The organism is Azospirillum sp. VT-I1 (assembly GCF_055698305.1).
Map to the genome: position 1 here is coordinate 460526 of NZ_CP168804.1, position 56591 is coordinate 517116.

General features: G+C 68.2%; 50 protein-coding genes and 3 pseudogenes (2 of these 53 running past the window's edge). 20 read left to right on the plus strand and 33 right to left on the minus strand.

Going from position 1 to position 56591, the window contains the following annotated elements; translation table 11 throughout:
• Window positions 1-534: the 5' portion of an energy-coupling factor ABC transporter ATP-binding protein gene (locus AB8P05_RS24385; protein ID WP_472760766.1), read on the minus strand. 141 nt of this gene lie to the left of the window's left edge; only the first 534 of its 675 coding nucleotides appear in the window; the start codon lies at window positions 532-534; its stop codon lies beyond the left edge, outside the window.
• Between the two features lie 216 nt (window positions 535-750).
• Between AB8P05_RS24385 and AB8P05_RS24390 the strand changes: the two genes are divergently transcribed.
• Entirely contained in the window at window positions 751-1017 is a 267-nt protein-coding gene (locus AB8P05_RS24390) for a type II toxin-antitoxin system Phd/YefM family antitoxin (RefSeq protein ID WP_472760767.1), read from the plus strand.
• Window positions 998-1264: a Txe/YoeB family addiction module toxin gene (locus AB8P05_RS24395; protein WP_472760768.1), complete on the plus strand. Its 267-nt coding sequence runs from the start codon at window positions 998-1000 to the stop codon at window positions 1262-1264. Before AB8P05_RS24390 ends, AB8P05_RS24395 begins: the two co-directional genes overlap by 20 nt.
• Before the next feature lie 54 nt (window positions 1265-1318).
• Here AB8P05_RS24395 and AB8P05_RS24400 read toward each other — a convergent pair whose 3' ends face one another.
• The 5 genes from AB8P05_RS24400 to AB8P05_RS24420 form a co-directional block, all read right to left on the minus strand.
• A complete protein-coding gene (locus AB8P05_RS24400) occupies window positions 1319-2146 on the minus strand; it encodes an amino acid ABC transporter ATP-binding protein (RefSeq protein WP_455174904.1) in 828 nt (275 codons plus the stop codon).
• Complete coding sequence (locus AB8P05_RS24405) at window positions 2146-2850, minus strand: amino acid ABC transporter permease (protein WP_472760769.1); 705 nt, start codon at window positions 2848-2850, stop codon at window positions 2146-2148. Before AB8P05_RS24405 ends, AB8P05_RS24400 begins: the two co-directional genes overlap by 1 nt.
• Before the next feature lie 4 nt (window positions 2851-2854).
• On the minus strand, window positions 2855-3502 hold the full coding sequence (locus AB8P05_RS24410) for an amino acid ABC transporter permease (protein WP_472760770.1): 648 nt from the start codon (window positions 3500-3502) through the stop codon (window positions 2855-2857).
• 187 nt (window positions 3503-3689) lie between these two features.
• Window positions 3690-4520 (minus strand): transporter substrate-binding domain-containing protein, encoded by an 831-nt coding sequence (locus tag AB8P05_RS24415; RefSeq protein ID WP_455174907.1) that lies wholly within the window; start codon window positions 4518-4520, stop codon window positions 3690-3692.
• 66 nt (window positions 4521-4586) lie between these two features.
• Entirely contained in the window at window positions 4587-5447 is an 861-nt protein-coding gene (locus AB8P05_RS24420; protein ID WP_472761182.1) for a GntR family transcriptional regulator, read from the minus strand.
• 182 nt (window positions 5448-5629) lie between these two features.
• On the opposite strand from AB8P05_RS24420, the gene AB8P05_RS24425 reads away from it, so the two are divergent.
• The 3 genes from AB8P05_RS24425 to AB8P05_RS24435 are packed head-to-tail and all read left to right on the plus strand — an operon-like array spanning window position 5630 to window position 9209.
• Window positions 5630-6916, plus strand: coding sequence for a paraquat-inducible protein A (locus tag AB8P05_RS24425; RefSeq protein WP_472760771.1), 1287 nt, complete (start codon window positions 5630-5632; stop codon window positions 6914-6916).
• A gap of 57 nt (window positions 6917-6973) precedes the next feature.
• Window positions 6974-8593, plus strand: a complete 1620-nt coding sequence (locus AB8P05_RS24430) for a PqiB family protein (protein WP_472760772.1) — start codon at window positions 6974-6976, stop codon at window positions 8591-8593.
• A 22-nt stretch (window positions 8594-8615) separates the two neighbouring features.
• Window positions 8616-9209 carry a PqiC family protein gene (locus AB8P05_RS24435; protein ID WP_472760773.1) on the plus strand — a complete coding sequence of 198 codons (594 nt, stop codon included), beginning with the start codon at window positions 8616-8618 and terminating at the stop codon, window positions 9207-9209.
• 13 nt (window positions 9210-9222) lie between these two features.
• Here the strand turns inward: AB8P05_RS24435 and AB8P05_RS24440 are convergent, their stop codons facing one another.
• Both AB8P05_RS24440 and AB8P05_RS24445 read right to left on the minus strand, forming a co-directional pair.
• Window positions 9223-9762: a hypothetical protein gene (locus AB8P05_RS24440; RefSeq protein WP_472760774.1), complete on the minus strand. Its 540-nt coding sequence runs from the start codon at window positions 9760-9762 to the stop codon at window positions 9223-9225.
• Window positions 9763-9850: 88 nt separating this feature from the next.
• Window positions 9851-10750, minus strand: a complete 900-nt coding sequence (locus tag AB8P05_RS24445) for a LysR substrate-binding domain-containing protein (protein ID WP_455174913.1) — start codon at window positions 10748-10750, stop codon at window positions 9851-9853.
• A gap of 165 nt (window positions 10751-10915) precedes the next feature.
• Here AB8P05_RS24445 and AB8P05_RS24450 point away from each other — a divergent pair, with 165 nt between their 5' ends.
• Window positions 10916-12034 carry an S-(hydroxymethyl)glutathione dehydrogenase/class III alcohol dehydrogenase gene (locus AB8P05_RS24450; protein WP_014249435.1) on the plus strand — a complete coding sequence of 373 codons (1119 nt, stop codon included), beginning with the start codon at window positions 10916-10918 and terminating at the stop codon, window positions 12032-12034.
• A gap of 73 nt (window positions 12035-12107) precedes the next feature.
• Window positions 12108-12959 (plus strand): S-formylglutathione hydrolase, encoded by an 852-nt coding sequence (gene fghA / locus AB8P05_RS24455; protein WP_472760775.1) that lies wholly within the window; start codon window positions 12108-12110, stop codon window positions 12957-12959.
• Between the two features lie 122 nt (window positions 12960-13081).
• Here fghA and AB8P05_RS24460 read toward each other — a convergent pair whose 3' ends face one another.
• The 9 genes from AB8P05_RS24460 to AB8P05_RS24500 form a co-directional block, all read right to left on the minus strand.
• Complete coding sequence (locus AB8P05_RS24460) at window positions 13082-14227, minus strand: DUF1513 domain-containing protein (protein WP_472760776.1); 1146 nt, start codon at window positions 14225-14227, stop codon at window positions 13082-13084.
• A gap of 3 nt (window positions 14228-14230) precedes the next feature.
• A complete protein-coding gene (locus AB8P05_RS24465) occupies window positions 14231-15343 on the minus strand; it encodes an imelysin family protein (RefSeq protein WP_472760777.1) in 1113 nt (370 codons plus the stop codon).
• 49 nt (window positions 15344-15392) lie between these two features.
• Window positions 15393-15854 carry a di-heme oxidoredictase family protein gene (locus AB8P05_RS24470; protein WP_472760778.1) on the minus strand — a complete coding sequence of 154 codons (462 nt, stop codon included), beginning with the start codon at window positions 15852-15854 and terminating at the stop codon, window positions 15393-15395.
• Window positions 15851-16654: a di-heme oxidoredictase family protein gene (locus AB8P05_RS24475; RefSeq protein WP_472761183.1), complete on the minus strand. Its 804-nt coding sequence runs from the start codon at window positions 16652-16654 to the stop codon at window positions 15851-15853. The genes AB8P05_RS24470 and AB8P05_RS24475 overlap by 4 nt, the downstream gene beginning before the upstream one ends.
• Before the next feature lies 1 nt (window position 16655).
• Window positions 16656-18140 carry a multicopper oxidase family protein gene (locus AB8P05_RS24480; protein ID WP_472760779.1) on the minus strand — a complete coding sequence of 495 codons (1485 nt, stop codon included), beginning with the start codon at window positions 18138-18140 and terminating at the stop codon, window positions 16656-16658.
• Between the two features lie 135 nt (window positions 18141-18275).
• The gene (locus tag AB8P05_RS24485; protein WP_472760780.1) at window positions 18276-19550 is read right to left on the minus strand and encodes an imelysin family protein; all 1275 of its coding nucleotides are present in this window, start codon (window positions 19548-19550) and stop codon (window positions 18276-18278) included.
• 176 nt (window positions 19551-19726) lie between these two features.
• On the minus strand, window positions 19727-20884 hold the full coding sequence (locus tag AB8P05_RS24490; protein ID WP_472760781.1) for a trans-sulfuration enzyme family protein: 1158 nt from the start codon (window positions 20882-20884) through the stop codon (window positions 19727-19729).
• A 100-nt stretch (window positions 20885-20984) separates the two neighbouring features.
• The gene (locus AB8P05_RS24495; RefSeq protein ID WP_472760782.1) at window positions 20985-22043 is read right to left on the minus strand and encodes an AbrB family transcriptional regulator; all 1059 of its coding nucleotides are present in this window, start codon (window positions 22041-22043) and stop codon (window positions 20985-20987) included.
• Window positions 22044-22183: 140 nt separating this feature from the next.
• On the minus strand, window positions 22184-23548 hold the full coding sequence (locus tag AB8P05_RS24500) for a methyl-accepting chemotaxis protein (protein WP_472760783.1): 1365 nt from the start codon (window positions 23546-23548) through the stop codon (window positions 22184-22186).
• Between the two features lie 460 nt (window positions 23549-24008).
• Between AB8P05_RS24500 and AB8P05_RS24505 the strand changes: the two genes are divergently transcribed.
• The 3 genes and pseudogenes from AB8P05_RS24505 (at window position 24009) to AB8P05_RS24515 (ending at window position 26574) form a co-directional block, all read left to right on the plus strand.
• Window positions 24009-24212: a hypothetical protein gene (locus AB8P05_RS24505; protein WP_455174923.1), complete on the plus strand. Its 204-nt coding sequence runs from the start codon at window positions 24009-24011 to the stop codon at window positions 24210-24212.
• A 261-nt stretch (window positions 24213-24473) separates the two neighbouring features.
• A pseudogene (locus AB8P05_RS24510) lies at window positions 24474-25659 on the plus strand (quaternary amine ABC transporter ATP-binding protein).
• Window positions 25652-26574, plus strand: a pseudogene (locus tag AB8P05_RS24515) (ABC transporter permease). Before AB8P05_RS24510 ends, AB8P05_RS24515 begins: the two co-directional pseudogenes overlap by 8 nt.
• 2 nt (window positions 26575-26576) lie before the next feature.
• Here AB8P05_RS24515 and betI read toward each other — a convergent pair.
• Window positions 26577-27152 (minus strand): transcriptional regulator BetI, encoded by a 576-nt coding sequence (betI, locus tag AB8P05_RS24520; protein ID WP_455174925.1) that lies wholly within the window; start codon window positions 27150-27152, stop codon window positions 26577-26579.
• 152 nt (window positions 27153-27304) lie between these two features.
• On the opposite strand from betI, the gene AB8P05_RS24525 reads away from it, so the two are divergent.
• Window positions 27305-28279 carry a choline ABC transporter substrate-binding protein gene (locus AB8P05_RS24525; RefSeq protein WP_472760784.1) on the plus strand — a complete coding sequence of 325 codons (975 nt, stop codon included), beginning with the start codon at window positions 27305-27307 and terminating at the stop codon, window positions 28277-28279.
• A gap of 109 nt (window positions 28280-28388) precedes the next feature.
• Window positions 28389-30056: an NTP transferase domain-containing protein gene (locus AB8P05_RS24530; protein WP_472760785.1), complete on the plus strand. Its 1668-nt coding sequence runs from the start codon at window positions 28389-28391 to the stop codon at window positions 30054-30056.
• On the opposite strand, the gene AB8P05_RS24535 is transcribed toward AB8P05_RS24530, so the two are convergent.
• On the minus strand, window positions 30013-30711 hold the full coding sequence (locus tag AB8P05_RS24535) for a type 1 glutamine amidotransferase (RefSeq protein ID WP_472760786.1): 699 nt from the start codon (window positions 30709-30711) through the stop codon (window positions 30013-30015). The genes AB8P05_RS24530 and AB8P05_RS24535 overlap by 44 nt on opposite strands.
• 179 nt (window positions 30712-30890) lie before the next feature.
• On the opposite strand from AB8P05_RS24535, the gene AB8P05_RS24540 reads away from it, so the two are divergent.
• The 4 genes from AB8P05_RS24540 to AB8P05_RS24555 all read left to right on the plus strand — a co-directional run bounded on the left by AB8P05_RS24540 (window position 30891) and on the right by AB8P05_RS24555 (window position 35363).
• Window positions 30891-32417, plus strand: coding sequence for a bifunctional metallophosphatase/5'-nucleotidase (locus AB8P05_RS24540; protein ID WP_472760787.1), 1527 nt, complete (start codon window positions 30891-30893; stop codon window positions 32415-32417).
• A 109-nt stretch (window positions 32418-32526) separates the two neighbouring features.
• A complete protein-coding gene (locus tag AB8P05_RS24545; protein ID WP_472760788.1) occupies window positions 32527-33570 on the plus strand; it encodes a hypothetical protein in 1044 nt (347 codons plus the stop codon).
• 5 nt (window positions 33571-33575) lie between these two features.
• Window positions 33576-34574 (plus strand): hypothetical protein, encoded by a 999-nt coding sequence (locus AB8P05_RS24550; RefSeq protein WP_472760789.1) that lies wholly within the window; start codon window positions 33576-33578, stop codon window positions 34572-34574.
• A 66-nt stretch (window positions 34575-34640) separates the two neighbouring features.
• On the plus strand, window positions 34641-35363 hold the full coding sequence (locus AB8P05_RS24555; RefSeq protein WP_455174932.1) for a fused DSP-PTPase phosphatase/NAD kinase-like protein: 723 nt from the start codon (window positions 34641-34643) through the stop codon (window positions 35361-35363).
• Between the two features lie 15 nt (window positions 35364-35378).
• On the opposite strand, the gene AB8P05_RS24560 is transcribed toward AB8P05_RS24555, so the two are convergent.
• From AB8P05_RS24560 to AB8P05_RS24625, 14 genes and pseudogenes are all read right to left on the minus strand, one after another.
• On the minus strand, window positions 35379-36044 hold the full coding sequence (locus tag AB8P05_RS24560) for a YitT family protein (protein ID WP_472760790.1): 666 nt from the start codon (window positions 36042-36044) through the stop codon (window positions 35379-35381).
• Window positions 36045-36301: 257 nt separating this feature from the next.
• Window positions 36302-37282: a pyridoxal-phosphate dependent enzyme gene (locus AB8P05_RS24565; protein ID WP_472760791.1), complete on the minus strand. Its 981-nt coding sequence runs from the start codon at window positions 37280-37282 to the stop codon at window positions 36302-36304.
• Window positions 37283-37661: 379 nt separating this feature from the next.
• The gene (locus AB8P05_RS24570) at window positions 37662-39110 is read right to left on the minus strand and encodes a sensor domain-containing diguanylate cyclase (RefSeq protein ID WP_472760792.1); all 1449 of its coding nucleotides are present in this window, start codon (window positions 39108-39110) and stop codon (window positions 37662-37664) included.
• Between the two features lie 11 nt (window positions 39111-39121).
• Window positions 39122-40744 (minus strand): ABC transporter substrate-binding protein, encoded by a 1623-nt coding sequence (locus AB8P05_RS24575; protein WP_472760793.1) that lies wholly within the window; start codon window positions 40742-40744, stop codon window positions 39122-39124.
• Window positions 40744-42261: a sensor histidine kinase gene (locus tag AB8P05_RS24580; RefSeq protein ID WP_472760794.1), complete on the minus strand. Its 1518-nt coding sequence runs from the start codon at window positions 42259-42261 to the stop codon at window positions 40744-40746. Before AB8P05_RS24580 ends, AB8P05_RS24575 begins: the two co-directional genes overlap by 1 nt.
• Window positions 42261-43418 carry a hypothetical protein gene (locus tag AB8P05_RS24585; protein ID WP_472760795.1) on the minus strand — a complete coding sequence of 386 codons (1158 nt, stop codon included), beginning with the start codon at window positions 43416-43418 and terminating at the stop codon, window positions 42261-42263. The genes AB8P05_RS24580 and AB8P05_RS24585 overlap by 1 nt, the downstream gene beginning before the upstream one ends.
• A gap of 222 nt (window positions 43419-43640) precedes the next feature.
• On the minus strand, window positions 43641-44357 hold the full coding sequence (locus AB8P05_RS24590) for an XdhC family protein (RefSeq protein ID WP_455174941.1): 717 nt from the start codon (window positions 44355-44357) through the stop codon (window positions 43641-43643).
• Entirely contained in the window at window positions 44354-44683 is a 330-nt protein-coding gene (locus AB8P05_RS24595; RefSeq protein ID WP_472760796.1) for an XdhC family protein, read from the minus strand. The genes AB8P05_RS24590 and AB8P05_RS24595 overlap by 4 nt, the downstream gene beginning before the upstream one ends.
• A pseudogene (locus AB8P05_RS24600) lies at window positions 44680-45896 on the minus strand (vWA domain-containing protein). The gene AB8P05_RS24595 and the pseudogene AB8P05_RS24600 overlap by 4 nt, the downstream one beginning before the upstream one ends.
• Window positions 45897-45903: 7 nt before the next feature.
• Complete coding sequence (locus AB8P05_RS24605; RefSeq protein ID WP_472761184.1) at window positions 45904-46839, minus strand: AAA family ATPase; 936 nt, start codon at window positions 46837-46839, stop codon at window positions 45904-45906.
• A gap of 21 nt (window positions 46840-46860) precedes the next feature.
• Window positions 46861-47376, minus strand: coding sequence for a DUF4160 domain-containing protein (locus tag AB8P05_RS24610; RefSeq protein ID WP_472760797.1), 516 nt, complete (start codon window positions 47374-47376; stop codon window positions 46861-46863).
• A gap of 85 nt (window positions 47377-47461) precedes the next feature.
• The gene (locus AB8P05_RS24615) at window positions 47462-48253 is read right to left on the minus strand and encodes an FAD binding domain-containing protein (RefSeq protein WP_472760798.1); all 792 of its coding nucleotides are present in this window, start codon (window positions 48251-48253) and stop codon (window positions 47462-47464) included.
• Between the two features lie 28 nt (window positions 48254-48281).
• Window positions 48282-50678: a xanthine dehydrogenase family protein molybdopterin-binding subunit gene (locus AB8P05_RS24620; protein ID WP_472760799.1), complete on the minus strand. Its 2397-nt coding sequence runs from the start codon at window positions 50676-50678 to the stop codon at window positions 48282-48284.
• A 65-nt stretch (window positions 50679-50743) separates the two neighbouring features.
• Window positions 50744-51244 carry a (2Fe-2S)-binding protein gene (locus AB8P05_RS24625; protein ID WP_455174949.1) on the minus strand — a complete coding sequence of 167 codons (501 nt, stop codon included), beginning with the start codon at window positions 51242-51244 and terminating at the stop codon, window positions 50744-50746.
• A gap of 345 nt (window positions 51245-51589) precedes the next feature.
• Here AB8P05_RS24625 and AB8P05_RS24630 point away from each other — a divergent pair, with 345 nt between their 5' ends.
• The 4 genes from AB8P05_RS24630 to AB8P05_RS24645 all read left to right on the plus strand — a co-directional run.
• Complete coding sequence (locus AB8P05_RS24630; RefSeq protein WP_472760800.1) at window positions 51590-52552, plus strand: TAXI family TRAP transporter solute-binding subunit; 963 nt, start codon at window positions 51590-51592, stop codon at window positions 52550-52552.
• A gap of 25 nt (window positions 52553-52577) precedes the next feature.
• Window positions 52578-54671: a TRAP transporter permease gene (locus AB8P05_RS24635; protein ID WP_472760801.1), complete on the plus strand. Its 2094-nt coding sequence runs from the start codon at window positions 52578-52580 to the stop codon at window positions 54669-54671.
• Window positions 54672-54681: 10 nt separating this feature from the next.
• Window positions 54682-55059, plus strand: a complete 378-nt coding sequence (locus tag AB8P05_RS24640) for a DUF1850 domain-containing protein (RefSeq protein ID WP_472760802.1) — start codon at window positions 54682-54684, stop codon at window positions 55057-55059.
• Between the two features lie 113 nt (window positions 55060-55172).
• A protein-coding gene (locus AB8P05_RS24645; RefSeq protein ID WP_455174953.1) for a sodium:proton antiporter crosses the window boundary here: on the plus strand, window positions 55173-56591 show its 5' portion. Its footprint extends 60 nt past the window's final position; the window shows 1419 of its 1479 coding nt (coding positions 1-1419); its start codon is at window positions 55173-55175; its stop codon lies beyond the right edge, outside the window.

The following is a 56591-nucleotide window of genomic DNA, read 5'->3' on the forward strand; positions in this document are numbered from 1 at the left end:
CAGCCCGCGCAGCAGCTCGATCACCTTGCGGCGGTTGCGCAGGTCGAGCAGGGTGGTCGGTTCGTCGAAGACGACATAGGCGGGCTCCAGCACCAGCACCCCGGCGATGGCGAGCAGTTGCTTCTCGCCGCCGCTCATCTGGTGGGCCGGCTGGTGGCGGTAGCGGTCGAGGCCGTAGCGCTCCAGCGCCCCGGCGACGCGGCGGGCGATCTCGTCCTTCGGCAGCTTGCGCGCCTTCAATCCGAAGGCGATGTCCTCCTCCACCGTCGGATAGACGATCTGGGTGTCGGGATTCTGAAAGACGAAGCCGACCCGCTGGCGCACCGCGCGGCCATCGGTGCGGGTGTCCAGTCCATCGACGGCGACGCTGCCGGCGGTCGGCAGGATCAGCCCGTTCAGCAGCCGCGCCAGCGTGCTCTTCCCCGACCCGTTGCCGCCGAGGATGGCGATGCGCCGCTCCGCCAGCCGCAGCGACAGGTCGTGCAGGACGGGACGGTCGCCATAGGCGTGGGTGACGGACCGGAGTTCGATCATGGACGGGGGCGGGGCTTTCGCGTTGCAGTTCTGTTGCGCGTGCGAAAGGTTCTTAGCCGGTTTGCGGGCGGGGTTCCAGGGGAGCGTGGCTTCAAAAACTCGGATAAGGACGACCCTTGATATCTGTCCAGAAATATGTACAATAACCATGCGCCGCGAAAGTGGTCCAGATCCGGCACCCGGTTCGTATGGTGCATCAATTTCGGTAGGTCTTTGATGAGTCACATCAGCTACACCGACCTCAGAAACAATCTTGCCAGCGTGATGGACGAGGTCTGTGACAGCCGCGCGCCGCTGACCGTCACCCGTCAGAAGGGACGGTCGGTAGTGATGATTTCCGAAGAAGAATTCGAAGGACTGATGGAGACTCTTCATCTCCTGAAAAGTCCGAAGAATGCGGAGCGGCTGCTCAAGGGCATCGCCCAACTTGATGCTGGCAAAGGCATCGAGCGGGACATTCTGAATGAAGAAGGTTTGGACTGACGGCGCTTGGGAGGATTATTTATACTGGCAGAAGAACGACCGGGCCGTGTTGAAGAAGGTAAACGATTTGCTTCGCGACACTGAACGGAACCCATTCTCAGGGCTAGGCAAGCCTGAACCGTTGAAGGAAGGGCTTGCCGGCTGGTGGTCGCGCCGCATTACAGGCGAACATCGGCTGGTCTATCGGGTGACCGGGAGCGGTGCCTCCCAAGCAATCGAAATACTGGCCTGCCGGTATCACTACTGAGTCGCCATGAAGGCCGCCCCCGAAGGGCGGCCTTTTCTCTCCCACGATCAGCCGTCAGAAACTGTTCCGCTCGTGATAGGTCTGCAGGAACTGCTGCACCCGTGGTTCGGTGGATTCGTGGAAGACCTCGCGCGGGGTGCCGAAGGCGGCGATGCGGCCGTGGTCGAGGAAGGCCACCTTGTCGGCGACGTTGGCGGCGAAGCCCATCTCGTGCGTCACCACCACCATGGTCATGCCGTCGGCCGCCAGATCGCGCATGACCTGCAGCACCTCGCCCACCAGTTCGGGGTCGAGCGCCGAGGTCGGCTCGTCGAACAGCATCAGGTGGGGTTCCATCGCGATGACGCGGGCGATGGCGACACGCTGCTGCTGGCCTCCGGACAGGCGGGCGGGATAGCTGTCGGCCTTGGCGGACAGACCGACGCGGTCCAGCATCCGGCGGGCGTGGGCCGCCGCCGCGGCCTTGTCCATGCCGCGGACCTGCACCAGCGCTTCCGCCACATTCTCCAGCGCGGTCATGTGGGGCCACAGGTTGAACTGCTGGAACACCATGCCGACGTTGCGGCGCAGGTCCCGAAGGTCGCGGTTCGACAGGCGGCGGCGCGGCGTGTCCTCGGTATAGCCGACCAGCTTGCCTTCGATGCGGATCTCGCCGCGGTCGTAGACCTCCAGGAAGTTGATGCAGCGCAGAAGCGTGCTCTTGCCCGACCCGCTGGGACCGATCAGGCAGACGACCTCCGACTTGTTGACGGTCAGGTCGATGTCGCGCAGCACCTCGTTGGTGCCGAAGCTCTTGCCGACGCCGCGGATCGAGACCATCGGCACGGCATCGCCCTGGACGGTGGAGCGGGGCGGGGTGGCGGTTTGGGAAACGGCGGTCATCACGCCCTCGCGGTTGCGGACTGGGTCGGGGAACCCTGCGGCGACGCATGGGTCAGGAAACGGGTGACGCGCGCCTCCAGCCGGCGGCCCAGGCGCGACACCACCTCCACCAGCAGCCAGTAGAACAGAGCCATGCCGACGATGGTCTCGAAGGTGGCGAAGGTCTCCGCCGCCATCGTCTGCATCTCGTACATCAGCTCCGGCACGGTGATGATGGACAGCACCACCGTCTCCTTGGTCAGGATCGCCATCATGTTGACGATGGCCGGCACGGTCGACACCAGCATGGCCGGCACGATCACCCGGCGCAGGATGGAGCCGTAGGACATGCCGAGGCTGAGCGCCGCCTCCACCTGCCCCTTCGGCACCGCCTGATAGCCGGCGCGGAAGATCTCGGCGAAATAGGCACTGCCGTAGATGCCGAGGCCGAGGATGCCGGCCGCCGTCGCCTCCAGCCGCAGGCCGATGGACGGGCCGCCGCTGTAGAGCAGGAACAGCTGGATCAGGAAGGGCGTGCCGCGGATCACCTCGATGTAGGCGCGGATGACCCAACGCAGCGGCTTCAGCGGGATTTGGCGCAGCAGCATCAGCACGAAGCCCAGCACCATGCCGATCAGGCAGCCGGCGCCCCAGCACAGGATGGTGATGCCGAAGCCGCGCAGCAGCGCCGGGCCGTACTGGACGAGAAGGGAGAGGTCCAACATCGGGTCAGGCCTGTTGCAGGCGGCGTTCGACCAGCGTGCCGAACAGGGCCAGCGCGCCGTTGATCGCCAGATAGATGAGGCCGGCCGCGAGATAAATTTCCAGCGGGCGGTAGTTGCTGGCCGAGATGGTCTGGCTGGTCCGCGTCAGCTCCGCCACCCCGACGACGGAGATCAGCGACGACGCCTTCAGCAGCAGGATCAGTTCGTTGACCAGAGCCGGCACCGAGATGCGGAAGGCCTGCGGCAGCAGGATGCGCGTCCAGATCGCCGATCCGGGGAAGCCCAGCGCCAGCGCCGCCTCCGACTGGCTGTGCGGCACCGCGTTCAGCGCGCCGCGGTAGATCTCCGAAACATAGGCGCCCGATGCGAGGCCGAGGGCTGCGATGGAGGCGACCAGCGGCGGCACGTCGATGCCGATCAGCGGCAGCATGTAGTAGATCAGCAGCAACTGGATCAGCAGCGGCACGCCGCGGAAGAAGCTGACATAGACGCCGCCGGCCATGTCCGCCGCCCGGCCGCCGGACTGCCGCGCCACGCAGACGGCGAGGCCGATCACCTGCCCCAGCAGCACGCCGAGCAGCGAGACCCAGACGGTCGTGACCGCCGCCCCCAGCAGATGGGGAAGGGCGTCGATGATGACGCTGAACTTCATGGATGGGCCTTCGTCGAACAATCCTGTCCCTCTCCCGCCCCGGGAGAGGGAAGGGGCCCAAGCAGAGCTTGGGAAGGGTGAGGGGTGATGCGAGGGTTAGAGAATCCATGTCCGGATTGCCCCTCACCCTCCCCACTTCGTGGGTCCCCTCCCTCTCCCGGGGCGGGAGAGGGAAGGTCATGGCCCCTTACAGCTGCGGTTCCGGAACGGTGGTCGGCAGTTCCTGCGCAACGCCGAACCACTTCTTCTGGATGGTCGCCATGCGGCCGTCCTTCTGGATCTTCACCAGCGCGGCGTTGACCGCCTCGATCAGGCTCTTGTCGTCGTCGCTGAGACGGCCGACCCACGAGAAGTAGGAGGGCTTGCCGAAGGGCGGCAGGACGACGGCGAAGGTCTCCTTGCGCTGGGCGGCGGCGAAGGCGAGGTTCGGCAGCGAGTTGACCGAGGCGTCGATGCGGCCGGCGGCGAGATCGGCGTAGGACTGGTTGCTGTCGACGTATTCGCGCACGTCCGGCGGGGTCGGCAGGGTCTGGCCGAACTCCTTGACCTGGGCCAGCTGCGAGGTGCCCTTGCCGCCGCCGACCTTCTTGCCGGCGATGTCCTCCGGCTTGTTGATGCTCTTGTCGTCGGCGCGCTTCATGATCGCGGCCGTCGCCTCCGAAATCGGAACGGTGAAGGCGTAGCGCTTCATGCGCTCCTTGGTGATCGTCACCGGGGCGATGACCAGATCGAACTTCTTGGCTTCCAGGCCGGGCAGGACGCTGGTCCAGGGCAGGTCGATGTGCTTGGCCTTGACGCCCAACTCCTTCGCCACCTCGTCGATCAGATCGCGGTCGACGCCCTTGTATTCGTTGTTCTCAAGGAAGTCGAAGGGCGGGAACTGCATCTCGGTGGCCACCGTGAGGACACCGGCCTTCTTCACGTCGGCCAGCGTGTCGGCCATCGCCGTGCCGGCGGCGGCACCGGTCACCAGCAGCGTGGCGCCCAGCAGCGCCGCCTTGAACATCGTCCGAACCATACCCTTGCTCTCCATCGTGAGTGGTCCCCTGTCGTGGACGGCCGACTGTAGCCGGTCCTTTTGTGTTTACAAATTCAACTCGGTCGCGCTGTCGGTGATCGACGAACCGCTGAGGCTGAACCGGTCGCCGACCGAGAGGAAATGAACCAGCGTCACCGGCCGGCTCAGATGCATGGTCTGCCGTCGGATCGACAGGCAGGCGGCCCCGGCCTCCACCCCCAGCAGCGCCGCCATCTCCGCCGTGGCGTTGACCGCGCGCACCGTGTGGTCGGCCGACGACCAGGGAACCCGGTCCACCAGCCAGCGGCTGGGGGCGACGCTGTCGAACGGTTCCTCCGCCACCTCCGGCACGGCCTCAAGGTTGACGAGGCGGCGTTCGTGCTGGATCGGGGTGCCGTCGCTGAAATGCAGGCATTCCAGCGCCAGGATCGGCGCGCCGTCCGGCAGGTCGGGCCAGCGGATGCCCTGTCCGTTGCAAAGATGCTTGCGTTCGCGGATGCGGAACTCGTAAACACGGCCCTCCCGCGCGACGACGTCGCCGATGTCCTCGATGGGCAGGGCGAAGCGGTCGCGGCGGCCGGTGGCGACGAAGGTCCCGGCACGGCGGCGGCGTACGAGGAATCCCTCCCGCGCCAGCACTGCGATGGCCTTGTGCACGGTCTGGCGGGAGACGCCGTAGAGGCTGGACAGCTCCGCCTCGTTCGGCAGGCGTTGGCCGGCCCGCCAGCGGCCCCGCAGGATCTGGCCGGCGACGGCGCGCTTGATCTGGTCGAACAGCGCGCCGCGGCCATCCAGGGTAAGGCCGTCGAGCGGAAGGTCCCCCGCGAGGCGCCGTCCGGCGTTGATGCCGGTCCGCCAACGCGGTCCTGTCCGGTCAGGCCTTGCCGTGCCAATCCCTGCACCCCGCTCTCCGCGCCGCGTTGCGATGTGACGTTTCGGCGATAATGTATGTACATAATCTTACGGTCAATCGCCAATTCCCGGTCCTGCCCACGGTTTTGCTGCGTTGCGGCGAAAAACCGCCTACCCCCTTCGCCGGGGCTTGCGCGGCGGCGCAAAAAAGCCAATTGGAGTGTGGGATTTGCGATAAAATCGGTTCGGGCGCGTGCATGTCGACATGGCAGGGCAAGGTCGGGTTGAAGGAGCATCGGGCGACGGTTCGGGACGATCTGGTGGGCTGCCCGGATTGCGGCCGGCTCCACCGTGTGCGTGAGCTGCCGCGTGGCGGCCGGGCCGTCTGCACCCGCTGCGGCGCACAGCTGTACCGCCATGTGGCGGGCGGGCCGCACCATGCGCTGCCGATGGCGCTGACCGCGTTGCTGCTGCTGGGCCTGATCGCCGTGAACCCGCTGATGGCGGTCCATATCCAGGGCAACGACCGCGCCGGACTGGTCACCACCGGAATCGAGGCGCTGGCCGACCAGGGGATGTGGCCGCTGTCGCTGCTGGTCGGGCTGCTGGTGCTGGGTGCGCCGGTGGCGCGCGTGGTGGGGGTGATCGTCGTGATGCTTCGCCTGCACGGCGGTCGCCCGCCGGAGTCGCCGCGGGCGACCGCCCGGCTGTTCGCCCTGACCGAGTCCCTGCGCCCCTGGGCCATGCTGGACGTCTTCCTGCTCGGCCTGCTGGTCGGCTATTCCAAGCTGTACGGCTTCGCCAATGCGGAACTGCTGACCGGCGGGCTGGCGCTGGGCGGCTATGTGCTGGCGATCAGCGCGATGGATCAGGGGGTGGACCGCCGGGCGCTGTGGTCGGCCATCGACCATGTGCCGCCGGATCCGGCACCGCCGCCGCGGCGCTGGGTCGCCTGCGCGGTCTGCCAGCGGGTCCACGGCCATGACCATGAGGACGCTCCGCATCGCTGCACCCGCTGCGGCAGCCGGCTTCATGTGCGGGAACCCGACAGCCTGGGGCGGACCACGGCGCTGGTCGCCACCAGCGCCATCCTCTATGTGCCGGCCAACCTGCTGCCGGTGATGACCGTCGTCAATTTCGGCCAGGGCGACCCCAGCACGATCCTGGGCGGGGTGGGGGAACTGGCCGGGTCCGGCATGTGGCCGCTGGCACTGCTGGTCTTCGTCGCCAGCATCGCCGTGCCGCTGCTGAAGCTGGGCGGGCTGGCCTGGTTCGTCCTTGCCGCATGGCGGGGATCGGCCGCGCGGCTGCAGGGCCGGACCCGGCTCTACCGTTTCATCGACGCCATCGGGCGCTGGTCCAATGTGGACGTGTTCATGATCGCCATCCTCACGGCACTGGTGCAGTTCGGCGCCGTCGCCTCTGTCCGCGCCGATGCCGGCGCCATCGCCTTCGCCGCCGTGGTCATCCTGACCATGCTGGCCAGCCACGTCTTCGACCCGCGCGTGATGTGGGACCGGGCGGACGGGGTGCGGCATGACTGACGCCGGCCAGACGCCGCCTCCCCATACGCCTCCTCCCCGCACCCGCCCGAGGTGGCCGTGTCGACGCGCCGCAGGCTGTCCCTGCTGTGGCTGCTGCCGCTGGTGGCGGCGCTGATCGCCGGCTGGCTCGGCTGGCGCTGGCTGGAGGACCGCGGCCCTCAGATCGTCATCACTTTCCCGTCCGGCGACGGGCTGGAGGCCGGGCGGACCCGCATCAAGCACAAGAACGTCGATCTGGGCGTGATCGAGTCGGTTCGCCTGTCCGACGACCTGTCCCAGGTGATCGCCACCGCCCGCATGGACCGGACCGCCGGGCGCCATCTGAAGGAGGGAACCCGCTTCTGGGTGGTGGCGCCGCGCCTCAGCCTGGGTGGGGTTTCCGGCCTGAGCACGGTGGTGTCCGGCACCTATGTGGAGATGGAGCCCGGCGGCGGCGAGGACCGGCGCGAGTTCGACGCGCTGGACGAGCCGCCGGTGGTCCGCGCCGACGTGCCGGGCCGCAGCTTCTCTCTGAAGGCGGAACAGCTGGGATCGCTGGCGCAGGGCTCGCCCGTCTATTTCCGCGGCGTCCAGGTGGGCGAGGTGATGGGCTACAACCTGTCGCCCCAGGACCGCACGGTGTCGGTCTCCGTCTTCGTCCGTGCGCCCTACGAGGGGCTGGTGCGGGAGGGCAGCCGGTTCTGGCGCTCGTCGGGCGTCCAGTTCACCGCCGGGGCCGAGGGCCTGAAGTTCCAGACGGAGTCGTTGAAGACGTTGGCGCTGGGCGGCGTGGTTCTGGAAACCCCGCCGGATCCGGAGGCCGGGGGACAGGCGATGGACTGGGCCTCCTTCACCCTCTACGAGGACCAGGCCGCCGCCGCCGCGGCGCGCGACCGGCTGCGCGTGCGCTACCGGCTGGAGTTCCCCGGCTCGATCCAGGGTCTGCAGGCAGGTGCGCCGGTGCTGCTGCGCGGCCTGACGGTCGGGCATGTGGCGGCCGTGCGGCTGGAGTATGACGAGGCGACGCAGGAACTGCGCATCCCCGTCGATATCGATTTCGAACCGGACCTCGTCGCCCGCACCTATTCCGTCGTCGACGGCAAGCCGATGGACGAGGCGGCGGTGCGCAAGCTGATCGCCACCCAGGTGGAAAGGGGCCTGCGCGCCCGTCTGGCGTCCGGCAATCTCCTGACCGGGCAGAAGCTGGTGTCCTTCGATTATGCGCCGGGCGTGCCGCCCGCGCCGGGGGCGGAACGGTCGGAACTGCCGACGGTGGCGTCCAGCGACCTCGACTCGATCATGGCGTCGGCCGGCGTGGTGATGGAGAAGGTCTCGGCATTGCCGCTGGATGGGCTGATCGCCGACCTGCGCGGCACCCTGCAGTCGGTGAGCGGGCTTGCCGGGTCGCCGGACCTCGCGCGCTCCCTCGCGGCGCTCGCCAAGGCGCTGGGCAGCGCCGACGCGCTGATGCGCGACGCCGACCGCCAGCTGCCGGAACTGGTGAAGAGCCTGCGCGGGGTGGCGACGGCGGCGCAGGGAACGCTGAACAGCGCTAACGGGCTGCTGGGCGGCGGTGGCGGGCAGGCCGATCTGGCCGGGGTGATGCGGCAGTTGAACGACGCCGCGCGGTCCTTCCGCGTGCTGGCCGACTATCTGGAACGCCATCCGGAGGCGCTGCTTCGGGGCAAGAGACCGTAAGGGATTGGGGGAAGGGATGAGGATGGGACGGGTGCGCGGATGGCGGGCGGCGGCGATGGCGCTGCCTTTGCTGGTGCTGGCGGCCTGCCAGTCGACGCCGGAAAGCCGGCTCTACACGCTGGCGGTGGTGCCGCCGACGGCAACGGCGCAGCCGGTCCGCACCGCGCCCCGGACATTGGCCTTGGGATCGCTGGACCTGCCGATGCTGGTCGATCGGCCGCAGATCGTCCGCCGCATCGACGGCACTAGGGTGGAGGCGCTGGAGTTCGACCGCTGGGCCGAGCCGCTGGCCGACGGGCTGCGCTCCACCCTGGCCGGCGACCTCGCGGCGCGCCTGCCAGGCGTGACCGTCCTTCCGGTGGCCGGCAGCGCGGTGGGGGAGGGCACGACGGTGCTGGCCGTCACCGTCCTGCGCTTCGATGCCGACATCGGCGGCCGGGTGGTGCTGGACGCGCAGTGGAGCCTGTCGCAGGCCGGCGGCGCACAGAAGAGCGGTCCATCGCGCGAGACGGTGGAGGTCCCGGCGGCAAGCGCCGAGCCGGACGCCCTGGTGCGGGCGATGAGCCAGGCGGTCGCCACCTTCGCCGACCGCATCGCCGCCGGGGTGCGCCGCTGAGGAACAGCCTTTTTCAGTGAAGCAGGGTGGCGCCGCGGTCCGCGGTGGGGCGGGGGCGGTCCATGCGCTCGGCCATCGTCCGCTGCGGCCTGGAAACCTCCGCCGCCGGGTCCGGCATCTGCAATCCGGCGCGGGAGAGGGCTGAAGCCAGGACGCAGAGCGGCGCCATCGCCATCCGCACGCCGGCCAGCGGCAGCCAATCGTTCATCAGCAGGCCGGCCTCGCCATGCTGCCCCTGCTGGGCCAGCCGCAGCATGTCGAGCAACAGTGCCTCGTCGATTCCAAGTGACGGGCAGGGCGGACGGTGCAGGTCGAGCGGCCGGGTGGTGGCCGCCAGCACGATCCGCATCAGCGTGTCGAACGCCACCGCGGCGTCGTTGGACAGGCCCGCCGCGGTCATGCCGTCCTGCCAGTGCGGGTGCGGGCGCTCCGGCTCGCGCAGGGGTTCGGCCCACTGGCGCAGCACGGACACGACCAGCGCCTCCGCCGCATCCAGATCCTGGAAACGCTGGCGCGGCGGCATGACGCTGCGATGGGACGACATGGTGGACATGGCGGACTCCGCTCTGTGTGACAGGCGGAGGGTAGGGGCTTTGCGATGATAATGCAAGTCATTCGCATTTGCAGTGAGGGGCGGTCCCTCAGCGATACTCCGCCCGCCGGGCCAGCCCCTCCTTCAGATGCCGGATTGCCGCATGCACTTTCGGCGGCACATGGCGCTTCTGCGGATAGACCGCCCACACCGCGGTGTTGGGCGGCCGGTGGCGGTCCAGCAGGGAGACCAGCCGCCCTTCCGCCACCGGTCCGCGCACGTAATAGTCCGGCAGCTGGCACAGCCCGAACCCGCGCAGCGCCGCGTCCAGCACCGAGAAGCCGCTGTTGCAGCGCCAGCGGCCGCGCGGACGGAACAGCCAGTCCTGCCCGTTGTCGTCGAACAGCCAATGGTCGGAGGTGCCGATCAGGCATTGGTGGGTGCCTAGGCTCGCGAGGCTGTCGGGAATGCCGTGGCGGTCCAGATAGGCCGGTGCCGCGCACAGATGCATGACGCGCGGGGCGATGCGCGTCGCCACCATGCTCGATTCGCTGAGCCGGCCGAGGCGGATCGCCAGATCATAGCCCTCCTGCACCAGATCGAGCTGCCGGTTGGTCAGCTCCACCTCGATGCTCAGCTGCGGGTGGCGCTCCATCAGGTCGTTGATCAGCGGCATGACGAACTGCTCGCCATAGGCGGTGGAGCAGGTCATGCGCAGCATTCCCTTGACCTCCGCGTCGCTGCCGCCCTGCAGCGCGCCCACCGCCAGGAAGGCGTCGTCGCGCTGTTCGGCCAGCCGCCGGCAGCGGGCGAGGAAGGCGTGGCCGCTCTCGGTCAGGCTGACCTTGCGGGTGGTGCGGTAGAACAGCCGGGCCTGCAGCCGGTCCTCCAGCCGCGCCACGCTGCGGCTGACATGGGAGGAGGAGACGCGCAGCCGTTCCGCCGCGCGGGAAAAGCTGCCGCTTTCGGCCACCGCCACGAATTCGTCGATGCCGTCCCAACCGCTCACGATCACTCCCCCGGGGCTTTCTTCCAGGGCCGTCCGGCCATTATCCCCATACGGCAAAAATCTATTCCCGAAATCGCCGTTCTGGCAATGACCGGTCGCGGTCTACACTGCGGGAATCAAATGCCAATCTGCATTGGCCAATCCGTTTTCGGGAAGGAAAGCCACATGGTCCTGTCGCGCGCCGCCGTCGCCTGGGAAGCCAACCGTCCGCTGGAGATCGAGGAGGTCGAGGTCGCGGCACCCAAGGCCGGCGAGGTGATGGTCCGCATCGTCGCCACCGGCGTCTGCCACACCGATGCCTACACCCTGTCCGGCAAGGATTCCGAAGGCGTCTTCCCCTGCATCCTCGGCCATGAGGGCGGCGGCGTGGTGGTGGAGGTCGGCCCCGGCGTCACCTCCGTCGCGGTCGGCGACCATGTGATCCCGCTCTACACGCCGGAATGCGGCAAGTGCAAATTCTGCCTGTCCGGCAAGACCAACCTGTGCCAGGCGATCCGCGCCACCCAGGGCAAGGGCCTGATGCCGGACGGCACCAGCCGCTTCTCGCTGAAGGGCAAGGAAATCGCCCACTACATGGGCACCTCCACCTTCTCCGAATACACGGTGCTGCCGGAGATCGCGCTCGCCAAGATCAACAAGGCCGCACCGCTGGAGAAGGTCTGCCTGCTCGGCTGCGGCGTCACCACCGGCATGGGTGCGGTGATGAACACCGCGAAGGTGGAGCCGGGTTCGACCGTCGCCATCTTCGGCCTGGGCGGCATCGGCCTGTCGGCCATCATCGGCGCCACCATGGCGAAGGCCAGCCGCATCATCGGCGTCGACATCAACCCGTCGAAGTTCGAGATCGCCAAGCAGCTGGGCGCCACCGACGTCATCAACCCGATGGATTACGACCGCCCGATCCAGGAAGTGCTGGTCGAACTGACCGACGGCGGCGTCGATTACAGCTTTGAGTGCATCGGCAACGTCAAGGTGATGCGCGCCGCCCTGGAATGCTGCCACAAGGGCTGGGGCGAGTCGGTCATCATCGGCGTCGCCGGCGCCGGCGAGGAGATCTCCACCCGTCCGTTCCAGCTGGTCACCGGCCGCGTCTGGCGCGGCTCCGCCTTCGGCGGCGTCAAGGGCCGGTCGGAGCTGCCGGAATATGTGGAGCGCTACCTGCGCGGCGAGTTCGAGCTGGACACCTTCATCACCCACACCATGGGTCTGGAGGACATCAACCACGCCTTCGACCTGATGCATGAGGGCAAGAGCATCCGCTCGGTCATCCTCTACAACCAGTAAGACGACTGCGTTCCCCTCCCCCGCGGCCGGGGAGGGGATTTTTTCAGGCGGCGACTTTCATAAAGGCAGTTCCATGACCGACCCCCTCACCACCCTGTCGGAAACCCGCGTCTTCGGCGGCTGGCTGAAGCGGGTGCGGCACCAGTCGACGGCGGTGGATTGCGAAATGACCTTCGCCGTCTTCCTGCCGCCGCAGGTGGAGACCGGTGCGAAGGTGCCGGTCTTCTACTGGCTGTCCGGCCTTACCTGCACCGACGAGAACTTCACCCAGAAGGCCGGCGCCTTCCGCGTCGCAGCCGAACTGGGCCTCGCCATCGTCGCCCCCGACACCAGCCCGCGTGGAGACGGGGTGCCGGGCGATCTCGACAACGCCTGGGACTTCGGGCTGGGTGCCGGCTTCTACGTCGATGCGACGGAGGAGCCGTGGGCGAAGCACTACCGCATGCACGACTACGTAACGCGGGAGCTGCCGGCTCTGGTGGAGGCGAACTTCCCGGTCACCGACCGCCGCTCCATCGCCGGCCATTCGATGGGCGGGCACGGCGCGCTGGTCTGCGCGCTGAAGCATCCCGGCTTCTACAAGGCGGTGTCCGCCTTCGCCCCCATCGTCAACCCGGCGGCGGTGCCCTGGGGCGAGAAGGCGTTCAGCCGCTATCTGGGGCCGGACCGCGACCGCTGGCTGGAGTGGGACGCCTGCGCGCTGATCGGCAAGGCGACGGAGCGCCTGCCGATCCTGATCGACCAGGGCGACCGCGACGGCTTCCTGGAGCCGCAGCTGAAGCCGCAGGCGCTGGTCGCCGCGGCGGAAGCGGTCGGGCACCCGGTGACGCTGCGGATGCAGCCGGGCTACGACCACAGCTATTTCTTCATCAGCACGTTCATCGAGGATCATCTGCGCCATCATGCGGCGGCGCTGGTGGGTTAGACCCCCACCTAACCTCCCCGCTGGGCGGGGAGGGACTGCCGCCACTCTCCCGCATTAGCACTCGCTCCCTCCCCGCCCAGCGGGGGAGGGTTGGGGTGGGGGTCTAACTCCGCCCTCCCACCTTACCCCACCCGCCGCGTCAGGTGATTGTCCCACCTGAACTCCGGCGCCCGGCGTTCCGGCCCCGCCTCGGCCGCGACCGACACCGGCTCGATCACGCCCAGCCCGCTGGTCGCCAGATAGCCATCGCCGTTCGGCGCCAAGCCACACCCATCCGCCAGCGCGGTCGCACCCAGCCACGCGGCGCTCGCGGCGTCCCACAGCCCGATGACGCCGCCCACCGGCGAACTGGCGGCGACGGTACGGCCGTCGGACGCCACGCTGCCGATATAGCCCTGCATGCGCGACAGCACGTCCTCCGGCGTGTCGAACAGGCGGACGGCGCCGCTGCCCGGGCGGTGCGCGCCGGTCAGGGGCTGCAGCATGCCGATGGGCCGCTCGTCCTGCGTGCCGAAGGCGATGCCGCCGTCGTCCAGCAGGGCGATGTGGCGGATGCCGAGGTTGGCGTGCTCCTCCGGCAGGCGGACCTTGTCGAGCAGCCTGCCGGTCGCCGACTCCACATAGGTCAGCGAAGAGTCCATGCTGTCGAGGTTCAGCTTGGCCCGGCCGGTGTCGGGATGGGTGATGACGCCGCCGTTGGCGACCGCCAGCGTGGTCCCGTCGCGCATCAGGATCAGCTCGTGCGGTCCCAGCCCATGGGTCGGGAGGGCGCCGATGCGGCGATAGCCGTCGGTGGCGTCGTAGATTCCGATGGCCCCCTCCTCGCGCGGGACGTCGTCCTCGGCGACATAGAGGGTGCGGCCGTCGGCGGAATAGGCGCCGTGACCGGTGAAGCGGCGGTCGTCCGGCGCCCGCAACACCGGACCCGGAGCACCGTCGGCCAGCGACAGGGTCTGGAACCAGCGGCCGGGACGCCGGGCGAAGACCACGGCTTCGGCCACCCCCGGACGCGCCACGATGCCGTGGGCGCGTCCGGGGGTGGGGATGGTGAACAGCAGCTTGCCGGCCGGATCCAGCGCCGCGACGCCGTAACCCGGCTCCGCCCCCGCGGTGGCATAGGCGTTCAGATAGAGCGTGCCGTCGCCGGCGGCATGGGCCTTGCCGGTCAGCATGGCCAGCAGCCCGCCGCCCAGCAGACGCCCGCCGACCGCCGGGCCGGCGAGCAGGCCGAGGACATTCCGGCGGTCCATCTCGCCCTTTACGGCCATGGCTCAGTCCCCGTCCAGCTCGTTGAAGCCAAGCGTGATGTCCAGCAGCGGGGCTAGCGTGCCCAGCATCTCAACCCGCGCCGCCTTGATGAGGCGCAGCGCGCCGTCGGCCTTCTTGCGGGCTGCCGGATCGGTCACTGCCTTGTTCAGCGGCCCTGGCACCGCTTCCACGGCGCCGATGGCGGCGGCGAAGCTCTCATCGATGGCCTGCTTCGCGGTCGCCCCGTCCTCGCCCGGCGGCAGCAGGAAGACGAAGCCCGGCCCGCCGCGCTCGCCCATCAGCAGGGCGCGAAGCCCCTCCAGGTTCAGCGCGATGTTGCGGAGCGCCCGGCCGCTGCGCAGGGCCTCCACCACCGTCGGCTTGGCGTCCTCTATGCCGGTGCCGAGCGGGGCCATCAGCTTCTGGTCGATGATCACCTGCATGGCGGTGATGGCGGAGGCGTAGAGCGTGTTCACCGCTTCCGACGCGGTGGGGCCGAGGACGGTCGCCTGACCGGCGGCCAGCGGCGCCTCCAGTTCCTTCCAGCCGTCGCGCGCGTCGGTCGCGATGGCGGCGACGTTGCGGGCGGCGGCGGTGGCCAGCAGTCCGCGGTAACGCTTTGCGTCGCTGCCGGTGAAGCTCTCCACCGTGACGTTCTCGTCGAACAGCAGCCGTTCCAGCACGGTCAGGCCCTGCACGGCGGCACTCTGGCGGGCCAGCGCCCCCGGCTGCAGCAGCTTCGGGTCCTGGTCGCGCAGGATCTGGCCGATCTGGCGCTGAACCACGCCCGCCCGCTCAGGCCAGAAGGACATGCGGTCGGCGCGCAGGTTCATGGTCAGCGGACCCGGCCGCAGATGCTGCACCGCGGCCCAGGCGTCGGTCACCTTCGTATGGGCAGTCCGCGCCTCCTCCAGCCCGGCGGGGGTGGGGCCGGCGGCGAAACGGTCGAGCGTGTCGGCATAGGCGGTGGATGCGGCCACCAGCGCATCGAAGCGGGGCAGGGCGTGGGTGCGGACCATGCCGGCCAGGAACTCGCCGTCCTTGTCCGACCGGCGGGCGGCGAAGGCCGGCGCCGGGGGCAGCAGGGCCGCCAGGGCGGCGGCGGACATCAGCCCAAGCACTATGCGGCGTCGCATACCATCAATTCCCTTCTGCCGGTTACGCGGATCGAAACCCACCCATCCTTTACAAACCCAGCACGTAGCGCACCAGCCGTTTCCGTTCCGCCGCCGGCAGGGTCATGAAGCGGTCCTTCGCTCCCTCCGCCTCGCCGCCATGCCACAGGATCGCTTCGGTCACGCTGCGGGCGCGCCCGTCATGCAGCAGCGACAGCTGTCCGTCCCTTGCCGCCAGCCGGTTCAGCCCCCACAGCGGCGTGGTGCGCCAGTCGCTTCCGCGCGCCTCGCCCATCGCCAGCCCGTCGCCCAGGGCGGGGCCGAGGTCGTGCAACAGCATGTCGCTGTGCGGGAAGATGTCGCGGCCGGACAGGGACGGATGCGCCGGATCCTCCGCCGTGCGCCAGGACGGGCGGTGGCAGGCGGCGCAGCCGGTGTCGGCGAACAGCTTGGTGCCGGCCTTGTCCTTCGGCGCCTCCAGGCTGCCGTCGGGCGGCAGGTCGCGCAGATAGCCGTCGATCAGGCCGATCACCGTGCTGGGAATCTCCAGCCCCTCGAACTGCTTGGAGTCACCGTGGGGGCGTTCCGGCAGGCGGTCTGCGCCGGGGTGCAGTCGCCCCACGGTTCCGGATAGGCCGGAGTCGACATGCCGATGTCGAGGCTGAAGGCCTCCGCGTCCTGGTGGTCGAGCGTGGGGTGCATCGCCTTCCAGCCGAAGCGGCCAACCTGACGCTTGTCGTCCACCGTCACATGGTTGACCCGGCCGGCCACGGGACCGCCGGACGCCGCCTGCCGGGCGGCCTCGGCCTCGATCGCCTCGGCCGGGATGCGGTCGAGCAGCCCCATGCCATGGACCCGCGGCGGTACGCGGGCGGACATCACCGTCGCCCCGGCCAGCGGGCCATAGCCCAGATCCTCGACGACCGGCGTGGGATGGCGCAGCCGGACGGTCTCGCCGTCGGGGAAGCGCACCTCCTCCTCCCGGTAGGAGACGTGGGGCCGCCCCTCGATCACCTGCCCGAGGATGGCGTTGGACTGGATCTGGCGGCCATAGACCGGGTCGCCGTTCAGCTTGATCGCATAGCCGACGCCCTGGTCCCCCGCCACCGCCGGATCGGGAGGACGGCCGCCACCACCGCGCGGATGGCAGGTGGCGCAGGACCGTGCGTTGTAGAGCGGACCGAGACCGTCCGCCGCCTGGGTCGCGGTGGGCGCCGCCACCCACATGCGGCGGAACAGCGCCTCGCCGATGCGGTTGTCGAGGCTGTCGGCGGCATGAGCGGCGGGGGCGAGCAGCAGGAACAGGGTGGCGAGCGTGGCCCGGAGCGGCATCTCAAGCAACGCGGATGTATCCCATCATGCCGGTGTCCTGGTGTTCGATGATGTGGCAGTGGAACATCCAGTCGCCGGGATTGTCGGCCTTGATGGCGACGCGCAGGCGTTCCTTCGGCTCCAGCAGGACGGTGTCGGTATGGTGGGGCACCACCTTGCGGCCGTCGGAGGACAGCACCTTGAAGGTGTAGCCGTGGATGTGGATCGGGTGCAGGTGCGGGGTCAGGTTGGTCAGCTCGAAGATATAGCTCCGGCCCTTCTCCAGCGTGACCAGCGGCGGCGGCAGCCGTTCGTGACCGCCCTCCGGCCAGCTCTGCTGGTTGATCGCCCAGAAGGTCTTCTCCGACAGGCAGAGCAGATCGGCATAGGGCAGGCCGGGCAGGATTGCCGGGTCGAAGCTCTGCGCCACCGCCGTGGCGGAGAAGGCCATCGGGATGACCGGCGCGTTCTTCAGGTCCGGTTCGGGAATGCCGGAGGCGGGCAGGGCGCGGAGTTTGAAGCGCGTGTTGGGCAGCGCCGGGCCGACGGCGCGGAAGGTGGCCAACGGCTTGGGCTCGGCGGAATAGACGTTGGTCAGCCGCAGGGTCTGGCCGGCCTTGGCTGGGGCGCGGAACAGCACGTCGATGCGCATCGCCGGCCCCATCGGCCAGCCGTCCAGCGGGCGGGGCGGCAGCGGGTTGCCATCCACCGCGACGATCCAGGCCTCTGCCCCCTCCACCCGCAAGTCGACGACGCGGGTGCTGTCGATGTTGTAGAGGCGGGCGCGGATGTCGCCGTTGGCAGGAACCTCGATCACCGGGTCGATGGCGCCGTTGATAGTCGACACGCTGCCGAAGGTGCCGGCGCGCGAGGCGCCACGGTCGGTGGTGAAGGCGCCGAATCTGCCGGTCTTGTCCAGCTGCCAGTCCTTGACCAGACAGACGATGTCGGCGTCGAATTTCGGCGCGTCCGGCTCCTCCACGATCAACACGCCGGCAAGGCCGCGGCCCAGCAGTTCCACCGTGTTGCAGTGCGGATGGAAGAAGAAGGAGCCCGCGTCGGGCGGGGTGAATTCATAGACGTGGCGCTCGCCGGGCCTAGTCGGCGGCTGGGTCAGGTAGGGCACGCCGTCTTCCAGGTTCGGCAGGCGAATGCCGTGCCAGTGGATCGAGGTGTGTTCGTCCAGCCCGTTCACCAGAGTGGCGCGCAGCCGCTGGCCCTTGCGCATGCGGATGATGGGGCCGGGGAAGCTGTCGGCGTAGGTGACCAGCGGCGACGGCTCGGCGGGTTCCGGAAGGATGCGTTGCAAGCGCTGCTTGGCGACCAGTTCCACCTCGACCAGATCGCCGGCGGAGGTGATGGGTGCCGGACCGGTCAGGCCGGTCTTCAGGGCGCCCGCCGCCGGTGCGGCGGCCCCGGTTCCGCCCAGTGCCGCCGCCGCGACGGCGGCGCCCCCGGCGCGCAGAAGGGCACGGCGGGACAGGGCGGCGGCAAGGCGGTGCGGCATGACGGCGGTCCGAAAAACGTCAGGCAGGAAAAAACCGGCTCCGGCCCCGCCCCCGCCGTGCCGGATCGGCCCGGAAGGGAAGGAGGGGTAACGGTCATGCGCGGGTCGGGCGCGGGACCGGAGCCGGATTCAGGCTTACTTGCCGACCTTCGACGGATCGTCGAGGCTGTCGGACCCCTGGACGCTGATGGAGACGCCCAGGGTGCTGACGGCGCCTTCCAGCGCCTTCTTCTGGTCGACAAGACGGTCGACGGCGGTGGCCACCAGCTTGTTGCCCACCTCGTTGTCGGCGGCGATCATCTGGTCGTAGGCCATCTTGCCGCCGTCGGCGGTGTCCTTGATCGCCTGCATCGCCTTCATGGTCTCGGCCATGGCGGTCTTCACCGCGGCGTCGGCGTCGGCGGACTTGGCGGCGACCAGCTGCGACAGCGAGGCGCCCGACACGGTCTTGCCGTCGGTGCGCTTGTAGCTGCCGTTGTAGACGTTCACCATGCCGACTTCGTCGTAATAGTGCGAGTTGTGGGTGTTGTCGGAGAAGCAGTCATGCTCCTCCTCCGGGTCGTGCAGCATCAGGCCGAGCTTCATGCGCTCGCCCGCCAGTTCGCCGTAGCTGAGCGACCCCAGGCCGGTCAGCATACGGGCGATGCCCTCGCCTTCCGGGGCCTTGGCGATGGAGGCGCGGGCCTTGCCCTTCGGCGCCCATTCCGCCGTCATCTCGGCGAGGTCGTCGACCAGCATCTGGGTGGCGACGGTCAGATACTGGGCGCGGCGGTCGCAATGGCCGTTGGTGCAATCCTTGCCCTTGGCATAGTCGGTGGCCTTGCGCTCGCCCGCACCCGGGCCGGTGCCGTGCAGGTCCTGGCCCCACAGCAGGAATTCAACGGCGTGATAACCGGTGGCGACGTTCGCCTCGACCTTGCCGGCTTCGTGCAGCTTGTCGGCCAGCAGGCCCTTGGTGATCTTCGCCGCGTTGATCGTCTTGCCGCCGGCCGTGATCTTCGGGTTGGCGATGACGTTAGCCTTGGCGTAGGGGTTGCTCTCGCCGCCGCCATAGCCCTCGTCGACATAGTCGATCAGGCCCTCGTCCAGCGGCCAGGCATTCACCTTGCCTTCCCAGGCATCGACGATCGGGTTGCCGAAGCGGAAGGCTTCGGTCTGCATGTAGGGCACGCGGGCGGCCTTCCAGGCCTCGCGCGCCTTCGCCAGAGTCTCCTCCGTCGGGTTGGCGACAAGGGCGTCCACCGCCTTCTTCAGCGCCTTGGCGCCGTTGGTGGCGTCCTCGTAGGCGGCATGGGCGATGTCGGCGTAGTTCTTCGCCACGTCCTTGTAGGCCGGCGCCGCCGCCTGGGCGGCGAACGGCAGCAGGGCAACGACGGCTACGGCGGCAAGGCCGGCAGCGCGCTTCGACATGGAGGTCTCCTCGAACGTCGGTGGTCTGAAATGACAGCAAGTGCGACTGATTCTCAGGGAATAACGTCGCGAATCATTCTCACTGTCAAGCCCTATCGGCGTTGGGGATACTCGGAAAGGCAGTGATTGCCGGCGGCTGCGTCGATATACCGCCGGTGACGGCGGAGATCGGCCGCTCACCCCTGCCGCAGGGCGCGTCCCAACGCCTGATCCAAGTCCTCGTACAGGTCGTCGGGCGACTCCAGCCCGACCGACAGGCGCAGCAGGTCGCCGGGCACCGGGGAGGTGGGGCCTTCGATGCTGGCGCGGTGCTCGATCAGGCTTTCCACCCCGCCCAGCGAGGTGGCGCGGCGCCAGACGCCGACATGGGCGGCGGTGTCGATGGCGGCCTGGGTGCCGCCCTTCACCCGGATCGACAGCATGCCGCCGAAGCCGCCGGTCATCTGGCGGGAGGCGATGCCGTGGCCGCGGAATCCGGGCAGGCCGGGGTAGAGAACCTCCGCCACCTGCGGATGGGCGGACAGCCGCTCCGCCAGGGTCATGGCGGCGGCGCACTGCCAGCGGACGCGGGCGAACAGGGTGCGCAGCCCGCGCTGGAGAAGCCATGCCTCGAAGCTGCCGAGGATGCCGCCCTGCTGGGACTGCACCGCCTTGATGCGGCCCCAGAACTCGTCCTTGCGGGCGGCGGTCAGGGTGCCGGCGACGACGTCCGAATGGCCGTTCAGGTATTTGGTCGCCGAATGCATGACGATGTCGGCGCCCAGATCCAGCGGGCGGGTCAGCACCGGGGTCGCCACCGTGCTGTCCACCGCCAGCCACGCCCCGGCCTCATGCGCCAGCTCGGCCACGGCCGCGATGTCGGTGACGGTCCACAGCGGGTTTGCCGGAGTCTCCACCCAGACCAGCCGCGTCTCGCCGGGACGGAGTGCGGCCCGCACCGCGTCGGTGTTGCTGGTGTCCACCCCCTCCACCCGCAGGCCCCAGCGCGTGGCCGGGCCATGCACCCAGTTGCGGAAGGCCCAGTACATGACGTCGGGAACGATCACATGGTCGCCGGGATCGAGCGCCTGGAACACCGCCGTCGCCGCCGCCATGCCGGAGGCGAACAGCAGCGTGTCCGCGCCCTTTTCCAGTTCGGTGATGGTTTGTGCCGGAACATCGAAGGTGGGGTTGTCGGCGCGGGCATAGACCCGGCCGCGGCCATAGCCGTTGTCGGGATCGCGGACATAGGTGGTGGAGGTGTGGATCGGCGGAATGACCGCACCGCTTGCGGCGTCCTCAAATCCCAGGGCGCCGGCGGCGATGGTTTCGGGACGGTGGGGGCGGTCGGTCATTGCCGGGGCACTCCGGTTCGGGCGGAAGGGGGATTGAGGATACGCCCCGGACCGCCGCCGGCGCAACGTCCCGTCCGATGGTCCGGAATTCGCCGGAAGCTCAGGCGTAGCGGGCGATCAGGCGGGCGAGCGGCGGCCCGGACAGCACCACCACGAACAGCCGCAGAGTCTGCAGCGCCAGCACCAGCGGCAGGTCCACCCCGGTGCCGAGCGCGATCACCACCACGGAATCGAGCCCGCCCGGACTGGTGGCGAGGAAGGCGGTCAGCGGGTCGGTCGGCAGCAGCGTGACCAGCATCCAGGCCGACAGGCTGCAGAGCGCGATCATCAGCGCGGTGGACAGCAGCATCTGCGGCACGGCGCGGAAGGCATGGCCCAGCACCTCGCGCGTGAAGCGCAGGCCGATGCTCCAGCCGATCACGGCATAGGTTACGGTCAGCAGCGTGTGAGGCAGTTGCAGCGATATGCCGGCGCCGGTCTGGACCAGCGCGCCCAGCACCATCGGGACCAGCAGCGCGCCCGACGGGATGCGGAAGCGGTGCCCGATCCAGCCGCCGGCCACGGCGACCACCAACGTCGCCGCCAGTCCCGCCGGATCCAATGCCTCCACCGGGATCGCCGGCGCAGACCCCTGCGGACCGGTGGTCAGCGCATGGGTGACCAGGGAGGCGCTGAGCACCACCAGAACCACGCGCAGATACTGCATCACCGCGACCAGCCGGGCGTCCGCGCCATGTTGGCCGGCCATCGCGACCATGGCCGCGGCGGCTCCCGGTGACACGCCCCAGGCGGCGGTGGTGCCGGGCAGGCTGCCGTACCGGACGAACAGCCAGCCGACGACGCCGCTGACCATCACCGTCAGCCCGACCGTTCCCAGCATCAGCGGCCAGTTGCGGGCGATGGACAGCAGGATCGAGGAGGTGACGGCATGGGCGACGAGGCAGCCGATGATCGCCTGGGCCATGGTGAAGCCGGACGGAGGCACCCGGATGGAGGCACCGCCGACGCCGAAGGCGATCGCTCCCACCATCGGCCCGATCAGCCAGGCGGCCGGCAACCCGATCCAGTCCAGCCCCAGCGTGACCGCCCCCGACAGCGTCAGCAGGCCCGCCCATTGCGCCAGTTTGCCGGCCCAGCCCTTCGGCCGGCCGGCTCCCACCCGATCCCCCGCACCCGCCACGGATTCATACCTGTACGAATGTTTTGCGACCGGAGCATGCTGCCTGCCGCCCGCCCCGTCCGTCCAGCGGCAGGGAGGGCGCGGCAGCCATGCATTCGGCCGCGGAGGGGCGGGATGGATCAGCTGGCGGAGCGGATGCGGCTGAGGAAGACGTCGACACCCCGGTTCAACTCGTCGGCCTGACGGTGCAGCAGGCCGGCCGCCGACAGCACCTCCTGCGCGATGCCGCCGGTTTCCGCCGAGGATTGCGTCACCTGCCCGATGGATCCGGTGACCCGGCGGGCGCCGACCGCCACCTCCTGCACGTTGCGGGTGATCTCCTGGGTGGCGGCGGTCTGTTCCTCCACCGTGGCGGCGACGGTCGTGACGATCTCGTTGATCTTGGTGATGGTGCGGCCCACCGCATGGATCGCCTCGGCGGCATTGCCGGCGGCGCTCTGCATGCCGGCGATCTGGGTGGAGATGTCCTCCGTCGCCTTGGCGGTCTGGTTGGCGAGATGCTTCACCTCGTTGGCGACGACGGCGAAGCCCTTGCCGGCATCGCCCGCGCGGGCGGCCTCGATGGTGGCGTTCAGCGCCAGCAGGTTGGTCTGGCTGGCGATGCTGTTGATGAGGTTAACCACGTCGCCGATGCGCTGCGCCGCCTCGACCAGCCCGCTGACGGTTCCCTTCGTGCGTTCGGCCTCGTCGACGGCGGAGGTCGAGATCCGCGAGGATTCGTTGACGTGGCGGCTGATGTCGGAGATGGAGGCGGAAAGCTGCTCCGTCGCCGCCGCGACCGTCTGCATGCTGGACGAGGCGATTTCCGTCTCCGACGCGACGTCGGTGGACCGGCGGCTGGTGGCGGTGGCGATCTCCGACATGCGCCGGGCATGGGCCTGCATCTGGTCGGACGCGGCGACCGTGCCCTCGACGATGCTCTTCACGCTGTCCTCGAAATCGCCGGCGAGCCGGTTCAGCGTGGCGCGCTTGCTGTCCTCTTCCGCGGCCTTGTAGGTCTCCAGCAGCAGTTCCATGTCGAACCACGCGATCTTGGTCAGCGCCTCCAGCTGGGCGGCGCGGGTGCGGCGGGCGGCGGCACCGAACAGGCCGGCCATCACGCCGTCGTCGCCGGCGCCGGTGAGGCCGAGTTCGCGGGCGATGTTCGTGCTGACGACGTAATGGCAGATCGACACCGCATAGGCAGGAACGCCGTTGCTGTAGAACAACGACGCCAGCCGCCGGGCGGAGTCGCCGAAGCCCTCGTCGAGGCGGCCGGAGGCCGCGCGGGACCAATGGTCGACGCGGGCAGCATGCACCTCCGGCAGCTTCAGCGCCGACTGGATTTCCGGCCAGGCATCGAAATGCCGGTGCCACTGTTCGAGAAGGCCGGGAAGCCTGCGCTCGGCGAAGTCCCGGTTGTCCCTCAGAATGGCAAGGTCATCCTCGGTGATGGCGAAGGCGGCAAGACGCTTGGCATGCCCGTTGGACAGCGCGACACTCATGATCGGACGATCCTCTATTCCGAAGTTCCTGGTGCGGCTGCCGCTGCCGCCGGCCATTGGCCAGCTGCGTCAGGAGATTGTTGCGACCAACAATCCATGCATACCGCGGTATACTGTGTGGTCATTAAGCACGAAGATGGCCGATGAATGAAGTGTAATCTTTTAGATAATTATTTCGTCTACGAAAAATCTGAAATCTAAAACGTTCGGCACCGCATATTTTACTTACCGCTCCAAACGGCGTGTCGGTCTTTTGTCGGAGTCATACTTAACAAAGTCGCAAGAATTGCTTAGGATGACCACTTACGAAAATAGAAGCGGTATGGATCTGCTGTGCTCTCACAGGGCTGCCATGCTTTGGCTGCAAGTGCCTGAGTGATGTCCAGGGAAAGTCGCCGTTCAGGAACGATCATCGCCAGGATTGGTTGAGCCGTCAGTCATCGCCTGCAAGGAGGATGCAATGGCCGACGAAACCACCCGCCGCACCGGCGGCGACACCAGCCAGCCGCATGGCGAACAGGGACCGCCCACCGACCGTAACAGCGACAAGCCCAAGGGCGGCAGCCACAGCAAATACGACGTTCAGCAGGATGCCGAAGGCGCCCACAACCCCACCAATCCGGTGAAGATGCGGCCGGAGGTCAAGTCCGGCAAACCCGGCTGACCCGGGACCCCTTGCCACCTCTCCATGCCCTTCCGGGTTGAAAGGGAAGGGCATGGAGAGGTTTCCGGCGCTCTGCATTATTTTTCATTGAACGATCAATCAAAATAAAATGCGCTGGCCGGTGCGGCGAAATGAGCAACGCTGCCATCGAAATGCAGATTCCGTGAACGCGGCTATCGACCGCGCCCCTCGTCTCGGGGCAATCTACGGCCCGATTGCGATCATCCCGTTCTGTTGCGTTCCGGAAGCCTTGCCATGTCCATGAACCTGTCCACGCCCACCGGCTCGTCTTCGACGGGGACGGGAGACGTGCGCCTGACGGTTCGCGGCTTGCGCAAGGTCTTCGCCGACGATCCGCGTCCGGCGCTGGAGATGCTGCGCCGCGGTGCGACCAAGGCGGAGGTGCTGCGGACGCTGAACGTCAATGTCGGCGTGGCGGAGGCCAGCTTTGACATCCGGGCCGGTGAGATCTTCGTCATCATGGGCCTGTCCGGGTCCGGCAAATCGACCATCATCCGCCTGCTGAACCGGCTGATCGAACCGTCGGAGGGGGAGATCCGGCTGGACGGCCGCGACCTGACCCGCCTGTCGCACGGCGATCTGGTCGATGTGCTGCGGCGGGACATGAGCATGGTCTTCCAGTCCTTCGCGCTGCTGCCCAACCGCACCGCGTTGGAGAATGCCGCCTTCGGGCTGGAGGTCGCCGGGATCCCGCGCGGGCAGCGCCGCAAGGCGGCCATGGCGGCGCTGGAGCGGGTGGGGCTGGGCGCCTATGCCGACCGCTACCCGGACGAGCTTTCGGGTGGCATGCAGCAGCGGGTGGGGCTCGCCCGCGCGTTGGCAAAGAATCCGACGATCATGCTGATGGACGAAGCCTTCTCGGCGCTCGACCCCCTGATCCGCACCGACATGCAGGACGAGCTTCTGCGGCTTCAGCGCGAGGACGCCCGCACCATCGTCTTCATCTCCCACGATGCGGAGGAGGCGATGCGGATCGCCGACCGCATCGCGGTGATGGAGGATGGGCGCATCGCCCAGATCGGCACGCCCGCCGAGATCCTGCGCGCGCCGGCCGACGACTATGTCCGCGCCTTCTTCCGCGGCGTCGATGCCTCCCGCCTGCTGCGCGCCCGCGACCTCGCCCGGCCGCCGTCGCCGGGAGATGGCGCGGGGGAGGGAGGGAACGCGCTTCCGCTACCGCACCGATGCCGCCGGCCATTTCCGCGGCGTGCTGGCCAGCGACGGCAACTCGGCGCTGTTCGGGCTGGAGCCGGTGGCGGCGGACACCCCGCTGCACGCGCTGTTCGGCCGCGTCGCCGCGGCACCCTGCCCGCTGCCGGTGGTGGAGGCGGACGGACGCTTCGTCGGCGTGATCTCCCGCACGGCGCTGCTGGCGGCGCTGGACCGCGGCGAGGGCACCGGCCGCGGCGAGATGCGTCATGGCTGAGGCGCCGTTGCTCGACGTGGAATGGCTGAGCGAGACCATCGGCGGCGGCATCGCCCGCGGGTCCGAATGGCTGGTGGCGACGATCCTCGACCACGGCCAGCCGGCATTGAATGCCATCGCCGGGGCGGTGGAGGGGCTGGGCGGCACGCTGGACACGCTGCTGCTGGGGGTGCCGCCCTGGCTGCTGGCGCTGGTGCTGGCCGCAATCGCCCTATGGCGGGTCGGGCGGGGCTTCGCCCTGTTCACCCTGCTGGCATTCGCCGGCATCTTCGTGATGGGCCTGTGGGAGCCGACGATCTCGACGCTCGGCCTCGTGCTCGCCTCCACGGCGCTCAGCCTGATCGGCGGGGTGCCTCTCGGCATCTGGATGGCGCGCAGCAGGATCGCCGACGGGGTGGGCAAGACCCTCCTCGACCTGATGCAGACGATGCCGGCCTTCGTCTATCTGATCCCGGCGGTCATGTTCTTTGGGCTGGGGCGGGTGCCGGGCATCATCGCGACGGTGGTGTTCGCCATGCCGCCGGCGGTGCGGCTGACCGCGCTCGGCATCCGGCAGGTGCCGGAGGAGCTGGTGGAGGCCGGCCGCGCCTTCGGCTGCCGCAGCCACCAGCTGCTGTTCAAGGTGCAGCTGCCCAACGCACTGCCGTCGATCATGGCCGGCGTCAACCAGACCATGATGATGGCGCTGTCGATGATCGTCGTCGCTTCGATGATCGGCGCCGGCGGGCTGGGCAACGTGGTGCTCCAGGGCATCCAGCGCCTCGACATCGGGCTTGGCGTGCAGAGCGGGCTGAGCGTCGTGCTGCTCGCCGTCGTGCTCGACCGCATCACCCAGAGTTTCGGCCGGGGGGCCGCCGGGGGATGCGCCGCCGGGCGGCCGCCGGAACGGCGAAGCTGCGCTGGTGGCGGCGGTGAGGTCAGGCGTTCAGTTCGGAATCGAGGTAGCCCAGCGCCACCGCCCGCGCGGCGCTGCCGTCGATGGCGCCGGTCAGGGCGAAGCGCAGCCACAGCCCGTCGATCATCGCCGCCAGCCCGACCGCCACCCGCTCCGCCCGTTCAGCCGGCAGCAGGGGGCGCAGGGCATGCAACAGGTTGGAATGCAGGCGGCGGGCGTTGATGCGCTGCAGGCGCGACAGCGCCGGGTTGTGTGGCGCCTGCGCCCAGAATCCCAGCCAGGCCGCGACCACCCGCGGCTCGAACTGGCCGGGAGCGAAGTTGCAGTCGACGATGGCTTCCAGCCGCGCGCGCGGCGAGTCGGCCGTCGCCAGCCGCTGGGTCGCATCGTCGCGCAGCTGCTGCAGCATGCTGCGCATGGTGGCGGCCAGCAGTTCGTCCTTGCCGCCGAAATAATGATGGATGATGCCGGGCGACACGCCGGCCCCGCGGCTGATCGTCTGGACCGTGGTGTCGGCCAGCCCGTGCTCGCCCATCGAGGCGATGGTCGCGTCGATCAACTGACGGCGGCGGATCGGTTCCATTCCGACTTTGGGCATGGGGCGAGCGGTCTCCTGTCCATCTCCGCCACGGCCGGCCGCAACCGGCACCTTGGCTTGGGCGGTAACAAATGCGCCATTTTCGCCGCTCCGTCGATGACGAAAACGGCAGACCGGACGAACGGAAAACACAGGAAAGAGGAGTTGAGGACATGAGCGGATGGATGGCCCTGGCCAAGGGGATCGCGGGCGTCGGCGTCGCGGCGGCGGTGGCGCTGGGTGCCGGCGGGGCGCTGGCCGCCGATCCGGCATCCTGCAAGGCGGTGCGCTTCGGCGACGTCGGCTGGACCGACATCGCGGCGACGACGGCACTCGCCTCCGTCACGCTGGACGCGCTGGGCTACAAGCCGACCACCACCATGTCGTCGGTGCCGCTGGTCTATACTGGGCTGAAGACCAAGTCGCTGGACGTCTTCCTCGGCAACTGGATGCCGACGATGGAGCCCTTCCTGAAGCCGGTGCTGGAGGACGGCTCGGTCGAGGTGACGCGCGTCAACCTGGAAGGCGCCAAATACACGCTGGCCGTTCCGAAATACGCCGCCGATGCCGGGCTGAAGACCTTCGCCGACATCGCGAAGTTCAAGGACAAGCTGGGCGGCAAGATCTACGGCATCGAGGCCGGCAACGACGGCAACCTCATCATCGACAAGATGCTGAAGGCCGACGCCTTCGGCCTGAAGGACTTCAAGCTGGTGGAATCCAGCGAGGCCGGAATGCTGGCCGAAGTGAAGCGGGCCACCCGCGGCAAGGGCTGGGTCGTGTTCCTGGGCTGGGAGCCGCATCCCATGAACAAGAGCTTCGAGCTGACCTATCTGGAGGGCGGCGACGACTGGTTCGGTCCCAACCTGGGCGGCGCCACCGTCGCCACCAACGTCCGCAAGGACTATGCCGCCGAATGCCCGAATGTCGGCAAGCTGCTGTCCAACCTGTCCTTCACGCTGGACATGGAGAACGCGGTGATGGACGACATCATGAACGGCAACAAGAAGCCCGAAGCCGCCGCCAAGGCCTGGCTGAAGAAGAACCCCGAGGTGCTGAAGGGCTGGCTGAACGGCGTCACCACCATCGACGGCAAGGACGGCCTGGAAGCCGTACAGGCCAAGCTGGGCGTGGCCGTGAAGTCGTGACCTGACGGGGGCTCCGGCTGAGAGGGACGCGGAAGCGACCGGCCCATTGCTTGGCCGTGTTGCGGACGCCATATCGGTGGACATTCCTTCGTGCCCGCCCGGAGCCCCCATGTTTTTCGGCCCGCTACCCCTGTCCGACGCAGAGGGCGCCATCCTCGCCCATTCGCTCCGCCTGGGGGCGCTGGCCTTCAAGAAGGGCCGGCGGCTGTCGGCCGGGGACGTGGCGGCCCTGCGGGAGGCCGGCGTCGGCGAGGTGATTGCCGCGAAGCTGTCCGATGCCGACATCGCGGAGGACGCCGCCGCCACCCGCATCGCCGCCGCGGTGGCGGGCGGGGCCGTACAGGTCGCCGCTGCCTTCACCGGCCGCGTCAACCTGTTCGCCGAGGCGCGCGGGCTGCTCCGCCTCGACCCGGCCCGCATCGACGCGATCAACGCCATCGACGAGAGCGTCACCATCGCAACCCTGCCGGATTACGCCCCGGTCGAGCCGGGCCAAATGCTGGCGACGGTCAAGATCATCCCCTTCGCCGCCCCCGCCGCCGCGGTGGATCAAGCTGAGCGGCTGGCGGCCGACGGGCCGGCGCCGCTGGCCGTGGTGCCCTACCGACCGCTGACGGCAGCGCTGATCCAGACCCGGCTGCCGGGAGTGAAGGACAGCGTTCTCGACAAGACCGTGGCGGTGACGCGGGAGCGGCTGGAGGCTCTCGGCGGCACACTGGTCCATGAGGCGCGCTGTGCACACGACGAGGACGCGCTGGCGGACCTAATCGCCGCGATGCCGCCTGCGGACCTGCTGCTGATCGCCGGCGCCTCGGCCATCACCGACCGGCGCGACGTGCTGCCCGCCGCCATCGAGCGGGCGGGCGGCTTGGTGGAGCATTTCGGCATGCCGGTGGATCCCGGCAACCTGCTGCTGCTGGCCCGGCGCGGGGATCGGCCGGTGCTGGGCCTGCCGGGCTGCGCCCGTTCGCCAAAGCTGAACGGCTTCGACTGGGTGCTGCAGCGGATTGCGGCGGGCGTGCCGCCGGGCAGGGCGGAGGTGATGCGGATGGGTGTCGGCGGTCTGCTGGCCGAGATTCCGACACGGCCCCTGCCGCGGGCCGGCATGGCGGCGGAGACGCCGCGGGCGCCGCGCGTCACCGCCCTGGTGCTGGCTGCCGGACGCTCCAGCCGGATGGGGGCGACCAACAAGCTGCTGGCGGAGGTGAACGGCGCGCCGCTGGTGGCCCGTGCAGTCGATGCCGCCCTGGCCTCCCAGGCCGTCAACGTCATCGTCGTCACCGGCCATCAGGGGGAAAGCGTGGCGCGGGCGCTGGCCGACCGCCCGGTGACCTTCGTCCACAACCCCGCCTTTGCGGAGGGGCTGAGCAGTTCACTGCGCGCCGGGCTGGCGGCGGTGCCGAGCGAGTCGGATGCGGTGGTGGTGTGCCTGGGCGACATGCCGCGGGTGGCGTCCGCCGTGATCGACCGGCTGGTCGCCGCCTACAGCCCGCTGGAAGGCCGCGCCATCTGCGTGCCGACCACCCATGGCAAGCAGGGCAACCCGGTGCTGTGGGACCGTGCCTTCTTCACCGAGATGGCGGCGCTGACCGGCGACGCCGGGGCGAAGCGGCTGATCGGCCAGCATGCCGACCGGCTGTGCGAGGTGCCGATGGAGGATGCCGGCATCCTCTATGACGTCGACACCCCCGACCTGCTGGCGCGCTTCGCCGAGACCGCCGGCAGCGGTGTAATCAGCGCGCCAGATCCAGCCAGCGCCGGGTCATCGCGCGGGTGAACTCCTCCGCCACCGGCAGATGGGTGGCGATGGAGTCCTCCAGCCCGTGCAGCATCTCGGCATTGCTCTCCCGCGCCTCCTCCCGGATGCGCGAGGCCCAGCCGCGCAGGATGTCGCCGGTCGCCTCGGGGTGGAACTGGAAGGCGTAAGTGGCGCGGCCGAGCCGGAAGGCCTGCCGGTCGCACGCCTCGCTATACGCCAGCGGCACCGCGCCCTCGGGAAACTCGAAGGTGTCGTAGTGCCACTGGGCGAGGTTCAACTCCGAACCGAAGCCGCCCAGCAGCGGATCGTCCTGTGCGCCGTCGGTCAGGCTGACGCGGTGGATACCCAGTTCCGGCGTGGTGTGGCGGTAGACCTTGGCGCCATAGGCGCGGGCGGCGAGCTGCGCGCCCAGGCAGATGCCCATCACCGGCCGCTCGGCGTCGGTGAAGTCGCGGATCACCTCCATCACCCGGCCGAAATGCGGACCCTTCTCGTCGTCCCAGGCGTCCTGCGGACCGCCCAGAACCACGAGGCCGGCATAGCCGTCCTTGTCGGGGATCGCCTCCCCCTCGTTGGCGGCGATGGTGTGGAGGGTGGCGCCGTTGTCGGTCAGCGCGTCGCCCACCAGACCGATGGGAGCGGTGCGGCTGTTCTGAACGACCAGGATGCGCATGGGTCTGCTCGGCTCGCGTCGTTGGCACGGGTGTCATCAAGTTGTGAGACCGTCGCGGGCGGAGTTCAAGCCGCAGGCGCTCCGGATCCCATGCTCCGCCCCGCAAAGCCGCTATGCGCGGCGCCGGGCCGCTGGTCTAGAGTGCGCCGAGCACCGTCTTCCTGCCGGAGGTCCGCCCCATGCCGTTCCGCCCCCGCCACCTTCTCGCCGCCCCGCTGTTCGCCGCCATCCTCGGCATGGCCTTGCCCGCCTTCCCCGCCTGGGCGCAGAACGGCTCGCTGACCTTCCTGCACATCAACGACGTGTACGAGATCGCGCCGGTGAAGGGACAGGGCGGGTTCGGGCCGCTGATGACGCTGCTGAAGCGCGAACGCGCCTCCGCCCCCGGTGCATTCACCACCGTCGGCGGGGATTTCCTGTCGCCGTCGCTACTGTCGGGCACGACGCAGGGCGAACAGATGATCACGCTGTTCAACGCCATCGGCGTCGATGCGGTGACCTTCGGCAACCATGAATTCGACTTCGGTCCCGACGCGCTGAAGAAGCGGATGGCCGAATCGAAGTTCCCCTGGATCGGCACCAATGTGCGCGCCGCCGACGGCTCCGCCTTCGCGACGACGGTGCCGAGCTGGACCCGGACGGTCGACGGCATCACCGTCGGCTTCATCGGCCTGATCACCCCCGACACCGCCCGGCTGTCGAGCGCCGGACCCAGCCTCAGCTTCCCCCCGGTGCTGGAAACGGCCGCCGCCGCGGTGAAGGAGTTGCGTACCAAGGGGGCGGCGGTCGTGGTGGCGCTGACCCACCTGACCATCGAGGAGGACCGGCAACTGGCCTCCAAGGTCAAGGGCATCGACCTGATCCTGGGCGGCCACGACCATGACCCGATCAGCTTCTATGAGGGCTCCACCCTGATCCTTAAGGCGGGGCAGGACGCGCGATATCTCGGCATCGTCAAGCTGGCGGTCGAAACCAGGGATGCCGGCAAGGGACCGGCGACCACCACCCTGCCGACCGAATGGCGCTTCGTCACCACTGCCGGCGTCGCCCCGGACCCGGAGGTGGAGGCGGTGGTGGAGGGCTACACCAAACGGCTCGACAACGACCTCGCCGCGGTGATCGGCACCACCGCGACCGAACTGGACAGCCGCAAGGACGTGGTGCGCAGCCGGGAAGCTAGCATGGGCAACCTGATCGCCGACGCCCTGCGCGAGACGCTGAAGGCTGACGTCGCCATCACCAACGGCGGCGGCATCCGCGCCGACGCGCTGCACCCCGCGGGGTCCAGGCTGACCCGCAAGGACATCTTCGCCGAACTGCCCTTCGGCAATGTCGGGGTGCTGGTGGAGATGTCGGGGCAGGACCTGATCTCCACCCTGGAACACGGCGTCGGCAAGGTGGAGGAGAAGGCCGGCCGCTTTCCCCAGGTTTCGGGCCTGACCATGACCTACGATCCCAAGGCGCCGGCCGGGCGCCGTGTGACCGCGGTGACGGTGGGCGGCAAGCCCGTCGACCCGCAGGCGACCTACCGCGTCGCTACCAACGATTTCATGCTGAAGGGCGGCGACGGCTATGCCGCCTTCCCGCGTGCCAAAGTGATCGTCGATGCATCCGGGGCGGTGTTGCTGGCGACCATCGTGATGAATTACGTCGAATCCAAGAAAATGGTCACGTCCGCGGTCGAAGGCCGGATCGTGGCAAAATAACGCAGCCGCCGGGACATTATCGGGCCGCGGCGCGACACTCCGTTGCGCGGTTGCGGCATTTCCCTTTAGGGTAGCCCGTCCGCCCTATATCCGCGCCGGAAGCCGCCGCATGTCCGATACCCTGCCCAGCCGTTCCAACGACTTCGCCCAGACCTTCAACACCGCCCATGGCGAGGCCGGTCTGGGCCGGGTGTCGATCGCCCATATCCTGCAGCGCATCCAGGCGGAGCCGCACTTCCTGTTCAGCGAGGAATTCCGGCAGGGCGGCGGCCAGTGCCCGTTCCATGCCGGCAAGACCGACGGAGCTGCGGATGGCGCTCCGCCGATCCCGCAGGACGACGCCGACAAGGTGGCAGTCAACAGCCTGCTGGCCCTGCTGTTCAACCGGCTGCGCGACCACATCGCCGAAAAGCTGCCCTTCGATGCGGAGGGACGGCCGATGCTGCCGATCCCGCCGCGCTCGCCGCACGGGCTGGACCCGGCCGACCGCGCCGCCATGGCCGCGGCGGCGCCGGACGTCCTCTGCTCCGTCCTGCGCGACGCCACCTGCCACCTGCTGGACGGCCTCATCACCGGCTGGGCCGTCGATCTGGTGCGGGAGGAGGAGTATTTCCGCTCCCAGGGCTCCGGCGCCATCTCGCTGGAGGCGGCGGCGACCTTCGTCCTGCGCAACGTGCTGGAACATTCGCCGCTCTACCAGCGCGCCGGCTACGACATGCTGTCGATCACCAAGACCGGCAGCCACACCGCGATCCACATCTGCTGGGCGCTGGTGGAGGCGGCCCCGCTGCTGGTGCCGGGGCGCGATGCCGCCTTCTACAACGACCTCGTCCACCGCAGCCTGAAGCAGATCGTGCCGCTGTCGATGGCCAGCCTTGGGATGCTGGTGCATTACATGGAGGAAAGCGGGATCGAGCCGGCCGACGGGCTGGCGGTGCACCGGCTGCCCAAGGACCAGACCGCCTTCGTGCTGGACGGCAACGGGCTGATCCGGCTGAACGCCGATCCCATCGTGACCTTCGCCAAGCCGGGCGAGCGCTACTACACCGGCTGCCCGGCCTTCTACACGACGAACCTGATCAAGCTGTATCTGGACATCGTGGCCGGGCTGGCCCTGGAATACTCCGTCTACGACCGCCTGCAGGAGGGCTGAGCCCGATGGCCCGGACCAACGACTTCGCGCTCACCTACGCCTCCGCGCATGAGGAGGCCGGGATGACCCGGATCAACCTCGCGCCCATCCTGCACCGCATCGCCGAGGACCCGAACTATCTGCTGAGCGAGGAGTTGCTGACGTTGGCCGGCCATTGCCCGGCCCATGCCGACACCCGCAAGGAGGATTTCGAGAAGGTCGCGATCAACACCCTGCTGGGCTTCCTCTATGCCGACCTGCGGGAACACATCATCGCCCGCATGCCGCTGGACGATGCCGGCCATCTGGTGCTGTCCACCCCGCCGGAGTCGCCCCACGGGCTGGACTTCGCCGATCCCACCGGCATCGAGGCCGCCGATCCCGACCGCGTGGTCGGCTTCCTGCGCGATTCGGTCTGCCACCTGCTGGACGCCATCATCAAGGATTGGGCGATCAAGGTGATGGTGGAGGAGGACCGCTGCCGGACCGAGGGAACCATCACCGACATGGCCGCCGCCGGCTATGTGCTGGGGCGCGAACTGCAGAAGTCGGTCCTGCACGGGCCGTCCGGCTACGACATGCTGTCGATTACCAAGACCGGCAGCCACACCGCGCTGCATGTCTGCTGGAATCTGGTGGAGGCCGCCCCGCTGCTGCGTCCGGGGCTGGAGGCCGCCGCCTATGACGACCTCGCCCGCCGCAGCCTGAAGCAGGTGCTGCCGCTCGCCATGGGCAGCCTGGGCATGCTGTGCCAGTTCATGGCGGCGGGAAAGATCGAGGCCGACGACCACCAGGCCATCCACCCGCTGCGCACCGACCAGTCGGCCTTCCTCTACGATCCGGACAAGGATCTGATCGTCCTGAACACCGACCTGATCGAGCCGACCGCGATGGCGGGGGAACGCCACTACACCGGCTGCCCGGCCTTCTACGCCAACGGCCTGATCAACCTGTACATGGAAATCGTGCTGACCCTGGCCGCGCAATACGGCATGTATGTGCGGCTTCAGGGGAAGTCGGCTTAACGGGGGCGCTTGACGGAACGGCGACCATGCCTATGTTGGCGTTCCGTCAGAGTCGAAAGGTCTAAGTTGGCGAAGAAAAGCTATCTGCGGGCGGTCACCACCACCGCGCTGGCCGACGCGATCAAGCGCAGCCGCAGCCGCATGGCGACGCCGTGGCAGCGTGCGCTCGGCCATCTGGAAAGCGTGTTCATCGACCACGCCTGCTTCCGGCTGATCTATTCGAACACCTACCGCATCTCGCCCAACATGTACCGGGCGAGCCAGCCCTCGCCCTCGCACATCGCGGCGGCGGCGCGCAACGGGATCAAGACGATCCTGAACCTGCGCGGTTCGCGCGACTGCGCCTCCTACATCCTGGAGGCGGAGGCCTGCCGCGCCCATGGGCTGGAGCTGGTCGATTTCCCGGTGAACTCCCGCGACATGCCGAAGAAGGAAACCCTTCTGAAGGCGCGCGAGCTGTTCAAGACCATGACCTATCCGGCGCTGATGCATTGCAAGTCGGGCGCGGACCGCGCCGGCTTCATGTCGACGCTGTACCTGTTCGCCCATGAGGGCCAGCCGCTCGACCAGGCGATGAAACAGCTGTCCTGGCGCTACGGCCACTTCAAGCAGGCCAAGACCGGCATCCTCGATTACTTCTTCGAGCTGTATGCGGCCTACAACCAGAAGCGCCCGATCGAGTTCTGGGACTGGGTGGAGCGTGTCTACGACCCGGTCGAAGCCAAGGCGAGCTTCCGCTCGCGCGAATGGGCCGATGCCGTGGTGGACCGGGTGCTGGGCCGCGAATAAGGCGGCCCGCTCCGTTCAGCGGGCGACATACCAGTCGGCGCGGTGGTTGAAGGCGACGAAGGCATTCAGGACCGCCGCTCCCAGGATCGAGGCGAGCAGCGCCGGCCAGTCCAGCACGAAGGCGGCGGCGGAGAACACCGCCAGATCGAACAGCGACTGCAGCCAGCCGGCGCGGAAGCCGGTCTTCTCCTGCAGGTAGAAGGCGAGGATGCCGACCCCGCCGCCGCTGGCGCCATGGCGGAACAGCCCGATCACCCCGATCCCTACGCAGAATCCCGCCAGCACCGCGGCGACATAGGGGTTGATGGCGCTGAAGCTCATCATCGACGGCAGCAGGCTGGACAGCACGGCGATGCCGGTCACCGCGACCAGCGACTTGACCGTGAAGCCGACGCCGATGCGGGCCAGCGCAAGGAAATAGAAGGGCAGGTTGACCAGGAAGAACAGAATTCCAAAGTCGATGCCCGTTGCGTAGGAAATCACGAAGCTCAACCCTGCCGCCTGTCCGGTGACCAGCCCGGCGGCATGGAGAATGGCAATGCCGAACGACGTCATGACGACGCCGAACAGTTGTCCTTGCAAATTATCAAAGACACTGTGCGCCGCCTTCGGGCGCTCGTAAGTGACCGATGCAGGGGATGACGAAATAGTCGGGGCAGAATTGTTCGTCATGCCAATCACCCTTCGGCTTCGCCTGTGTGTTTACACGCGAGCGCCAATATAGGTCATTTCTGCTGACCTATCCATACTTCACTTCGGCGAAGAAGGGAGCTATGCGATTTGCGGGGGATCGGGTGCGGCGGCGGTCCTTTGGTGCCGGCTTGTTTGCCCCCTCCCTAACCCTCCCCCGCAGCCGCTCGGTCGGCCAACGGCCGAGTGCGGGGGAGGGATGGGGAGGGGGTAAAAGACCGTAGCAATTGAAAATGAACGGAAGGGAATCACGCCGCCAAGGTCCGCGCCAGCGTGTCGCCGTCCACGTTGCGACCACTCAGCACCGCCACCGTCCGTCCGGTCCGTCCCAGCCGGCCGGCAAGCACCGCGGCGACGCCGGCGGCGCCGGCTCCCTCGGCCACGACGCCGAAGGAGCCGTGCAGGGCGCGCATCGCCGCGGCGATCTCCGCTTCCTCGACCTCGACCACCCGGTCGACCAGCGTGTCCACGATGGCCTGGGGCAGTTTGCCCAGCGCGTGGACGTTGATGCCGTCTGCCAGCGTCGGGCCGCCGCGCCGGGCCAACCGCACGCCGATCACCCGCACGCGCGGGCGCTGCGCCTTCACCGCGGCGGCGACGCCGGCCAGAAGCCCGCCGCCGCCGACGGGAACCACCACCGTGTCGACATCCGGACGGTCGGCGAGGATCTCCAGCCCGACGGTGCCCTGGCCGGCGATCACGTCGGGATCGTCATAGGGGTGGAGGAAGGTCAGGCGCCGCTCCGCCGCCAGTTCCAGCGCCTTGCCCTTGGCCTCGCCCACCGTGGCGCCGTGCAGCACCACCTCGGCCCCGAAGGCGGCGGTCCGCTCAACCTTGCAGCGCGGCGCCGTCTCCGGCATCACGATGGTGGCCTTCACCCCCAGCCGGGCCGCGTGCAGCGCCACGCCCTGCGCGTGGTTGCCCGCCGACATCGCCACCACCCCGCCGGCCCGTTCCGGCGCGGTCAGACGCAGCAGGCGGTTCAGAGCACCGCGTTCCTTGAAGGCGCCGGTGGCCTGGAACACCTCCGCCTTCAGCCACAGGTCCCGGCCCAGGGCCGACGCATGAAGCAGGGGCGTGCGGACGATCTGACCGGACAGTCGGCGGGCGGCGTCGGTGACCGCCGACAACGGCAGCCAGGCCGGCAGGCGGTCCTCGTCGAACGCGGGGGTGTGGACAGGCGTGCAGACGGACAGGGTGCGCGCGGCATCGGCATGCGCGGTGAGCATCGCGAAATTCCTCGACGAACGAATTTTCGGGTAGGACGGGCTTGACCCGGACCGCCTCAGCGGACCGGGTGAATAATTCGCGCCGAGCCACACATTCGCTCGCCGAGACGGACACCGGAGAGCGGCGCCGCGACAGCGGTCAGACGGTTGGACTTGTCATGAACCGGATTGAGGGTTCCGGCGACCACATGGTGCAGCGACACGCCACACACTCCACACGACCATTGAACACGAAGACGGCAACTGTCCGACGCTCAGAGCGCCGGGCCGGTAATTCGCATTCGCATGGTGGCGGTGGTGTTCATAGGATCTGAATACCCGCTGCCGCGGCGGCGGTCAAGCCGTCATCGAGCAAAATGTCGCAGACCGTCTTTCGCCGTCAGTTCAGCTCGACCCTGTTCCGCCCCAATGCCTTGGCACGGTAGAGCGCTTGGTCGGCGCGCCCCAGCACGCTTTCCACCGTATCCTCCAGCGGATGGATCTCGGTCAGGCCGAAACTGCCGGTCAGCCGGAAGTGGCGGCCGTCGGGCAACGGAATCGCCAGCGCCGCCAGACCGTCCCGCAGCCGTTCGGCGATGGCGGCGCCGCCGGCCCGCCCGGTATCGGCCAGCAGGATCGCGAACTCCTCGCCGCCGATGCGACCGATCTGGTCGCTTGCCCGCAGGTGGCGGCGGATCTCCTCGACCACGCTGCGGATGGCGGCATCGCCGGCAGCATGGCCCAGTTCGTCGTTGATGCGCTTGAAATGGTCGATGTCGAGCATGAGAAGGCAGGCCGGCCCAGCCGCCGGCCTGTGCTCCGCCTCCGCCCGCCCGGTCAGCAGCCGTTCCAGCAGATCCAGGATGTGGCGGCGGTTGTGGGCGCCGGACAGCGGATCGGTGGTGGCCAGACGATGCAGTTCATGCTCCATCCGGCGGCGTTCGGTGATGTCGGTGGCGATGCCGATCAGGCCGGCAGCCGCACCGTCCGCCCCGATCAGCGGGCGCTTCACCACCAGCAATTCGCGCGGCGCTCCATCCGGACCGATCACGCTGGTTTCGAAGGAATAGGTCTCGCTGCCGGTGCCCGTCCGCCCCCGCCCGTCGACGGTCCATTCGATGCCGTCATCCGCATCCGGGAAGAGTTCCCGGAAGGCCCGGTTGCACAGTGTGCTGCGGCCGGCGGCGTCGCGGTACCAGACCGGGCTCGGCATCATCTCCACCAGATTCTCGATGAAGCGCCGCTGTTCGTCGGCCAGCGCGGTCTGCCGCTCCAGTTCCGCAGTGCGCTCGGCGACCCGGCGTTCCAGAGAATGGTTCAGCGTCTCGATGGTGACGAGGTCGCGCCAGCCGCGCACCGCGCCGATCAGGCTGGTGAACAGCTTCTGCGCTGTCAGCTCGGCCTTGCTCTTGTAGTCGTTGATGTCGTAGGCGACGATCACCTCGCGCTCCGGCGCCTGACCGGGCTGGCCGGTGCGCAGGATGATGCGGATATGGCGGTTGCCCAGGTCGCGGCGGATGTGATGGACCAGCCGCAGCCCGGCGTCATGGGTCTCCATCACCACATCCAGCAGGACCACCGGCAGGTCCGTCCGCTCGGCCAGGATCGCCTGCGCCTCCGCTGCGGAAAAGGCGCTGACGATGGCGAAGCGGCGGCCTTCAAACTCGAAATCGTTCAGAAGCACGCGCGTCATCGCATGCACCTGCTCGTCGTCGTCGACCACCAGAATTGGCCAGGGCGCCTCGCCCGTCGACGGCCTATCCAACGATGGCTCCGCCTGTTCGTCGTCGAACAGCAGGTCGTCGGGAGACGTGATTTCGGACGCGTCCTGTCCAGTCGAGGTTTGCATATCCCTGTCGCTCATTGGGATTCGATATCGACGCCCGAGAAATCCTGCTTGAACAGATTGTTCGTATAGTTCTTCACCTCCTTGCGATGGACCACCGCAATGAAGGTATTGGCGATCGGGAACCACGGCATTTCCCGATTGAATATGCGCTGCGCGTTCCGATAGTGGGCAGCGCGCTTCTCGATGTCGTTGTCGGCCTTCGCCTTGGTGACCTGCTCTTCGAAGTCCGGGTTGCACCACCGCGCGACGTTCGAACCGCCCGGACGCACGCCGCTGCACCCCAGCAGGAAGTACAGAAAATTGTCGGGATCGCCGTTGTCGCCGGTCCAGCCATAGATGACCATGTCCTGCTCGCCCTGCGTCACACGGCTGCGATAGTTGCCCCAGCTGTCGGTCTTCAGCGTGACCTTGATCCCGACGCGCTCCAGGTTCTCCCTGATGAGTTCCGCGGCGCGCTTGCCGTTGGGCATGTAGGGGCGCGTCACAGGCGGATACCAGAGATCCAGGGTGAAGCCTTCCGGGTAGCCCGCCTCGATCAGCAGATTGCGCGCGGCAACGGGATCGAACGGGTGGTCCTGAATGCTGTCGTCATACGACCACATGCTGGGCGGGATCGGGTTCTTGGCCGGCCGGCCCCCGTCCTGAAAGACCGCATCGACCAGCGTGCGCTTGTCGATCGCCAGCGTCACGGCGCGCCGGACCCGCAGGTCGTCAAGCGGCGGCTTCGCGGTGTTGAACGCCATGTAGGCGACGTTCTTCCCGTCCTGCTGCTCGATGACCAGATTGGGGTCCTTTTCGATCTTCCCCAACTCGGCCGGGTTGGGGAAGATCATGACATGGCATTCGCCGGACCGCAGCTTGTTCAACCGCACCGCGATGTTCGGGGTGATCGAGTAGATCAGGGTGTCGAGCGGCTGGCGCCCCTGCCAATAGCCGTCGAACGCCTTGTAGCGGATGGCGAGATCGGGCTGGTAGGACACCAGGCGGAACGGCCCGGTGCCGATGGGCTCCGCGTCGAACAGATCCGGCCGTCCCGCCTTCATCAGGGTATCGGCATATTCGGCCGACTGGATCGACAGGAACGGCATGGCCAGATCGGCCAGGAACGGTGCCTCCGGCCGGGTCAACGTGATGCGGACGGTGTGGTCGTCCAGCTTCTCCACCGACTTCAGCAGCGCCGGCAGCCCCATGCCCCGGAAGTAGTCGTAAGTTGCCGGACCGACGGTGTGATAGGGGTGGTCGTTCTTCCATTGCCGTTCGAAGGTGAACAGCACGTCGTCGGCATTGAGCGTCCGGCTGGGCGTGAAATGCTCGTTGGAATGAAACCGGACATTCCGGCGCAAACGGAAATCATAGACCAGACCGTCGTCCGACACCGTATAGGATTCCGCAAGACCCGGGCTGATGACCCGATCGCCGCGGCCGAATTCGACCAGATTGTTGAACAGGGGACTGGCCGCGTTCACACTGGTGCCGGACGTCGATACCTGCGCGTTGAAGCTTTGCGGATTACCTTCCGTGCAGTAGACAAGGGACTTGTCGGCCAATGCGGTGCCGGACATTCCCGCAAGTCCCAGGAGAACGGTCAACCCCTTCGCAAGACCCTTCGTCAATGTCTTCGACGGCAAAGCCATTATTGCTCCTGCACGGATTGTGCTTCGATCGCAAGAGCCACGTTATCAGTAGCAAGTCGTCGTGGAAAGCGAATGGTGAAGCGCACGCCTTGGCCGGGACGGCTCTCCACTGCAACCTTGCCGCCAAAAATATTCACCACGAGGTTGTAGACGATGTGCAGCCCGAGCCCGGTGCTGCCGCTTCCGCGGCGGGTGGTGAAGAAGGGATCGAACACCCGCCCCAGATCGGCCGGCGCGATGCCTCTGCCATCGTCGGTATAGACCAGCTCCACCATCTCCGGACCCACGGCGTCGGCAGTGATCAGCAGGTGGCCCTGCTGTCCGTCGTGATAGCCATGGATGATGGAGTTCATCACGAGGTTGGTCAGGATCTGCGCCAGCGCACCGGGATTGCCATCGATCTCGATGCCGTCCGGGCATTCGACCCGCAGGCTGTGGCCCGCCCGGCGCCAGGACGGGCTGAGGCTGGTCGCCAGATCCTCCAGATAGGGCTTCAGGTCGAAGCGCCGTCCTTCGCCGCTGGTCTGGTCGGCGGCGACCTGCTTGAAGCTCTGCACCAGTTCGCCGGCCTGACGCAGGTTCAGCACCATCAGGCGCGCCAACTCCTCGGACGTATCGCGGAAATCGGCGAATTCGCTGCGGCGCAGGTTTCCCGCAAGCGCCTGCCGCCGAATCGCCTCCAGCCGGTCCTGCAGATGGGTGGCGCCCATCAGGGCGTTGCCGAGCGGCGTGTTGATCTCGTGCGCCACCCCGGCGACCAGGGCGCCGAGAGAGGCCATCTTCTCCGCCTGGATCAGGTCGGCCTGGGTGCGGCGCAGGTCCTCCAGCGCGCGGTCGGCACGCTCCTTGGCCTCGCGGGCCGCCTGTTCGCGCAGGCTGATCTCGCGGATGAAGAAGGCGGCGGCGCGCGCCATGTCGCCGAACTCGTCCTTCCGGCGGGTTCCGTCGACCGGGCCGGCAAGCGGGTCCTCGGCCAGACGGGTCATCTGCCGCTGCAGCCGCAGCACCGGCCTGCTGATGGACCGCGCCACCACCACCGCTGCGCCGCCGCCCAGCAGGAGACCGATGGTCGCCCCGATGATCAGGATGCGGGTCAGCAGGTCGCCGATGCGCGCCGCCTCGTCGCGGAAGGTCTCGTCCAGCTGGCGGGCAGTCTCCACCAGGGCGCCGGCGTCGCGATCCATGGCGATCAGCAGCTGGTTCAGCCGGCGCAGCCCCTCCGCGGTCCGGCCCAGGCTGTCGCGCCAGCTGCGGATGGCGGCCAGCACCTCGTCCTGCAGCAGCGGCGACATGGGAAGTCCGCGCACGGTCTCCAGCAGCGCGCCGGCATCCTCGACGATGCTGTCGGCCTCCTCCGCGTCGCGCACCGCCACGGCGTCGGCCGCCCGCCGGCCCAGGCGCAGGGCGACGATGGCGACATTCTGGGTTTCCTGCTCGGTGTCGTTGGCCTGGATGGCATAGGCGATCAGCTGCACCACCTCTTCCTGGAGCGCGGTGTATCCGGTTGCCTTCACCATCAGGATCGGGCGGTCAGCGCCTCGATGGCGGACGCCGCGCCGGCGCTGGCGTGCTGCGCGTCGGCAAGGCTCTGCTGGGCGGCGGTGGATCGCGCCTGCATCTGATGCAGCTCATCCAGCGCCGGACGGACCGATGGCAGGAGGGTGGACAGGAAGGTCACGTCGGGCTGCCGGTCCAGGCTGCCGGTCAGGACCAGCGCCCGCACCACCGGCAGGGTCCGGATGACCTGCTCCGCCAGCATCCGTTCCCCCAGGGTGCCGCCCGGCGCTCCATCCTCGCCGAAGCCGGCCGCCGCCTGGACCGCCGCTTCGAAGCGGGCCAGCGCCGCATCGCGCTCTGTCCGCGTATCGCGCAGCGCCTGTACGGCGGATTGCAGATCCGCCACCGCCGCGGCATAGCGGCCGGCGGTCTCGATCGCCGGATAGCGGTCCGCCAGCGGGTCGGTGCGGCGCAACGCCGCCTGCAGCCGGTCGGCGGTGGCTGTCAACTTGTCGGTGGCGATGCGGAAATCCGCGGTGGTCAGCGGCCGTCCGGTGCCGAACACCCCGGTGCCGAAGGCCAGCGCCGCGACATGCTGCGCCTCCGCCCGCTGCAGGGCCAGCATCGCCTCGCGCAGTTCATGCGCACCGTCGACCACGTCGCGGCTGTCGCGCAGGCGCTGGTCCGCCTCCGTCAGCGAGCCGAGCGAATCCACATTGGCGGCGTGCTGGCGCTTTCTGGCGCGGTCGGTCAGCGCCATCAGGCTGGCCGAATGCCGGCCCATATCGGCGACGGCCGAATCGTTAGCCTTCGTCACCTCGATGAAGGTGCGCATCTGGCCGACATAGCGCTCCAGCACCGCGGTGGCGCGTTCCACCTCCGGCCGATGGGCGGCGGCCGAGCGGGATTTGTCGAGTCGCCGCAGTTCGTCGCCCGCGGAGGCTGACAATGCCTCGAACCTGGCGACGCGGCCGGTCCGGTCGGAGGGAGCGACCTGGAGATAATCGATCCGCGCGGCGGTCGCCGCCAGCACGTCGCGATAGACGGATCCGGCGAGCACCGCCGCCTCGTAGACCCGTTCGCTGCGGTCCAGCAGCAGCCCGCCGGTAACGGCGATCACCGCGGCGACCGCCACCGGCACGCCTCCCACCACCGCGATGCGCGAGCGAATCCTCATGGGACTCCCACCGCGTTTCTACGCGCGCAGGCCGACCCGGCCGGCGGCCGGGGTGACGATGAGGATGTCCGGCGGTCCGCCACGAACGCTCCGCACTCAGGATCACTGGTGCCTTAGCAGAGCAACGGGCGGGGGCAAAGGGATAATAATGACCGAGGCAAGGAGGTAGCACGGGCGGGGCGTCGCCGCGCCCGCCCGTTGGCCAGGGTCAGCAGGGACGGGTCAGCAGGGGTGGTTCTCTCCGCGGCGCACGCAGGTGATCTGGCCCATGATCGAGATGGCGATCTCGGCCGGGGTGACGGCGCCGATGGACAGGCCCACGGGGCCGCGGATGCGCTTGACCTCCGCCTCGCTCAGCCCCTCGTCGCGCAGCCGGTCCAGCCGCAGCGCATGGGTGCGCTTGCTGCCCAGCGCACCGACATAGAAGGCGGGGGAGCGCAGGGCGGCGATCAGCGCCGGGTCGTCCAGCTTGGGGTCATGGGTCAGGGTGACGATGGCGGTGCGGACATCGGGCTTCAGTTCCGCCAGCGCCTCGTCCGGCCACAGATGGTTCAGCTTCACGCCGGGGAAGCGCGCCTCGGTCGCGAAGGCGCCGCGCGGGTCGATCACCGTCACGTCATAGCCGGTCAGCGCCGCCACCGGGGCCAGCGCCTGGGCGATGTGCACGGCGCCGACGATCAGAAGCCGCATGGCCGGGTTGTGGACATGCACGAACAGGCGGAAGCCGTCCTCGTCCTGCGGATCGACCAGCAGGCCGGAGCGGTCCTGGCGGATGCGGCGGCGCACCTCGTCCAGCAGGTCGGGCTCCAGCCCGAAGCCGCCATGGACGGTGTCCTCGTAAACCAGGGTCTGGAGGCCGGTGTTGAGGTCGGTCACCAGGGCGGCCGGGGTCGCGGCGGCCTTCGCCGCAAGCAGCCGGTCAAGAATCTCGCGTTTCATTCCACGGCCTCGACATAGACCTGCACCTGTCCGCCGCAGGCCAGCCCGACTTCCCAGGCCATTTCGTTGGTGATCCCGAAGGACAGCAGGCGCGGCTCGCCGTCCTCCATCGACTTGGCGGCCTCGTGCGCCACGGCGCTTTCGATGCAGCCGCCGGACACGGAGCCGGCCATGCCGCCGCGGTCGTCGACCGCCATCTGGCTGCCGACCGGCCGCGGCGAGGAACCCCAGGTCGACACGACGGTCGCCAGGGCGACCCTGCGGCCGGCGGCCCGCCATGCGGCAGCCTGCTCCACGATGTTTTCCGCCATCAGGGTGTCGTTCATCCCGCCGCCTCCTTCAACCAGCGGCGCAAGCCCGGGCTACGACGCGGACCGTCGGCCGACAGGGCGCCGGCCAGATCCGCGAGGCTGTTCAGGCTGTGGGCCGCAAGAAAATCGTCCACATGCGGCAGCAACGCCCGGATGCCCGAGGATTTCGGCGCGAAGCCTTCCCAGCGCAACAAAGGATTCAGCCAGACGAGCCGCCGACAGCTTTTGTGCAACCGTTCGGCCTCTGCCGCAAGCCCTTCCCCTGCATCCCTGTCCAGCCCGTCGGTAATGAGAAGCACCACGGCCCCCTGGCCCAGCACCCGGCGCGCCCAGGTCCGGTTGAAGGCGTGCAGCGCTGTGCCGATCCGCGTACCGCCCGACCAGTCGGAAACAGCCCCCGAGACGGCGTCCAGCGCCACGTCCACGTCCTTATGCCGCAGATGGCGGGTGATGTTGGTCAGGCGTGTGCCGAAGACGAAGCTGTACACCCGGTCGCGATCGTTGGTGACCGCATGCATGAAATGCAGCAGCATCCGCGAATAGCGCGTCATCGAACCGGAAATGTCGCACAGCACCACCAGCGGCGGCGGCCGCATGCGGCGGCGCTTGCGGGCGAGGTCCGACAGGTCGCCGCCGCTGCGCAGCATCCGCCGCAGCGTGGCGCGCGGATCGATACGCGGTCCCATCGGGTCCGGGCGGTAACGGCGGGTGGTCACCTCCGCCAGCGGCAGGGCGAGACGGGTCAGCAGGCGCTTGGCCTGCGCCATCTCCTCCCCCGTCATCTTCTCGAAATCCTTGTCCTGCAGCCGTTCGGCGGCGGAGACGGTGAAGGAGGCATCGACCTCGATCTCCGTCTTCTCCGGCTCCTCCCGTTCGGTGCCGCTGCCGTGCAGGGCCTCGGCAAGGCGCTGGGCCATCTCCGGCTGGTCCGGCGGGATTCCGTCCGCACCTTCGGCAGCATCAGAGACATCATCTTCTTCAGGATGTCCGGGTTGCGCCAGAAGACGTGGAAGGCCTGGTCGAACAGCTCGCTCTGGTCGTGGCGGTTCACGAAGACGGCGTGCAGCGCCCAGTAGAAGTCGGTACGGTTGGACAGGCCGACCGCCTCCACCGCCTCCACCGCCTGCAGGACCTTGCCCGGCCCGACCGGCAGGCCGGCGGCACGCAGCGCGCGGGCGAAATGCATCAGGTTGAGGGTGAGGCGGCCGGCCGGCGCGTCGTCCGTCATGACGGCCTCAGCGGGCGGTGGTGGCGGCCAGCTCGGTCTTGACCTGGGTCAGGATGCGCGCGGCTTCGCTGCCCTGGATGCGGGCGATGTCGTCCTGGTACTTCAGCAGCGTGCCCAGCGTGTCGTTGATGACGGAGGGTTCCAGCTCCAACTGGTTCAGCTCGACCAGTGCCTGCGCCCAGTCCAGCGTCTCCGCCACGCCCGGCGCCTTGTAGAGGTCCATGCCGCGCAGGGTCTGGACGAAGCCCACCACCTGGGCGGCCAGCCGGGCGTCGGCCTGCGGTGCCTTGACCGTCAGGATCTCCCGCTCCCGCGCGGCGCCGGGATAATCGACCCAATGGTAGAAGCAGCGCCGCTTCAGCGCGTCGTGGATCTCGCGCGTGCGGTTGGAGGTGAGGATGACGATGGGCGGTTCCGGCGCATGGACGGTGCCGAATTCCGGGATCGAGACCTGATAGTCGGAGAGGATTTCCAGCAGATAGGCCTCGAACGGCTCGTCGGTGCGGTCCAACTCGTCGATAAGCAGCACCGGCGGCCCGGCGAGGTCCGGCTCCAGCGCCTGCAGCAGCGGGCGCTTGACCAGGAAGCGTTCGGAAAACAGGTCGGAAGCCAAGGATTCGCGGTCCTGCCCGCCCGACGCCTCGGCCAGCCGGATTTCCATCATCTGGCGGGCATAGTTCCATTCATAGACGGCCGACGAGGCGTCCAGCCCCTCATAGCATTGCAGCCGCAGCAGCTTGCGGCCGAGCGTCGCCGACAGGACCTTGGCGATCTCCGTCTTGCCGACGCCCGCCTCGCCTTCCAGGAACAGCGGACGCTTCAGCTTCAGCGCCAGGAACAGCGCGGTCGCCAACGAACGGTCCGCGACGTAAGAGCCACGGGTGAGAAGCGCCAGCGTGTCGTCGACGGAGGCGGGGAGGGGGTGGTCATGGACGGCCTTGATGAATTGAATGAATGCAGGGCGTCAGGCGGCGGCGCGCCGCTGGTCCTGCGCACGCTGCCACAGCCGATCGGCCGGATAGTCAATGTCGGGGTCGTCCGCCTCGCCCCAGCCGATGGCCCACCCCCAGGCCACCACCTTCACCTTGGCGAACAGGGCCGGGTCGGCAAGTGGACGCAGCATGGTGAAACGGCGATTCGGATCGGACAAATCCACCACATCGCGGGTGCCGTCGATCCAGGTCACGGCCACCGACATCGTGCCGGGCAGAGATTCGACGGTGGCGACGCGGGGCTGGTCCATCGATTTACTCCTCGCCATTGATCTCGATCCAGCGCAATGCCAGCAATGGCCGATTTTCTCCTGCCCATCCAGCACCTTGCGCATCGTATCAGGCGGCGCCGTGCCTTTCAGCAGCGTCAGATCATTGATCCGGACCAGCGCGTTGAAGTCCGGCCCGACGATGTGGAAATGCGGAGGATTGTGGTCGTCGGCATAGATGTAAACGCGGGCGTTCCCTATTCGGACGATGATCGGCATAGAGAAAGTTTGACCGCTCTATTCCCGCAGCGTCAAGCGCCCCCGTCGCGACACAGATGGTCGTGGCGAGGGCGCATCGACCGTCTTAACCCGCCGCTTCCACCGCGCGCTTCGCCATCACGGTGACGAGGTGGGCGCGGTAGTCGGCGCTGGCGTGGATGTCGGCGTTCAGGCCGTCGGCGTCCACCGACAGGCCGTTCAGCGCTTCCGCCCGGAAGTCGGCGGCAAGCGCCGTCTCGAACGCTTCGGCGCGAAAGACGGAGCCGGCGGCGCCGGTCACTGCCACCCGTACTTCCCCGCCGAACTTCGCCACGAAGACGCCGACGATGGCGTAGCGGCTGGCCGGATTGCGGAACTTGGCGTAGGCCGCCTTGTCGGGACGGGAGAAGCGCACCGACTTGACGATCTCGCCCGGCTCCAGCGCGGTTTCGAACATGCCGGTGAAGAAATCGTCGCCGGCGATGCTGCGGCGGTCGGTGGTGACCGTCGCCTTCAGCGCCACCACCGCCGACGGATAGTCGGCCGACGGGTCGGCGTTGGCGATGGAACCGCCCATCGTGCCCATGTTGCGGACCTGCCGGTCGCCGATGCCCTCGGCAAGGCTGGCAAGCGACGGGATCACCCGCTTGACGAGGTCGGAGTGAGCCACCTCCGCATGGCGGGTGAAGGCGCCGATCTCCAGCCCGCCGTCAACTTCACGGATGCCCTTCAGCTCGGGAATGGCACCGAGGTCGATCAGGTCGGTCGGGCGGGCAAGCCGCTGCTTCAGCGTCGGCAGCAGGGTCTGGCCGCCGCCCAGCAGCTTGGCCTCTTCCGCCTGGATGGCGGCCGCCGCGTCGGCAAGCGATGTCGGCCGTTGGTACGTGAACGCGTACATTCTCTAGCCTCCTTCTTCTTCGGCCGTCTTATTCCGCCGCCATGGCAGGGGCGGGGGCAGCGTCTCGAATCGTCCGCCAGACCTTCTCCGGCGTTGCCGGCATGTCCATGTGCGTGACGCCATAGTCCGACAGCGCGTCCACCACCGCGTTCATCACGGCGGCGGCGGCACCGATTGTCCCGGCCTCGCCGCAGCCCTTCACGCCCAGCGGGTTGTGGGTGCAGGGCTGGTCCTCGTGATAGCGCACGGTGAAGGACGGAACATCGTCCGCCCGCGGCATGCAATAGTCCATGTAGGAGCCGGTGACGAGCTGCCCCGACTCCTCGTCATAGACGCAGTTCTCGTAGAGCGCCTGCCCGATGCCCTGGACCAAGCCGCCATGCACCTGCCCCTCGACGATCAGCGGGTTGATGACGTTGCCGAAATCGTCCACCGCGGCGAAGCTGACGATGGTGGTAACGCCGGTGTCGGGGTCGATCTCCACCTCGCAGACATGGCAGCCGTTGGGGTAGGTGAAGTTCTTCGGATCGTAGAAGGCCTGCTCGTCCAGCCCCGGCTCCAGCTCGTCGAGCGGGAAGTTGTGCGGGACATAGGCCTGCAGGGCGATATCGCCGATGCCCAGGCTCTTGTCGGTGCCGGCGACGGTGAAGCGGCCCTCCTTCACCTCGATGTCGGTTTCGGCGGCCTCCAGCATATGGGCGGCGATCTTCTTCGCCTTGCGCTCCACCTTGTCCATCGCCTTCACCAGGGCCGATCCGCCGACCGCGAGGGACCGCGAGCCGTAGGTGCCCATGCCGAAGGGGATCTTGTTGGTGTCGCCGTGGACGATCTCGACATTCTCGATCGGGATGCCGAAGCGGTCGGCCACGATCTGGGCGAAGGTGGTCTCATGGCCCTGGCCGTGGCTGTGAGCGCCTGTGAAGACCGTCACGGAACCCGTTGGATGGAAACGAACTTCCGCGCATTCATAAAGTCCCGCGCGAGCGCCGAGCGCACCTGCGACATTGCTGGGCGCGATGCCGCAGGCTTCGATGTAGGTGGCGAATCCGATGCCGCGCAGCTTGCCGCGCGCCTTCGATTCCGCCCGGCGCTGCTGGAAGCCGGGGTAGTCGACCAGCGGCAGGGCGATGTCGAGATTCTTAGCGAAGTCGCCGGTGTCGTATTGCAAGGCTACCGGCGTCTGGTAGGGCATCGCCTCCTTCGGCACGAAGTTGCGGCGGCGGATTTCGGTCTTGTCCATGCCCATCACGCCGGCCGCGACATCGACCAGCCGTTCGATCAGATAGCAGGCCTCCGGCCGGCCGGCGCCGCGATAGGCATCGACCGGGGCGGTATTGGTGAAGACCGCCTTCACCTCGGCATAGATCGCCGGGGTCTTGTACTGGCCGGCCAGCAGGGTGGCGTAGAGGTAGGTCGGGATCGACGGCGCGAAGGTCGACAGATAGGCGCCGAGATTGGCGAGAGTCGAGACGCGCAGCGCCAGGAAATTGCCGTCGGCGTCCATCGCCAACTCGGCATGACTGACATGGTCGCGGCCGTGGGCGTCGGTCAGGAAGCTCTCCGACCGGTCGGCGGTCCATTTCACCGGCCGGCCGACCTTGCGCGCCGCCCAGGTGACGACCGCCTCCTCGCCGTAATGGAAGATCTTCGACCCGAATCCGCCGCCGACGTCGGGCGCCACCACCCGCAGCTTGTGCTCCGGAATGCCCAGCACGAAGGCGCCCATCAGCAGGCGGGTGACATGCGGGTTCTGGCTGGTGGTGGTCAGCGTGTATTCGCCGCTGGACTGGTCGTATTCGCCCATCGCCGCCCGCGGCTCCATGGCGTTCGGCACCAGACGCTGGTTGACCAGATCGATCTTGGCGACATGGGCGGCATTGGCGAAGGCGGCATCCACCGCCGCCTGGTCGCCCAGATGCCAATCGTAGCAGACATTGTCCGGCGCATCGTCATGGACCAGCGGGGCGCCGCCGGCAATCGCGCGGGTGGAGGAGCCTACCGCTGGCAGTTCCTCGTAATCGACAACCACCATCTCGGCGGCGTCGCGCGCCTGCTCCCGGGTCTCGGCGATCACCACCGCCACGGCGTCGCCGACATAGCGCACGCGGTCGCGCGCCAGCGGATAGTGCGGCGGCTCCTTCATCGGCGAGCCGTCCTTGGAATGGATCTGCCAGCCGCAGGGCAGGCTGCCGACCTTGTCGGCCTCCATGTCCGCCCCAGTCAGCACGGCGACCACGCCCGGCATCGCCGCCGCATCGGCGAAGTCGATGCCCAGGATGCGGGCATGGGCGTAGGGGGAGCGCACATGGACCGCGTGGGTCATGTTCGGGCGCTTGAAATCGTCGGTGTAGTTGCCGCGGCCGGTCAGAAAGCGCTGGTCTTCGCGCCGGCGCACCGAGGCGCCGATGCCATTGGGGTTCGCCATCTCGTGTTTCCTCCCACAGGAACGCGTAAGATGCGGAAATGCCTGCTTTTTCGGGCTTTTCGCCCTTATTCGGCGGCGACCGGCGCCGCTTGCGCCCCGGCCATGGATTCGGCACCCGCCTTCACCGCCTTGACGATGTTGTGGTAGCCGGTGCAGCGGCAGATGTTGCCTTCCAGCCCCTCGCGGATCTCGGCCTCGGTCGGATTCGGGTTGTCGCGGACCAGATCGACGGCGCTCATCACCATGCCCGGCGTGCAGAAGCCGCACTGCAGCCCGTGATGCTCGCGGAAGGCGGCCTGCATCGGGTGCAGCGTGCCGTCGGCCGCCGCCAGCCCTTCGATCGTCGTTACCTCCGCCCCGGCGACCTGGACGGCCAGCGTGGTGCAGGACTTCACCGACCGTCCGTCTACATGGACGACACAGGCGCCGCACTGGCTGGTGTCGCAGCCGACATGGGTGCCCGTCAGGCCCAGATGTTCGCGCAGGAAGGTGACGAGCAGCGTGCGCTCCTCCACCTCGCGCGAGACCGTCTTGCCGTTGACGGTCATCGAAACGGTACAGGACATCGGATTTCCTCCCGCTGGCTGAAGTCTGGCTTGCAGTCGTTTGGCGTGCAGTTGGGACTTGTTACCGTCGTGTGACGCGCTTTGGCCCGGAGCCATGGTGGTGTCCGCTTCGGCCGGCGTCTTCCGCCACAAGGATAGGGGGTGTCTGCCCGTCGAGGTCAAGGAGCCTCTGCATGTCTTGGCCGAAAGAATGGTGCACTGACCGTCTTCCTATCGGATTGTACGTACTGGCGCGCAATTTTGTGACGCGTTACAGTGGGTTGGGGCAGCCTGCACACTGCGGGCACACAAACAAATCCACCCGGCAACGATCCGGGCGTAGCAACGATAATGGGGAGAGCCACTATGAATCGCCCGTCCGTGAAACGTCACCTCATGGCCCTGTGCATGGCCGCCGGTCTCGGCCTCGCCGCGCTGCCGGCCAAGGCGGAGACCTTCATCACCGTGCTGACCGGCGGCACCAGCGGCGTCTATTACCCACTGGGCGTGGCACTGTCGAACGTGTACGGCAAGGCGCTGCCGGGGGCCAAGGTGACCGCACAGGCGACCAAGGCGTCGGTCGAGAACCTGAACCTGCTGCAGGCCGGCCGCGGCGAGATCGGCTTCACGCTGGGCGATTCGCTGAGCGATGCCTGGAAGGGCAACGAGGAGGTCGGCTTCAAGCAGAAGCTGGAGAAGCTGCGCACCATCGCCGCCATCTATCCCAACTACATCCAGGTTGTCGCCAGCAAGGAATCGGGCATCAAGACGCTGGCCGACCTGAAGGGCAAGCGCGTGTCGGTCGGCGCGCCGAAATCCGGCACCGAGCTGAACGCGCGCGCGATCTTCGGCGCCGCCGGGCTGGCCTACAAAGACTTCGCCAAGACCGAATATCTGCCCTTCGGCGAATCGGTCGACCTGATCAAGAACCGCCAGCTGGACGCGACGCTGATCTCCGCCGGCCTGGGCGTGGCGGCGATCAAGGACCTGTCGGCCTCGCAGGAGATCACCATCGTCAGCATTCCGGCCGATCTGGTGCAGAAGGTCGGCGACGCCGCCTACATCACCGAGACGATTCCCGCCGGCACCTATCCGGGCCAGACCGAAGCGGTGCCGACCGCCGCGGTCCGCAACCTACTGGTCAGCCATTCCGGGGTGTCGGACGATGCCGCCTATGCCATGACCAAGACTCTGTTCGAAAATCTCGACGCGCTGGCCGCCGCCCATGTCGCCGCCAAGCAGATCAAGCTCGACCAGACCGCCACCCAGTCGCCGGTACCGCTGCATCCGGGCGCCATCAAGTACTTCAAGGAAAAGGGGCTGATGTAAGCGGCGGCCGGGCGGAGAAGACGCAGTGAGCGCAAACAAGACGCAGGCGGACTCCGAGATTCGCCAAGCCATCGACCGGGAAAACCCCGCCACGGTCGCCGCATTCGAGGGGTTCGACGGTCGGGCCGTTTTCGCCATCGCCGTCGCCTTCTCCGCCTTCCAGATCTGGACCGCCGCCTTCAACCCGGTGTCCACCATGGTGGTGCGGGCGGTCCATGTCGGTTTCCTTCTGTTGATGACCTTCACCCTGTTCGGCTTCCGCCAGACGTCGGCGCGCAGGCGGGTGCCCTGGTACGACTGGCTGCTGGGACTGACCGCATTCGGCATCGGCCTCTATCACTATGTGTTCGAGGTCGACCTGATCCAGCGGGCGGGCGATCCCAGCACCACCGACCTGATCGTCGGCACCGTCGCGGTGGCTCTGGTGTTCGAAGGGGCGCGGCGGATCATGGGGATGGCCCTGCCGATCATGTGCGGCGTGTTCATTCCCTACGCGCTGTTCGGCCGTCATCTGCCCTTCGGGCTCGCCCACCGCGGATACGACATCGATCAGGTGATCGACAACCTCTACCTGTCGACGGAGGGCATCTACGGCACGCCGACCTTCGTTTCGGCCAGCTACATCTTCCTGTTCATCCTGTTCGGCGCCTTCCTGGAGCGCGCCGGCATGATCAAGCTGTTCAACGACGTGTCGCTGGGCCTCGTCGGCCACGCCAAAGGCGGGCCGGCCAAGGTGGCGGTGATCTCGTCGGGGTTGATGGGGACCATCAACGGGTCCGGCGTCGCCAACGTGCTGACCACCGGCCAGTTCACCATCCCGCTGATGATGCGCTTCGGCTATCGCCCCGCCTTCGCGGGTGCCGTGGAGGCCACCGCCAGCATGGGCGGGCAGCTGATGCCGCCGGTGATGGGGGCCGCCGCCTTCATCATGGCCGAGACCATCGGCGTGCCCTACAGCGAGGTGGCCATCGCCGCCGCCATCCCGGCGATCCTCTATTTCGGCAGCGCCTTCTGGATGGTCCATCTGGAGGCGGGCAGGCACAATCTCGTCGGCCTGCCGAAGGACCAGTGCCCGAGTGCGCTGCGCGCGGTAGTGGAGGGCTGGTACCTGATCCTGCCGCTGGCGGCGCTGGTCTATCTGCTGTTCTCCGGCTTCACCCCGCTGTTCGCCGGCGTGATCGGCATCGCCGCCACTGCGGCGCTGATCCTGGGCACGACCATCGTCGGCACCATCGGGCCGATGGCGTTGCGCATCGCCTTCTGGGTGGCGGTGGGGCTGGTCGCCGCCGGGCTGTGGAAGCTGGGATTCCGGACCGAGCATCTGGCCTTCGCCATGGTCGTCCTGCTGGTCGTTCCCTGCCTGCTGTTCAAGGGCGGGCGGCAGACCCTGGTGCTGGTGGTGAACAGCATCGCCGACGGTGCCAAGAACGCCGTCGGCGTCGGCGTCGCCTGCGCGCTGGTCGGCGTGCTGATCGGCATGATGACGCTGACGGGGCTGGCCTCCAGCTTCGCCTCCACCATCGTCGACTGGTCGGGCGGCAACCTGCTGGCGGCGCTGGTGCTGACGATGATCGCCTGCATCGTGCTGGGCACCGGCCTGCCGACGACGGCGAACTACATCATCACAGCCTCCATCGCCGCACCCGCCCTGCTGAGCATGGGCGTGCCGCTGATCGTCAGCCATATGTTCGTCTTCTATTTCGGCATCATGGCCGACCTGACCCCACCGGTGGCGCTGGCCGCCCTGGCGGCCTCGTCGATCTGCAAAGCCGACCATATGGACATCGGCTGGATCGCGACGCGGGTTGCGATGGCCGGCTATGTCGTGCCCTTCATGGCTGTCTATGATCCGGCACTGGTGATGCAGACCGAAAGCTGGCTTGCGGTGGCCTATGTGTTCTTCAAGGCCTGTGTCGCCATCGCCCTGTGGGGGGCGGCGACCATCGGCTTCTTCTGGACGCAGTTGCCGCTGCCGGCCCGCCTCTATGCGGCCGTCACGGCCTTCCTGTTCGTGGTGGCGTTGCCGGTCACCGACGAGATCGCCTTCGCCATGACCGGCCTGTTCCTGCTGTGGCAGTACCGCCGCCGCCGGAACGTTCCGGCCGCCGCGCCGGCCTGACGGCCGCCAAGTGGCCGGCCTCTGCCTGTTCGCCCTCGGCGGTGCGCTGCTCGCGTCGCTGCCGGGGACGGATTTCACCCTGTCCTGGACCCATTCGGTCGAGAAGACGGACTGGGTCGAACGCTGGTCGGTGGAGTCCTCCCGGATGCGCCCGGTGGAGGCCCGGATCCGCGGCACCGGCGCCGGCATGGAACCGGGACCGGATGCCCGGCTGACCGCCGACGGCTGGCTGGCCTGGGTGCCCGGCCTGCCGCCGCAGGAGACCGTCGTGCTCGCCGCCTCCGGCTTCACCGGCGAACACCGGCTGTGCGCGGGCGCGGAATGCCGGCCGCTGTCGGGCTGGACCGGGGCGGCGGATCAGGCGGTGGAGATGCGGGCCTGCCGGTGAGCCACACCCGCCTCCGGCCACGAAAGTTAGTATGGTAGCGTCCCTTCCGGCTTGGCTTACGTTCCGTCAGTACGCATACTCCCGATCCTTTCGTCAGCCTGCCGTTCGGACCGATGACCAACTCTCCCGCCCTCCGCCGCTGCATGTCCCTGTTCCCGGCCCTCTTCGTCGCGGCGCTGGCCGCCGGCGGCCTGTTGCTGGGCACCCCTGGCGCCCTGGCGGCAGAGGCCGCCCATGGCGGGGCGCCGCATCTGGATGGACGGCTGCTGAGCGCCGTCTGGGTGGTGCCTTTCGCCGGAATCCTGCTGTCCATCGCGCTGTTCCCGCTGCTGGCCCCGGTGGTGTGGCACCATCATTTCGGCAAGATCTCCGCGGTCTGGGCACTGGCGTTCCTCGTTCCCTTCGGGGCGGTCTTCGGGCTGGAGCTGGCGACTTACGAGCTGCTGCATACCGTCCTGCTCGAATACATCCCCTTCATCATCCTGCTGACCGCGCTGTTCACGGTGGCGGGCGGCGTGCGGCTGGCGGGGTCGCTGGTGGGCACACCGCTGGCCAACACGGTCGGGCTGGCGCTGGGCACGGCTCTCGCCAGCCTGATGGGCACGACCGGCGCCTCCATGCTGCTGATCCGCCCGATGCTGCGTGCCAACGAACACCGGCGCCACAAGGTCCACACGGTGGTGTTCTTCATCTTCCTGGTGTCGAACGTCGGCGGATCGCTGACGCCGCTGGGCGACCCGCCGCTGTTCCTGGGCTTCCTGAAGGGCGTCGACTTCTTCTGGCCGACGGTCCATCTGCTGGCGCCGATGGCCTTCCTGTCGGTCCTGCTGCTGCTGATCTATTTCGTGCTCGACGTCTTTCTGCACACCCGCGATCCCGGCAAGCACCCGCTGATCGAAGGCGTGCACGAGCGGGAACCGATCCGCATCGAAGGCTCGGTCAACCTGCTGCTGCTGGTGGCGATCGTCGGCGCGGTGCTGCTCAGCGGCGTCTGGCATCCGGGGATCGGCGTCACGCTGTACCATGTGACGGTGCCGCTGGAGAGCATCGTGTCGAACCTGCTGCTGCTGGGCATCACCGGCCTGTCCCTGGCCCTGACCAGCAAGCAGAGCCGCCGCCTGAACGGCTTCAGCTGGGGCCCGATCCTGGAGGTGGCGAAGCTGTTTGCCGCCATCTTCCTGACCATCATCCCGGCCATCGCCATCCTGAAGGCCGGCACCGACGGCGCGCTGGGCGCCATCATCTCGGCCGTGAACGAGGGTGGGAAGCCGAACCCGGCCGCCTATTTCTGGGCCACCGGCATCCTGTCCAGCTTCCTCGACAACGCGCCGACCTATCTGATCTTCTTCAACACCGCCGGCGGCGACGCGAAGGTGCTGATGACCGACCTATCGCTGACGCTGACGGCGATTTCCGCCGGTGCGGTGTTCATGGGCGCCAACAGCTACATCGGCAACGCCCCCAACTTCATGGTCAAGGCCATTGCCGAGGAACGCGGCGTCGCCATGCCCAGCTTCTTCGGCTACATGGCC

What these genes read in the sequence shown, in the direction of transcription:
- AB8P05_RS24405 (WP_472760769.1), bottom strand. Translation starts at nt 2,850, where the DNA reads ATGTTGGACCTCTCCCTTCTCGTCCAGTACGGCCCGGCGCTGCTGCGC.
- AB8P05_RS24400 (WP_455174904.1), bottom strand. Translation starts at nt 2,146, where the DNA reads ATGACCGCCGTTTCCCAAACCGCCACCCCGCCCCGCTCCACCGTCCAG.
- AB8P05_RS24415 (WP_455174907.1), bottom strand. Translation starts at nt 4,520, where the DNA reads ATGGTTCGGACGATGTTCAAGGCGGCGCTGCTGGGCGCCACGCTGCTG.
- AB8P05_RS24570 (WP_472760792.1), bottom strand. Translation starts at nt 39,110, where the DNA reads ATGCAAACCTCGACTGGACAGGACGCGTCCGAAATCACGTCTCCCGAC.
- AB8P05_RS24465 (WP_472760777.1), bottom strand. Translation starts at nt 15,343, where the DNA reads ATGCGACGCCGCATAGTGCTTGGGCTGATGTCCGCCGCCGCCCTGGCG.
- AB8P05_RS24440 (WP_472760774.1), bottom strand. Translation starts at nt 9,762, where the DNA reads ATGTCCACCATGTCGTCCCATCGCAGCGTCATGCCGCCGCGCCAGCGT.
- AB8P05_RS24530 (WP_472760785.1), top strand. Translation starts at nt 28,389, where the DNA reads ATGTTTTTCGGCCCGCTACCCCTGTCCGACGCAGAGGGCGCCATCCTC.
- AB8P05_RS24395 (WP_472760768.1), top strand. Translation starts at nt 998, where the DNA reads ATGAAGAAGGTTTGGACTGACGGCGCTTGGGAGGATTATTTATACTGG.
- AB8P05_RS24620 (WP_472760799.1), bottom strand. Translation starts at nt 50,678, where the DNA reads ATGGCGAACCCCAATGGCATCGGCGCCTCGGTGCGCCGGCGCGAAGAC.
- AB8P05_RS24545 (WP_472760788.1), top strand. Translation starts at nt 32,527, where the DNA reads ATGTCCGATACCCTGCCCAGCCGTTCCAACGACTTCGCCCAGACCTTC.
- AB8P05_RS24460 (WP_472760776.1), bottom strand. Translation starts at nt 14,227, where the DNA reads ATGGCCGTAAAGGGCGAGATGGACCGCCGGAATGTCCTCGGCCTGCTC.
- AB8P05_RS24565 (WP_472760791.1), bottom strand. Translation starts at nt 37,282, where the DNA reads ATGCTCACCGCGCATGCCGATGCCGCGCGCACCCTGTCCGTCTGCACG.
- AB8P05_RS24610 (WP_472760797.1), bottom strand. Translation starts at nt 47,376, where the DNA reads ATGCCGATCATCGTCCGAATAGGGAACGCCCGCGTTTACATCTATGCC.
- AB8P05_RS24475 (WP_472761183.1), bottom strand. Translation starts at nt 16,654, where the DNA reads ATGCCGCTCCGGGCCACGCTCGCCACCCTGTTCCTGCTGCTCGCCCCC.
- AB8P05_RS24575 (WP_472760793.1), bottom strand. Translation starts at nt 40,744, where the DNA reads ATGGCTTTGCCGTCGAAGACATTGACGAAGGGTCTTGCGAAGGGGTTG.
- AB8P05_RS24480 (WP_472760779.1), bottom strand. Translation starts at nt 18,140, where the DNA reads ATGCCGCACCGCCTTGCCGCCGCCCTGTCCCGCCGTGCCCTTCTGCGC.
- AB8P05_RS24630 (WP_472760800.1), top strand. Translation starts at nt 51,590, where the DNA reads ATGAATCGCCCGTCCGTGAAACGTCACCTCATGGCCCTGTGCATGGCC.
- AB8P05_RS24390 (WP_472760767.1), top strand. Translation starts at nt 751, where the DNA reads ATGAGTCACATCAGCTACACCGACCTCAGAAACAATCTTGCCAGCGTG.
- AB8P05_RS24450 (WP_014249435.1), top strand. Translation starts at nt 10,916, where the DNA reads ATGGTCCTGTCGCGCGCCGCCGTCGCCTGGGAAGCCAACCGTCCGCTG.
- AB8P05_RS24435 (WP_472760773.1), top strand. Translation starts at nt 8,616, where the DNA reads ATGGGACGGGTGCGCGGATGGCGGGCGGCGGCGATGGCGCTGCCTTTG.
- AB8P05_RS24550 (WP_472760789.1), top strand. Translation starts at nt 33,576, where the DNA reads ATGGCCCGGACCAACGACTTCGCGCTCACCTACGCCTCCGCGCATGAG.
- AB8P05_RS24580 (WP_472760794.1), bottom strand. Translation starts at nt 42,261, where the DNA reads ATGGTGAAGGCAACCGGATACACCGCGCTCCAGGAAGAGGTGGTGCAG.
- AB8P05_RS24595 (WP_472760796.1), bottom strand. Translation starts at nt 44,683, where the DNA reads ATGAACGACACCCTGATGGCGGAAAACATCGTGGAGCAGGCTGCCGCA.
- fghA (WP_472760775.1), top strand. Translation starts at nt 12,108, where the DNA reads ATGACCGACCCCCTCACCACCCTGTCGGAAACCCGCGTCTTCGGCGGC.
- AB8P05_RS24485 (WP_472760780.1), bottom strand. Translation starts at nt 19,550, where the DNA reads ATGTCGAAGCGCGCTGCCGGCCTTGCCGCCGTAGCCGTCGTTGCCCTG.
- AB8P05_RS24585 (WP_472760795.1), bottom strand. Translation starts at nt 43,418, where the DNA reads ATGAGGATTCGCTCGCGCATCGCGGTGGTGGGAGGCGTGCCGGTGGCG.
- AB8P05_RS24410 (WP_472760770.1), bottom strand. Translation starts at nt 3,502, where the DNA reads ATGAAGTTCAGCGTCATCATCGACGCCCTTCCCCATCTGCTGGGGGCG.
- AB8P05_RS24525 (WP_472760784.1), top strand. Translation starts at nt 27,305, where the DNA reads ATGAGCGGATGGATGGCCCTGGCCAAGGGGATCGCGGGCGTCGGCGTC.
- AB8P05_RS24615 (WP_472760798.1), bottom strand. Translation starts at nt 48,253, where the DNA reads ATGTACGCGTTCACGTACCAACGGCCGACATCGCTTGCCGACGCGGCG.
- AB8P05_RS24535 (WP_472760786.1), bottom strand. Translation starts at nt 30,711, where the DNA reads ATGCGCATCCTGGTCGTTCAGAACAGCCGCACCGCTCCCATCGGTCTG.
- AB8P05_RS24590 (WP_455174941.1), bottom strand. Translation starts at nt 44,357, where the DNA reads ATGAAACGCGAGATTCTTGACCGGCTGCTTGCGGCGAAGGCCGCCGCG.
- betI (WP_455174925.1), bottom strand. Translation starts at nt 27,152, where the DNA reads ATGCCCAAAGTCGGAATGGAACCGATCCGCCGCCGTCAGTTGATCGAC.
- AB8P05_RS24625 (WP_455174949.1), bottom strand. Translation starts at nt 51,244, where the DNA reads ATGTCCTGTACCGTTTCGATGACCGTCAACGGCAAGACGGTCTCGCGC.
- AB8P05_RS24540 (WP_472760787.1), top strand. Translation starts at nt 30,891, where the DNA reads ATGCCGTTCCGCCCCCGCCACCTTCTCGCCGCCCCGCTGTTCGCCGCC.
- AB8P05_RS24425 (WP_472760771.1), top strand. Translation starts at nt 5,630, where the DNA reads ATGTCGACATGGCAGGGCAAGGTCGGGTTGAAGGAGCATCGGGCGACG.
- AB8P05_RS24500 (WP_472760783.1), bottom strand. Translation starts at nt 23,548, where the DNA reads ATGAGTGTCGCGCTGTCCAACGGGCATGCCAAGCGTCTTGCCGCCTTC.
- AB8P05_RS24490 (WP_472760781.1), bottom strand. Translation starts at nt 20,884, where the DNA reads ATGACCGACCGCCCCCACCGTCCCGAAACCATCGCCGCCGGCGCCCTG.
- AB8P05_RS24505 (WP_455174923.1), top strand. Translation starts at nt 24,009, where the DNA reads ATGGCCGACGAAACCACCCGCCGCACCGGCGGCGACACCAGCCAGCCG.